Origin of the sequence: Rhodophyticola porphyridii (assembly GCF_003688285.1) — a bacterium.
GTDB classification, from domain to species: domain Bacteria; phylum Pseudomonadota; class Alphaproteobacteria; order Rhodobacterales; family Rhodobacteraceae; genus Rhodophyticola; species Rhodophyticola porphyridii.
Map to the genome: position 1 here is coordinate 1 of NZ_RCNT01000008.1, position 57,671 is coordinate 57,671.

The 57,671-nt window shown below is 63.1% G+C and carries 52 protein-coding genes; 30 read left to right on the plus strand and 22 right to left on the minus strand.

What is annotated here, in order from left to right:
- Positions 1-312 precede the first annotated feature (312 nt).
- Entirely contained in the window at positions 313-498 is a 186-nt protein-coding gene (locus D9R08_RS19160; RefSeq protein ID WP_158599016.1) for a hypothetical protein, read from the plus strand.
- Between the two features lie 106 nt (positions 499-604).
- Here D9R08_RS19160 and D9R08_RS19455 read toward each other — a convergent pair whose 3' ends face one another.
- Both D9R08_RS19455 and D9R08_RS14920 read right to left on the minus strand, forming a co-directional pair.
- A complete protein-coding gene (locus D9R08_RS19455; protein ID WP_233557500.1) occupies positions 605-2,722 on the minus strand; it encodes a Hint domain-containing protein in 2,118 nt (705 codons plus the stop codon).
- 558 nt (positions 2,723-3,280) lie between these two features.
- Positions 3,281-4,261, minus strand: coding sequence for an NAD(P)-dependent alcohol dehydrogenase (locus D9R08_RS14920; RefSeq protein ID WP_121899054.1), 981 nt, complete (start codon positions 4,259-4,261; stop codon positions 3,281-3,283).
- Positions 4,262-4,358: 97 nt separating this feature from the next.
- Between D9R08_RS14920 and D9R08_RS14925 the strand changes: the two genes are divergently transcribed.
- Complete coding sequence (locus D9R08_RS14925; RefSeq protein ID WP_121898874.1) at positions 4,359-5,240, plus strand: LysR family transcriptional regulator; 882 nt, start codon at positions 4,359-4,361, stop codon at positions 5,238-5,240.
- A 518-nt stretch (positions 5,241-5,758) separates the two neighbouring features.
- Here the strand turns inward: D9R08_RS14925 and D9R08_RS14930 are convergent.
- The 6 genes from D9R08_RS14930 to D9R08_RS19535 form a co-directional block, all read right to left on the minus strand.
- A complete protein-coding gene (locus D9R08_RS14930; protein ID WP_147450701.1) occupies positions 5,759-7,171 on the minus strand; it encodes a hypothetical protein in 1,413 nt (470 codons plus the stop codon).
- Between the two features lie 339 nt (positions 7,172-7,510).
- A complete protein-coding gene (locus D9R08_RS14935; protein WP_233557502.1) occupies positions 7,511-8,074 on the minus strand; it encodes a PqiC family protein in 564 nt (187 codons plus the stop codon).
- A 3-nt stretch (positions 8,075-8,077) separates the two neighbouring features.
- Positions 8,078-10,141, minus strand: coding sequence for a PqiB family protein (locus D9R08_RS14940; RefSeq protein WP_121898876.1), 2,064 nt, complete (start codon positions 10,139-10,141; stop codon positions 8,078-8,080).
- A complete protein-coding gene (locus tag D9R08_RS14945) occupies positions 10,138-10,779 on the minus strand; it encodes a paraquat-inducible protein A (RefSeq protein ID WP_121898877.1) in 642 nt (213 codons plus the stop codon). Before D9R08_RS14945 ends, D9R08_RS14940 begins: the two co-directional genes overlap by 4 nt.
- Entirely contained in the window at positions 10,746-11,426 is a 681-nt protein-coding gene (locus tag D9R08_RS14950; RefSeq protein WP_121899056.1) for a paraquat-inducible protein A, read from the minus strand. The genes D9R08_RS14945 and D9R08_RS14950 overlap by 34 nt, the downstream gene beginning before the upstream one ends.
- Positions 11,427-11,699: 273 nt before the next feature.
- Positions 11,700-11,822 carry a hypothetical protein gene (locus D9R08_RS19535; RefSeq protein WP_267898156.1) on the minus strand — a complete coding sequence of 41 codons (123 nt, stop codon included), beginning with the start codon at positions 11,820-11,822 and terminating at the stop codon, positions 11,700-11,702.
- Positions 11,823-11,983: 161 nt separating this feature from the next.
- On the opposite strand from D9R08_RS19535, the gene D9R08_RS14955 reads away from it, so the two are divergent.
- A complete protein-coding gene (locus tag D9R08_RS14955) occupies positions 11,984-12,649 on the plus strand; it encodes a TIGR02453 family protein (RefSeq protein ID WP_121898878.1) in 666 nt (221 codons plus the stop codon).
- Between the two features lie 9 nt (positions 12,650-12,658).
- Here D9R08_RS14955 and D9R08_RS14960 read toward each other — a convergent pair whose 3' ends face one another.
- Complete coding sequence (locus D9R08_RS14960) at positions 12,659-13,096, minus strand: MarR family winged helix-turn-helix transcriptional regulator (RefSeq protein ID WP_121898879.1); 438 nt, start codon at positions 13,094-13,096, stop codon at positions 12,659-12,661.
- Positions 13,097-13,277: 181 nt separating this feature from the next.
- Between D9R08_RS14960 and fahA the strand changes: the two genes are divergently transcribed.
- The 12 genes from fahA (at position 13,278) to D9R08_RS15020 (ending at position 26,376) form a co-directional block, all read left to right on the plus strand.
- Complete coding sequence (gene fahA / locus D9R08_RS14965) at positions 13,278-14,531, plus strand: fumarylacetoacetase (protein ID WP_121898880.1); 1,254 nt, start codon at positions 13,278-13,280, stop codon at positions 14,529-14,531.
- A gap of 7 nt (positions 14,532-14,538) precedes the next feature.
- Positions 14,539-14,898 (plus strand): VOC family protein, encoded by a 360-nt coding sequence (locus D9R08_RS14970; protein WP_121898881.1) that lies wholly within the window; start codon positions 14,539-14,541, stop codon positions 14,896-14,898.
- Between the two features lie 3 nt (positions 14,899-14,901).
- The gene (locus D9R08_RS14975; protein ID WP_121898882.1) at positions 14,902-15,852 is read left to right on the plus strand and encodes an MBL fold metallo-hydrolase; all 951 of its coding nucleotides are present in this window, start codon (positions 14,902-14,904) and stop codon (positions 15,850-15,852) included.
- Entirely contained in the window at positions 15,849-16,379 is a 531-nt protein-coding gene (locus tag D9R08_RS14980) for a DinB family protein (RefSeq protein ID WP_121898883.1), read from the plus strand. The genes D9R08_RS14975 and D9R08_RS14980 overlap by 4 nt, the downstream gene beginning before the upstream one ends.
- Entirely contained in the window at positions 16,376-18,001 is a 1,626-nt protein-coding gene (locus D9R08_RS14985) for an FAD-dependent oxidoreductase (RefSeq protein ID WP_121898884.1), read from the plus strand. The genes D9R08_RS14980 and D9R08_RS14985 overlap by 4 nt, the downstream gene beginning before the upstream one ends.
- Positions 18,002-18,005: 4 nt before the next feature.
- Entirely contained in the window at positions 18,006-18,188 is a 183-nt protein-coding gene (locus D9R08_RS14990; RefSeq protein ID WP_121898885.1) for a DUF2783 domain-containing protein, read from the plus strand.
- Complete coding sequence (maiA, locus tag D9R08_RS14995; RefSeq protein WP_121898886.1) at positions 18,185-18,811, plus strand: maleylacetoacetate isomerase; 627 nt, start codon at positions 18,185-18,187, stop codon at positions 18,809-18,811. The genes D9R08_RS14990 and maiA overlap by 4 nt, the downstream gene beginning before the upstream one ends.
- A gap of 154 nt (positions 18,812-18,965) precedes the next feature.
- Positions 18,966-19,904, plus strand: coding sequence for a helix-turn-helix domain-containing protein (locus D9R08_RS15000; RefSeq protein WP_121898887.1), 939 nt, complete (start codon positions 18,966-18,968; stop codon positions 19,902-19,904).
- Positions 19,905-19,996: 92 nt separating this feature from the next.
- A complete protein-coding gene (locus D9R08_RS15005) occupies positions 19,997-21,733 on the plus strand; it encodes an AMP-binding protein (protein WP_121898888.1) in 1,737 nt (578 codons plus the stop codon).
- 66 nt (positions 21,734-21,799) lie between these two features.
- The gene (locus tag D9R08_RS15010) at positions 21,800-23,890 is read left to right on the plus strand and encodes a PQQ-dependent dehydrogenase, methanol/ethanol family (RefSeq protein ID WP_121898889.1); all 2,091 of its coding nucleotides are present in this window, start codon (positions 21,800-21,802) and stop codon (positions 23,888-23,890) included.
- Positions 23,891-24,007: 117 nt separating this feature from the next.
- Positions 24,008-24,388, plus strand: a complete 381-nt coding sequence (gene pcaC, locus D9R08_RS15015; RefSeq protein ID WP_121898890.1) for a 4-carboxymuconolactone decarboxylase — start codon at positions 24,008-24,010, stop codon at positions 24,386-24,388.
- A 68-nt stretch (positions 24,389-24,456) separates the two neighbouring features.
- The gene (locus tag D9R08_RS15020; RefSeq protein ID WP_121898891.1) at positions 24,457-26,376 is read left to right on the plus strand and encodes an acyl CoA:acetate/3-ketoacid CoA transferase; all 1,920 of its coding nucleotides are present in this window, start codon (positions 24,457-24,459) and stop codon (positions 26,374-26,376) included.
- 131 nt (positions 26,377-26,507) lie between these two features.
- Here D9R08_RS15020 and glpK read toward each other — a convergent pair whose 3' ends face one another.
- Entirely contained in the window at positions 26,508-27,995 is a 1,488-nt protein-coding gene (glpK, locus tag D9R08_RS15025; RefSeq protein ID WP_121898892.1) for a glycerol kinase GlpK, read from the minus strand.
- Positions 27,996-28,079: 84 nt separating this feature from the next.
- A complete protein-coding gene (locus tag D9R08_RS15030; protein ID WP_121898893.1) occupies positions 28,080-28,781 on the minus strand; it encodes an arylesterase in 702 nt (233 codons plus the stop codon).
- Between D9R08_RS15030 and D9R08_RS15035 the strand changes: the two genes are divergently transcribed.
- Genes D9R08_RS15035 through D9R08_RS15045 form a run of 3 tightly spaced genes read left to right on the plus strand, consistent with a single transcriptional unit; the run spans position 28,780 to position 32,845 of the window.
- On the plus strand, positions 28,780-29,475 hold the full coding sequence (locus D9R08_RS15035; protein WP_121898894.1) for an ABC transporter ATP-binding protein: 696 nt from the start codon (positions 28,780-28,782) through the stop codon (positions 29,473-29,475). The genes D9R08_RS15030 and D9R08_RS15035 overlap by 2 nt on opposite strands.
- Positions 29,472-32,000 carry an ABC transporter permease gene (locus D9R08_RS15040; RefSeq protein WP_121898895.1) on the plus strand — a complete coding sequence of 843 codons (2,529 nt, stop codon included), beginning with the start codon at positions 29,472-29,474 and terminating at the stop codon, positions 31,998-32,000. The genes D9R08_RS15035 and D9R08_RS15040 overlap by 4 nt, the downstream gene beginning before the upstream one ends.
- A gap of 50 nt (positions 32,001-32,050) precedes the next feature.
- Positions 32,051-32,845, plus strand: coding sequence for a serine/threonine protein phosphatase (locus D9R08_RS15045; protein ID WP_121898896.1), 795 nt, complete (start codon positions 32,051-32,053; stop codon positions 32,843-32,845).
- 91 nt (positions 32,846-32,936) lie between these two features.
- Here D9R08_RS15045 and mnhG read toward each other — a convergent pair whose 3' ends face one another.
- The 8 genes from mnhG to D9R08_RS15085 all read right to left on the minus strand — a co-directional run bounded on the left by mnhG (position 32,937) and on the right by D9R08_RS15085 (position 39,768).
- Positions 32,937-33,272 (minus strand): monovalent cation/H(+) antiporter subunit G, encoded by a 336-nt coding sequence (gene mnhG / locus D9R08_RS15050; protein WP_121898897.1) that lies wholly within the window; start codon positions 33,270-33,272, stop codon positions 32,937-32,939.
- A complete protein-coding gene (locus D9R08_RS15055) occupies positions 33,269-33,595 on the minus strand; it encodes a monovalent cation/H+ antiporter complex subunit F (RefSeq protein WP_121898898.1) in 327 nt (108 codons plus the stop codon). Before D9R08_RS15055 ends, mnhG begins: the two co-directional genes overlap by 4 nt.
- Before the next feature lie 4 nt (positions 33,596-33,599).
- Complete coding sequence (locus D9R08_RS15060) at positions 33,600-34,076, minus strand: Na+/H+ antiporter subunit E (protein WP_121898899.1); 477 nt, start codon at positions 34,074-34,076, stop codon at positions 33,600-33,602.
- A complete protein-coding gene (locus tag D9R08_RS15065; RefSeq protein WP_121898900.1) occupies positions 34,073-35,611 on the minus strand; it encodes a Na+/H+ antiporter subunit D in 1,539 nt (512 codons plus the stop codon). Before D9R08_RS15065 ends, D9R08_RS15060 begins: the two co-directional genes overlap by 4 nt.
- The gene (locus tag D9R08_RS15070; RefSeq protein ID WP_121898901.1) at positions 35,608-35,970 is read right to left on the minus strand and encodes a Na+/H+ antiporter subunit C; all 363 of its coding nucleotides are present in this window, start codon (positions 35,968-35,970) and stop codon (positions 35,608-35,610) included. The genes D9R08_RS15065 and D9R08_RS15070 overlap by 4 nt, the downstream gene beginning before the upstream one ends.
- 3 nt (positions 35,971-35,973) lie before the next feature.
- Entirely contained in the window at positions 35,974-36,396 is a 423-nt protein-coding gene (locus D9R08_RS15075) for a Na+/H+ antiporter subunit B (protein ID WP_233557504.1), read from the minus strand.
- Positions 36,393-38,699 carry a putative monovalent cation/H+ antiporter subunit A gene (locus D9R08_RS15080; RefSeq protein WP_121898902.1) on the minus strand — a complete coding sequence of 769 codons (2,307 nt, stop codon included), beginning with the start codon at positions 38,697-38,699 and terminating at the stop codon, positions 36,393-36,395. The genes D9R08_RS15075 and D9R08_RS15080 overlap by 4 nt, the downstream gene beginning before the upstream one ends.
- Before the next feature lie 103 nt (positions 38,700-38,802).
- The gene (locus D9R08_RS15085) at positions 38,803-39,768 is read right to left on the minus strand and encodes a universal stress protein (RefSeq protein ID WP_121898903.1); all 966 of its coding nucleotides are present in this window, start codon (positions 39,766-39,768) and stop codon (positions 38,803-38,805) included.
- A 118-nt stretch (positions 39,769-39,886) separates the two neighbouring features.
- Between D9R08_RS15085 and D9R08_RS15090 the strand changes: the two genes are divergently transcribed.
- The 7 genes from D9R08_RS15090 (at position 39,887) to D9R08_RS15120 (ending at position 47,509) form a co-directional block, all read left to right on the plus strand.
- Complete coding sequence (locus tag D9R08_RS15090) at positions 39,887-40,807, plus strand: hydrogen peroxide-inducible genes activator (protein ID WP_121898904.1); 921 nt, start codon at positions 39,887-39,889, stop codon at positions 40,805-40,807.
- A 299-nt stretch (positions 40,808-41,106) separates the two neighbouring features.
- Complete coding sequence (locus D9R08_RS15095) at positions 41,107-42,009, plus strand: hydrogen peroxide-inducible genes activator (protein WP_233557505.1); 903 nt, start codon at positions 41,107-41,109, stop codon at positions 42,007-42,009.
- A 212-nt stretch (positions 42,010-42,221) separates the two neighbouring features.
- On the plus strand, positions 42,222-43,202 hold the full coding sequence (locus D9R08_RS15100) for a membrane dipeptidase (RefSeq protein ID WP_121898906.1): 981 nt from the start codon (positions 42,222-42,224) through the stop codon (positions 43,200-43,202).
- Complete coding sequence (locus tag D9R08_RS15105) at positions 43,195-44,895, plus strand: hypothetical protein (RefSeq protein ID WP_121898907.1); 1,701 nt, start codon at positions 43,195-43,197, stop codon at positions 44,893-44,895. Before D9R08_RS15100 ends, D9R08_RS15105 begins: the two co-directional genes overlap by 8 nt.
- A complete protein-coding gene (locus tag D9R08_RS15110; protein WP_147450702.1) occupies positions 44,892-45,506 on the plus strand; it encodes a DUF3726 domain-containing protein in 615 nt (204 codons plus the stop codon). The genes D9R08_RS15105 and D9R08_RS15110 overlap by 4 nt, the downstream gene beginning before the upstream one ends.
- 7 nt (positions 45,507-45,513) lie before the next feature.
- Positions 45,514-46,527, plus strand: a complete 1,014-nt coding sequence (locus tag D9R08_RS15115) for an Ldh family oxidoreductase (protein ID WP_233557507.1) — start codon at positions 45,514-45,516, stop codon at positions 46,525-46,527.
- A 16-nt stretch (positions 46,528-46,543) separates the two neighbouring features.
- Positions 46,544-47,509, plus strand: a complete 966-nt coding sequence (locus D9R08_RS15120; protein WP_121898909.1) for a LysR family transcriptional regulator — start codon at positions 46,544-46,546, stop codon at positions 47,507-47,509.
- Positions 47,510-47,595: 86 nt separating this feature from the next.
- On the opposite strand, the gene D9R08_RS15125 is transcribed toward D9R08_RS15120, so the two are convergent.
- The 3 genes from D9R08_RS15125 to D9R08_RS15135 form a co-directional block, all read right to left on the minus strand.
- Entirely contained in the window at positions 47,596-48,756 is a 1,161-nt protein-coding gene (locus D9R08_RS15125) for a carbohydrate ABC transporter permease (RefSeq protein ID WP_121898910.1), read from the minus strand.
- Positions 48,756-49,781, minus strand: coding sequence for a carbohydrate ABC transporter permease (locus D9R08_RS15130; protein ID WP_121898911.1), 1,026 nt, complete (start codon positions 49,779-49,781; stop codon positions 48,756-48,758). Before D9R08_RS15130 ends, D9R08_RS15125 begins: the two co-directional genes overlap by 1 nt.
- A 72-nt stretch (positions 49,782-49,853) precedes the next feature.
- The gene (locus tag D9R08_RS15135) at positions 49,854-51,071 is read right to left on the minus strand and encodes an ABC transporter substrate-binding protein (RefSeq protein ID WP_233557508.1); all 1,218 of its coding nucleotides are present in this window, start codon (positions 51,069-51,071) and stop codon (positions 49,854-49,856) included.
- Positions 51,072-51,266: 195 nt separating this feature from the next.
- Here D9R08_RS15135 and D9R08_RS15140 point away from each other — a divergent pair, with 195 nt between their 5' ends.
- From D9R08_RS15140 to D9R08_RS15160, 5 genes are all read left to right on the plus strand, one after another.
- Entirely contained in the window at positions 51,267-52,271 is a 1,005-nt protein-coding gene (locus D9R08_RS15140) for an ester cyclase (protein ID WP_121899059.1), read from the plus strand.
- Positions 52,272-52,854: 583 nt separating this feature from the next.
- Positions 52,855-54,789, plus strand: coding sequence for an acetate--CoA ligase (gene acs, locus D9R08_RS15145; RefSeq protein ID WP_121898913.1), 1,935 nt, complete (start codon positions 52,855-52,857; stop codon positions 54,787-54,789).
- Between the two features lie 10 nt (positions 54,790-54,799).
- Positions 54,800-55,489, plus strand: a complete 690-nt coding sequence (locus D9R08_RS15150) for an adenylate kinase (RefSeq protein WP_199709393.1) — start codon at positions 54,800-54,802, stop codon at positions 55,487-55,489.
- A 102-nt stretch (positions 55,490-55,591) separates the two neighbouring features.
- A complete protein-coding gene (locus D9R08_RS15155) occupies positions 55,592-55,852 on the plus strand; it encodes a DUF4212 domain-containing protein (RefSeq protein WP_121898914.1) in 261 nt (86 codons plus the stop codon).
- A gap of 15 nt (positions 55,853-55,867) precedes the next feature.
- On the plus strand, positions 55,868-57,649 hold the full coding sequence (locus D9R08_RS15160) for a sodium:solute symporter family protein (RefSeq protein WP_121898915.1): 1,782 nt from the start codon (positions 55,868-55,870) through the stop codon (positions 57,647-57,649).
- The last annotated feature ends 22 nt before the right edge of the window (positions 57,650-57,671 follow it).

Here is a 57,671-nt window from a genome sequence, read left to right on the forward strand (position 1 = left end):
AAATCGCCTGCCGGGCAATGAATGATCTGCGCTTCGCTGAAACGGCTTCTCTTCATCGTCTGTCTCCTCAGTTGGAGAACAGGCTAACCTCAAAGCGAGGACTTTTCAGGGGAGCAGGTCAGATATTTTGAGGTTGGAGAATGGCTATTGACCCTAGAGGAGCTAGAACACACAGCTGAGAAAAATCCGGAATTCAAGAGGATATGCTCGGAGACTTTTCGATCGATCCGAGCATACTTCGATGAGGAGTAAGAAGGCAAAGAGCTCTTCTCCTGCGTATGCACGATAACGGTTTCACCTCATTGGCGGGCTGTGACGTGCCCGTTTCGCCGCCTCGCCAGCCATCTGAGCGAGCTCTGCGACACCAATCCCCACAACCAGCCTCTCTCGGACGACACTTACACCTACGTCTATGACACCCGCGGCAGCCGGATCGAGCGGCCGGACGGAGAGGGCGGGACCTATTCTTACGATAGCCGGAATCGCCCGCGCTGCTGACAATCGAGAGTGATTTCGGGTCAGCTCAATCAGTCGAGATCACGTAACGCGCTGAAATCCTTGACGTCGCGTGGCGCTACGTGATCCGGGCCGACCGATTTTTGCCCTAGGACCTCAGCTCTAACTGGTGCGAAGGCTGGAGCGGCAAGTGGTGCTCGAAGATCGGCTTTGCGTTTTTCAGGTGCCGCTGCGTCAACAGCTTCGCTGCCATTCCGCGATCCGGCAGACGCCGTGCAGCGCTGGCGACGAAGTCCGCAGCGAAGATCTCCGGGAGCACCAGACGCAGCTCTTCCAAGGAAGCCGCGGGCAGAGCCTTGAGCGCCTCGGATCCTGCAAGAAGGCTCTCCGATGAGGCGCCGTTGGCGATAACGATCTCATGCGCATCGAGCATGAAATGCCAGTACTCGATCTCTTCCACACCTTCCTCAACCTCGATACCGGGCATGGACAGCAGTTTGACGGCCGGGATCAAGACCTCATAGCTGCCAAAAATGCGCTCTGCGATCTTGGATCGGACAAGAATCCGGTGCTGCGGCGAGGTAATCAGATCCTGCTCCGGCAGCCCTTCGGCAAGGGAACCGGCCCGGATCCGAATGGGACGCAGCTTGGGATTTGCCGCCAAGGCGCTCTTGGATAGCCGGTTCTTGCCGATCCAACGAATGGGCTGGAAGCCATGATCGGCCGTAAAGACAAGGTCGCCGGGGACAAGGGTTTCGATGGGGCGGTTGCCCCGGTCGGTCTTGATCATCGTGCCGCGGGTGAAACAGACCGCGGTGGCATTGGTTGCCACGTCGCCGTCCTGTCCGTTGGAATCGAACAGCGCCTCGACATCGAGCGCGCCGTTCTCGGTCCCGTCGGCCAAATCGAGGGCCCGGATGGAGTCCTTGTCGGTGATGACGGTTCGGCCATCATCAAGCATGATCAGATATTCGCCGGGGGCGGAGCCGCTTGGGATAATCGTGAAGCCCTGACCAGACCCGGTCGTGAGGATCAGATCGTCATCGGTGGAAGAGGTGTCATTGATCAGCGCCTCAAGGTCGACGCGCCCGTCCTCGGCGCCATCGCCAATGTCCCAGCCGCGCAAGCTGTCGCGCGACAGAAGGGCCGTGGTTCCGTCGTCAAGCGTGAGAATGTAATCCAGCGCCTCGTTTCCGGTTGGCGTGATGGTAAAGCCCTGGCCCGACCCGGTATAAAGAACCAGATCGTCGTCGGTGGAGCTGGTATCGTTGACCAGCGCCTCGAGGTCGACACGCCCGTCCTCGGTGCCATCGCCGATATCCCAGCCGCGCAGCGTGTCCTTGGCGACGATGGCGGTGGTGCCGTCGTCGAAGGTGACGATGTATTCCAGCGCATTGTTGCCCGACGGCGTGACGGTGTAGCCTTGGCCCGACCCGGTATAAAGCACCACATCTTCGTCGGTGGATCCGCTGTCGTTGACCAGCGCCTCAAGGTCGACGCGCCCGTCTTCGGTGCCGTCGCCGATATCCCAGCCGCGCAGCGTATCCTTGGCGACGATGGCGGTGGTGCCGTCGTCGAAACTGATGATATATTCCAGCGCATTGTTGCCCGACGGCGTGACGGTGAAGCCCTGGCCCGATCCGGTATAAAGCACCACATCTTCGTCGGTGGAGCTGCTGTCGTTGATCAGCGCCTCAAGGTCGACGACCCCGTCTTCGGTGCCGTCGCTGATATCCCAGCCGCGCAACGTGTCCTTGGCGACGATGGCGGTGGTGCCGTCGTCAAGCGTCACGATGTATTCCAGCTCGTTGTTGCCCGACGGCGTGATGGTAAAGCCCTGGCCCGAGCCGGTGACCAGACGCACATCGTCATCGGTGGAAAAGCTGTCGCCCAGCAGGATCTCGAGATCGATCTTGCCGTCATCCACACCGTCGGCGAAATCCCAGCCTCGCACATCGTCGCCCGATACATCGGTCCGGTCGATGATGGCGGTGGTGCCGTCGGCGAGGGTGATGATGTATTCAAGACCACTGTTGCCGGTGGGCGTGATGGTGAAATCCTGCCCCGAGCCGGTGAAGAACTCGACCATATCTCCGGAGGACGAGGAAATGTTGTCCAGCGCGTTGACGTCGAAGAACCCGTCGTTGTTGCCGTCCGTCAGGTCATAGCCCCAAAGATTATCGCGGGCGATGATGAAGGTCCGGCCGCTATCGGTCGTAACGATGAATTCGTTGGTGTTGTTTCCGGTGGGTCTAATCGTTGCCATAGTTACCATACCTAATTTTTTGGCCGAGAAGCCGTTGTTACCAGCCATTCTGGCTCTAAGAGGGAGGGTTCGTCTGGACCCTCATTGCCTGCTGCACGCTTGGTTCGCCGTTCGGTCGGAGGCCATTCTTCGGACGGTAAGGACCCGTCCGCCGCTCAGGTTTGCGCGAGCGGAGTCAAGTGAACGTCTCACCGATAAAGTCACGATCTAACCCTAACTGAGGGTGTCTTGGAAAAAGTCATTCCAAGAAAAAACGAGTAGGTCATATGTTGCCATTGCAGGCTGCCTCCTCAAACCATTACGAGTACGAGCCGAAGCTGCAAACCAACGCCTGCAGTACTGCCCGCACAACACTAAAACAACGCTAAGAATCGCTTAGCGCTGATAACTCTTTTCCTTAAACTACACGTTCAGCGCGTATTACTCAAGCGATATTCGCCCAAGTGCATTCAAAACAAACCGAAACTATAGCGGCTAGTGCATTGTTCCAGAACGCGTTCTTGATCTAGAGACAAATTGTTTCTAGAGCCTGCCGAGCTTAATCGGTTTGGCGCGCGCTCAAACGACGACGACGTTGCCGCGCTTGTGACCCGTCTCCATGTGGCGGTGCGCCTCGATCAGGTCGGCCAAAGGGTAAACCCGGTCGATGACAGGCACCAGCTTGCCCTCCTCGACCATCTCGACGAGGGTGCCGAGCATCGGGCGCAGGACGTCCGGTCTGAGCATCCCGGTAGCCGAGAAGCGCGCCTTGCGCGTGCCCGCAATCGCAGTGCGCATCATCGCGCCCAGCAGACCAAGGCCCAGCACCGGACAGACATAGCGTCCCAAGCGGGTCAGGCTTCCCTTGGCGTCAGCGAAGGACGAGACGCCGAGCGTGTCGTAGATCACGTCATACCGCTCGGCCTGTCGGGTGAAATCCTGCTGCCTATAGTCGATGACCCTGCTGGCCCCAAGCGACGCCACCATGCCAGCGTTGCGGGCGCTGCAGGTGCCGGTGACCTCAGCTCCCATTGCGGCCGCGATTTGCACCGCGGCGCTGCCGAGGCTGCCCGAGGCGCCGAGGATCAGGACCTTTTGCCCCGCGCGCAGTTCAGCCACCTCGCGCAGGAAGTTCAGCGAGGTCAGCGGCCCATCGCACATTACGGCGGCCTCCTCATGCGAAAGTGCCGCGGGCTTCTTCATCAACACGCCGGATGCGTCGAGGCAGATGTGGCTGGCATTTGCCCCGAAATTCAGCCCCGCCTCGCCGAAGACGGCGTCGCCCACGGCAAACCTGTCAACATCGCTGCCCACGGCGATCACCTCGCCCGAGAGCCCGGTGCCCGAAAGGGTGTGACGCGGGCGGCGCAGGCCAAGGAAAAGACGTGCAAAGCGGGGCTGCCCGGCCCGCATCATGCCATCGGCGCGCGTTACGGCCGAGGCGCGGATACGGATCAGGATCTCGGTGGGGCCCGGTGCCGGAACGGGCCGGGTCACCGGGCTCAGCACCTCGGGGGTGCCATAATGATTGATGCTCCATGCAGAGAGTGTTGCGGTCATGGTGGACTCCTTTCGGTTCGGTTGCCCTGTCTCTATCGGACCGAATTCCATCCGAATATTGCAGTTCATGAACCACTGTGGTTCATAATCGATCCGCATGGTGGATTGGAAATCTCTTCCGGCCTTTCTGGCCGTTGCGCGGGCGGGATCGTTGCGCGGGGCCGCCGAGCAGCTTGACGGCACCCACGCGACCGTGCGCCGGCAAGTCGAGAGCCTAGAGGCGCAACTGGGCGTACAGCTGTTCCGGCGCAGTGCGGGCGGGCTCGAACTGTCGGCGGCGGGCCGCAAGTTGCTGCCGCAAGCGCTGGAAGCCGAAGCATCCTTGCGCCAGGGCTTCAACGCCGTTCGCGGGCTGGACAGCGAGGCGGCGGGGCGTATTCGCCTGTCGGCCGACCCGATGACCGCGCATTTCCTGCTGGCGCCGGTTCTGGGCGAGTTTTTGGCGCTCTATCCCGACATCCACATCGACATGAACCTGTCCTACGCCATCGACTCGATCGAAAAACTTGAGACGGACGTCTCGATCCGCCATGTGCGCGATCTCACCGGCGATGCCGTGGGGCGCAAGCTGTTTCCCTTGTCGATCGGTGTCTTCGCCTCGCGCGGCTACATCGACAGGCATCTGCACGATGCCGGTCCACGCGGCGAAGGGTTGACCTGGCTTGGCTACGGCGAGGTCCCGGAATTGCAGGCGATGATCTCTGCCTCACCTTTTCCACGCGCGACGGTACGCCATGCCATCGCCGATCCGGCAATGCACATGCACCTTGCCCGCGCCGGGGCGGGGATGAGCTTTCTGGCCGCCTGGGTGCAAAGCGTCTTTCCCGAGTTGCAGCGGGTGCCGGGAACCGACCTCGACCAGAGCCGCTCGACCTGGGTGCTGATGCACGGCGACCTGCGCCGGGTGCATCGGGTCCGGCTCTTTGTCGATTTCCTCTACGAGAGCCTGCTCGAGCGACGCGCGGACTTCATCGGCTGAGTGCCGCTACAGCGTCGACACCCATTGGGTATCGGCATGCTACGCCCCCTGCAGGTGGATATGTTCCATGGCTGAAACTTTGCGGCACTCGTCGGTCCATAATGTTTTCAAATACTTAGGGTGGAGAGGTTCGACATTAATCCCGTTTACTCCGCCACCTACACTTCGCGAACCCGAGACAAGGTCTTTGACAGGGCCTTTTTCCCTTTTTGGCTCGAAGGAGTTGAGCGACGCCGCCCGACTTTGAGAGACTGGCCGTTGGCTCGAAATCGGTCTCTGAGCGCCCCGCGTCTCTTTCAACCTGCCTTCACCCAAATCGAGACGGATTCAAAAGATTTGCTTTTTCAGATGCTTGTCGAAAACTGGTTGCGCCGCAGCTGAGGCAGGTTCAGCTGCTGTCAATGGGAACGGAGACACCCGAAGCCTAACCCCCGGGCGGGGACACTTCCGGTAGCGCAGCACCGGGGCACGTCACGACTAAAAACGAAACTGAAGTTAACAAAGTCTCAAATTCGCCATCAGCCGAATGGCTTTCCGTTTATGGGATAATGCGCAAGCTCTGGCGCTATCTCACGCACAATCCGCTTGAGTAGCTGATCGTTTTTCTGGGCCTCAATGGGCACAGCCCAGAACAGAGAAAGCAAGTCACGTGAATTGTACAGTGAAAGACTTTCACATGCGATATCGGCCTCAAGAGCAACCTGTGAATGCCAACACCCCATCCTATGCTCCCAATAGAATAGTGACGTAAGCTCTACCGGGCAGCGAAAGAATGCTGTATCCTCGCAAAAAGTACGGAAGGCGTTTTCATTTTCCTTAGTGTGCAGGCTTGGATCGTTTGACCAAAGCCTGACCAAGTCATGAGGCGACTTGGGATCGATCTTTCGTCCTTTGTAGAACATACGCCCGATTTCACTCAAGTTGGATCGAATATGGACAGGCTCTTTTGTCGCGGAAAGCGCAAGCCTTCTATATGCCCATGGAGCGGGTGGTATATGTCGATAGTAAGTGTTAAATTCATTCACCTTCAAAAACTCTTCCGGAGCCGCTTCAAGATCCGAACGAGTGATAGAAACATGGTTGAGATTAAGGTCTCTCGCCATTGTCTCTGCTGCCAGACGATCTTGCTCTTCGGCCGGTTTGTCTTGGCCCCGACTGTAGGTCATGTAGCGAGCCAGACCGCCAGAAACCGCCAAGGTTACACGGGAATCAAGGCCGGCAGTAATTGAGACAAAGCAATCAAAATGTCGATTTATCCAACGATAGGAACGGAAAAGAAGGTCGTGAATGCGCTCGGCGCATTCGCTCTCTTCGATCTCCTCTATGCCGTATCTCGGCCAAAACCTCTCAACGCGCCGGCATTTGAGGTTCAGCTTAGTGTTGGGTGTCAATATTTTGGTGCCTTGGAAAGGGGTAAGATTTCCAGGAAAGCCGAACTTATACTGCCGCGTGTCTTTGGGAGTTCGCACACTTTTATTCTGCTGAACTAGGTGGGCGTGGGAGGAAATCAGGAGTTCCGATTCCGTCGAGTAGAATGCCGACCTCATCCCAGTGGCATCGGTCAACAAGCAGCATTCCCCGTCGTCGCTTGCATAGGCCAGAACGTATCTTCCATTTGTCGCGGAAATGCGCTCAAAGAAAATATGTTCTGACTCTGCAAGGCCCTCCGCCAGATAGGTCAGTACGTCATTTCCAGAAAGACTCTCCATTTCCGGAAAAAAGATGGTTCCAAGACACAATAGGCTCACACCTGAATGAGAGACCTGTGAGACTTGCAATAGCGGATGTGTACTTACATAATAGCCCCCGAAGCGCACCGTATGCCATTCCCTCGGAAGAACAGATTTCGATTCGGATACCAGGTAACCCCGGGCATAGAGCAAATGCGAAGAGTTTGGATATTTCTCTTCGATTTCTCGGATACTAAGCAAAGGTCACTCTCCTGTCGAACGGCCCGCGCAATCCATGTGTTTCACCTAAATCCGGTTTTAGCATGATGCCACGTAATACGGATAATTCTGATTCCACCATCAGCGAGCAGTCAAACCTTGTCCACCCAGCGACGACTGTCAGCCCCGGGCTAGCTACTAATTTGCGACCGACAGATCAGAAATAGTTCTTCCCTCGTACCAATCCAATCTCTCACGCGCCCGCACTCGGACCGTCGTCTGACCGCCCCGGCGCAGCCCCCTCGCCTGCATCTCGTACCGCCTGTGACCCTGCTGTCGGTCGGTCCGCCGCAGGCCGGGCACATGTGTCCCGCTCTTGGACTATCGTGCGATGCTTTCGGCGATCCTGCTCGACAGGGCGGTCAAAGCACGTCCCAAGGCGTCGGCGACCGATTGCGGGTCGGGCCCGGCATAGGGCTCGACAATCTCGAAACGGCGGAGAAATTCGCGTGCAGCACCGCTGCGCGAGATCACCGCGAACTGCCCACCCAGTTCGAATTGCCCGTCAGCGCGGGCGACCATGCGATCGATGGTGACCTGTACGCTTCTGTCGGGCCCGTCGAACAGAGGCCAGGGCTCGGCCGCGACCGTGGCCGTGGTGCCAAGATCGAGCCGCCGCGCAAGTGCCTGGGTGATGCCGGTTCGCGGATCATCGGCCCAAAGCGCCCCTCCGACCGGGCGCAGTGCGCCATCGGCCTCCTGCACCAGAATGTCAGCCTCCGCCACATAGGCCGGCAGGATCACATCGCGCACCTCCAGGCTTTGCGCACCAACTGCAATCGGCGCCGCGGGGGTGGTGACCGGCGGCACTAGGAACAGGTCCTCATTGCCGCCGCAGGCCGCAAGCGACAGCACCAGAAGGAATATCGAAATCCGGGTCAACATGGGTCAGCGTCCAGTGATCAGGGAACTTGGGTTGCGTTCGATGGCCCGTGCCAGTTGCGCGATGGACCGGGCCGCAGTGGTAATCTCGCGCAGGACGTCCATCGTTTCTCCCATGAATGCGGAGCGCGCGCCATAAGCTCCGACAAGGGTGTTGATCCGCGTCAGAACGGCATCGGTCCGCTCGACAAGGGCCGGCAACTCCTCGGCGGCTGCGCTTGTGGAGGCCAAAGTCGTGTTCAGGCTGCCCACCACATCTGCCTCGCGCAACTCGGCGACAAGCGCTTCGAGTTCGACGAGCGAAGCCGAGAGATTTGCCGGAACCTCCGCCATGCCCTCGCTGCTGATGAAGGCATCGGCACTGGCCAACACGGAATTTGCCGTGGTGATCAACGCCTCGATTTCAAGCTCCGCGGCGGTTTCCGAGAGGGCGCGGAGGTTGGCCATCACCTCCGGCAACACCGCAGAGGCCTCGGTGATCGGGCCCATCGCCTCGTCCGCCTGTGCGATGACCGAGGTCAGCGCGGCGATGGTGCCGCCTTCGCGCAGTTCGGCAAGGATCCCGCGCAACTCGGCAACGGCGGCGCGCGCCTCCCCCGGGATCGCCTGCGTTTCGTCGCCGCCGACCAGTTCGCGCGCCTCGGTCAGCAGCGCCACGACCTCCTCCGGCACATCCCTCAGCGCCGGATCGCCCGCCAGCCCCTCGATGCTGGCCAGCGTGTCAATGGCTTGGCTCAGAAGTTCCTCGAACGGCAGCGCCGCCACGCGTTCCAGCACACCCTCGGCGGTGGTGTTCACATTGGTCTGCTCGACAATGATGGAGGGCATGACCGGGTAGGGATCGGCCGCCACCTCGAACCGAGCAGGCCGGGCATCGTAATCAATGGCAAACTCGATCCGGGTTTCCGACGAGATCAGACCCGCAGTGGAGAGTCGGGCCCGCAAACCATCGGCCACCTGTTCGGCCAGGTATTCGTAGACCTCTTCGGCCCCCGTCCCGATGGGGAAGCCCATGCGGCCCGGGTCCAGCACCAGATCGACGACCAGCCGCTGCTTTGACCCGTCCGCAATCTCGACCGACTGCACGGTCACGGCGGTCACTTCGCCGATCTGGTCGTTGGCCATCACCACCTGCGTGCCGGGGACGAGGCCGCGTATGTAATTGCTGAACTCCACCGCGACAGGCACTTCCCCGATCGGGGCCACGTCGAATGCGCTCGCCCGCGCGGCCTCCTCGGATTCGTATACCTCGAACACCGCGTCGCCCTCGACCGGCTGACCGTTGGAATACACCTCATCAAACTCGATCCCGCCGGTCACGAGCGAAGCAAGGCTTTCCACGTCCAGCGTCAGGCCATCCGCCCCGAAACTGACGGAAAACCCCGAACTGTCCCAGAACCGCGATGCCTGTGTGATCCGCTGGTCGTGAGGGGCGTCGATGAATGCATCGACGGTAATCGAAAGCCCGTCCTCGGTGAGATCCGGCTGTTCCAGGCGCCCGACCTGAATGCCCCGGAAGGTCACGGGCGCCCCGCCCTGAAGCTGAATGCCGGGGCTGACATTCAGCGTGATCCGGCGCCCCTCGTCACCGGGCAGGACGAAGAGCGGGCTCTCGCGGCCGTCGAAACTGCGCATCGCACTCTCGGGCCGGCTATCCCAGGCACCCTCGATAAAGACGCCGGACACGACCGTGGACAGGCCGCTGACCCCTTGGGTGGATATCTCCGGGCGCACCACCCAGAAAGTCGCATCCTCGTCGAGAAAGGGCAGCACTTCGTTTTCAACCCGGGCCTCCACGATGACCGTTTGCAGATCGGGGCTGAACCTCACGTCTTCCACCGTTCCGATAACCACATCACGGTAGCGGACCGTGGTTTCGCCGGCCGTGACCCCGGCGCCGTTCTCGAAGCGGATCTCGATCAGCGTGCCGCGGTCCGAATAAGCCTGCCATGCGATGCCAAGCGCCACGGCAAGCGCCAGAACCGGCACCAGCCAGACGACCGACAGGTTCCGAAGGGCCGAGCGGTTCGGCTGATCGATCTCCGGCAAGGGCGGTGTCTGATCCGTCATCTGGGCCGCATGTCCCCGTCAAGCCATATGGTCTTGGGGTCGAAGCTCTGCGCCGAAAGCATGGTGAATGCAACCGAAAGCGCGAAGCTTATGGCCGCGATGCCGGGGTTGATCGTGGCCGCAAAGTCAAGCTGGACAAGCGCGGCCAGGATCGCGACCACGAAAACGTCGATCATCGACCAGCGCCCGATGAATTCCACAACCTCGAACAGCCGATGACGCGCATGAACCTGCATCATCTCGCGCCGTTCGACACTGATGGCGAGATAGGCGATGGCGAAGAACTTGCCGATGGGGATCACGATGCTGGCCACGAAAACCACCAGCGCCACCCCGTAGGAGCCGTGATGGATCAGGTCCACCACTCCTTCGAGGATCGTGCTTTCGGTCGTCCGGCCGAAGGTGTTGGTGCGCAGCATCGGGTAGATATTCGCCGGAATATACACGACCAGCCCGGCAAGCAGCCATGCCCAGACCCGCTGCAGGCTTCGATCCGGCGCATGGCCCGGCAGACGCCACCCGCAGCGCTGGCAGCGCCCGGGCGCGGGGACATCGTGGACCCGGCCGCAATTCGGGCAGCCGACCAGACCAGCCGAGCGCGCGGTCACCATTGGCTGCGCTGTTCGAGCGTTTTCCATATCGTCAACCGGCACATGAATGTGTCCTTCACCGCAGTAATCAGCACCAGCGCCACGAAGGCCCAGAAGGCAGGGCCGAGGGACAGATGCGCAAGCCCCGCCACCTTGATCAGCGCCACGGCCACCCCGACGATGAATATCTCCGCCATCGACCAGGGTTTCATACGCTCCGCCAGCCGGAAAACCGGCACCGCCACGCGGGCGGGCCGCCAGCCGAAGGCCATGGGCGCAAGCACATAGATCAGCGCCAGAAAGCGCGCGAGCGGCAGGATCACGATGAGCGCGCCCACGGCGATCGCCAGGCCCACGAAGGGCCCGTCTGCAAAGACCAGAACCACGTCCATGATCGAGCTGCGCTGCGTGATGCCCGCCGCCGTCAGCTCCAGAAAGGGAAAGAAGATCGCCGCCAGCATCAGAATGACGGATGTACCCGCCAGCATCACGATCCGTGTCATCGCCCCGTCGCGTGGCGCGGTCAGAACCGTATGGCAGCGCAGGCATCGCGCGCGCGCGCCTTTCGGCACATCCGGAAGCTGATAAAGCGCGTCGCAGGTCGGGCAGGCAACCAGATCCTCGACCGGCGGAAAGTGGCCGGGGGGCGTCGCGGCGGACCGGCTGGTTTCGGAGGTGTGAACCTGATCAGACATGGGACATGTGACCTGCATTTCTTGCACTATGTGGCAGAACCCGGGGCCGCTCTGCGCGGAACGCATGGCAAGATGCGAACCTGCCATTTCGAAAATCTCAAGATGCAGCTCAGCATTGCGCGCCCCACCAAGGAGTGCAAGGGCGCTTGGCTCTACCAGTTTTTTGGGCTGGGACACAATGCGACCGTGCAGCGGTCCGCGCATTCGGGCACGGGCGCAACTGCCCGGGACGCGGGTGAGGTCACTGAGGTTTGCAAGTATGTCCGGCGTGACCTAGGCCACGATCTTCACATCGCCAAGATCCGCCTGTTGCAGATGGCGCGACGCCACCCGCAACAGCGACATCGCGTCCGGGCCCGGCCCGTCCACCACGAATGTCAGGGAGGTTTTCTTCACGCGCACATGCCGGCTGCTGCCTCGTCAAACCCGACCATGGAGGGGATCTTTCCGAGCCAAACGCCCATTGACCGCAATGCCGCAAGCAGCCCGCCCCCAGGGCTTGAGGTATCCCGGCGGTACAGGTTCACTGCAAGGGACAGCGCAGAGGGAGCGGGAAGATGAGCGAGGGGTTCGAAGACATGGTCAATGCGGCGCAGGCATTCTTTGCCGAACTCTCCTGCAATAATCGCAAGGACTGGTTCGAGCCGCGCAAGACGCATTACGTCACCCAAATCAGGAAACCTGCGGAATTGTTCGCCGAGTTGCTGGCCGAAGATCTGAGCCGGCTGACCGGGGTTGCCCATGCCCCGAAACTGTTCCGCATTTATCGGGACGTGCGCTTCGCCAGGGATAAATCGCCCTACAACCCGTGGCTTCACATCCTCTGGCGGCCCGCAAGTGCCGACGGTCTTGCACCGGGCTGGTTCTTTTCCTGCGCATCGGGCGAGCTGGTTCTGGGCCTGGGCGTGGTGTCCCTGAAAGGGCCGGCGCTGACCCGGTACAGGGAATGGATCGATACGCGCGGCGATCTGGTAGCAGACGCGATGACGGAGGTTGCCCGCACATCCGGCGCGCAGATCTCCAATTTCGGGGACGCGTCGCTTAAACGGGTGCCGAAGCCTTATGCTGCCGATCATCCCCATGCCGATCTGTTGAAACGCAGGGGCATCGCAATGATGGCGCCGCTCCCCGCCACATGGCGCAAACGCGGTCTCCTCGTCTCCGCCCGCGATCAGGCGAGCGACATGCTGCCGCTCTGGCGGGCCTTTCACGACCATCTCTAAGGCCGCCCCTCACGGCAGGCGGGCGATCCGGGTGAGACAACGGCGCAACACCGCCTCCTCCTGATCCGTGAAATGCGCCGTCATGGCGCTGTCGAAACGTTGGGCCGCGCCAAGCAGATCGGCAAAGACACGCTCCCCCATCGGGGTCAGACCAAGGCTTTCCAGGCGCCGGTCGGTCTCCAGCACTTCCCGCGACAGATAGCGCTTGCGCTCCAGTGCGGCCACCGCGCGGCTCACCTTGGTCTTGTGAATGCCGGAGCGTGCGCAGATCTCTTTCGCGGTCATCGCGCCGAAACGTCCCAGATGAAACAGAACCCGCCATTCCGTCCGCAGCATCCCGTAGCGGCCCTTGTAGTGCTGCTGAAACTCCAGGCTTGAGGCCTCGGCGGCCTGCGTCAGCAGATAGGGCAGAAAGTCTTCCAGATCGAAGGTGGCTTTTTGGGTCATTCCGACAGACTAGGCCTTGTTAGTTACAAAACCAACTAATATCCAACCCGCGTTGGGGAGGGAGGACCCCTACCCGCCCGGCGCGGACACCGGTCCGCTGGCCAACTGCCGGGCGGGCCGTATACGCTCCCTCCCATGTCAGATCGATCTTGTGCCAACCGCACCGAAGGAATGCCGCACCATGCCATTGATGAAAAGCTGGGTCGCCTCGGCCAATGACGCCGATACCCCGTTTCCGTTGAACAACCTTCCCTATGGTGTCTTTTCCACCGGTGACGAGCCACCGCGCTGCGGCGTGGCCATCGGCGACATGATCCTGGATATGGCCGCCGCCGAGGAGGCAGGGCTCATCGATCTGGAGGAGCCCGATCTCTTTTCGATGCCGTTCTGGAACGATGTCATGGAACTGGGCCCCGAGGCGTGGGAGGCGCTTCGCGCGCGGCTGATCCAAATGCTAGCCGAGGGGTCCGCCGATCAGGGCACGGTCGAACCGATGCTGATCCCGATGGATCAGGCCACGCTGCACATGCCCTTCGCGGTGTCGGAGTTCACCGACTTCTACGCCGGTCGTCAGCATGCCCAGAACATGGGCGCGATCCTGCGCGGCTCGCCCGATCTGCCGGGCAACTGGCTGCATATCCCGATCGGCTACAATGGCCGCGCCTCCTCGGTCGTGGTGTCGGGCACGCAGATCCACCGCCCCAATGGCCAGACCAAGGCCCCCGATGCCGAGATGCCGTCCTTTGGCCCCTCGAAACGGCTCGATATCGAACTGGAGATGGGCGCCATCGTCGGCACCGGGTCAGAGTTCGGCCAGCCGATCACGGTGGACGAGGCCGATGCGATGATCTTTGGCTATGTGCTGCTGAACGACTGGTCGGCGCGCGATATCCAGGGCTGGGAATATCAACCGCTGGGGCCGTTCCAGGGCAAGGCATTCGGCACCTCGATCAGCCCTTGGATCGTGACCGCCGCCGCGCTGGAGCCGTTCCGCGCCCCCACGCCCCCGCGTGAGAAAGAGCTTTTGCCCTATCTCAAGGGCAGCAGGGACGGGCTTTACAACATCGAGCTTGAGGTTCTGATGCAGCCCGAAGGCGCCGACCGCGCATCGGTCATCGCCAGGACCAACTATAGCCGCATGTATTATTCGGCGGCCGAGCAGCTGTGCCATCACGCCATTGGTGGCTGCGCGATGAATGCGGGCGATCTGTTGGGGTCGGGGACCATCTCGGGGCCGGAACGCGGTGAATTCGGCTCGCTGATGGAACTCAGCTGGGCCGGGCGCGAACCCTTCATGCTGGAGACCGGCGAGACCCGGGGCTTTATCGAGGATGGTGATACGCTGACCCTGCGCGGCAATGCGCGCGGCGATGGCTATACCATCGGGTTCGGCGATTGCGTGGGCCAGATCCTGCCCGCCAAGGCCTGGGGCTGAGCCGCCCATGACCCTGGCTCTCGACCATATCCAGATCGCAATCCCCGCCGGGGGCGAGGACGCGGCGCGCGCCTTTTGGTGCGCGGGTCTGGGTCTGGCCGAGATCGCCAAGCCCGACGCGCTGAAGGCGCGCGGCGGGCTGTGGCTGGCGCTCAACGGCGCCAAACTGCATCTGGGGGTGGAGCCCGATTTCACCCCCGCGCGCAAGGCCCATCCGGGCTTTGCCGTCATTGACATAGACACCGTCGCCGCGCGGATCGAGGCCCTGGGCCAGAGCCCGCGCTGGGACGACACAATCGAGAACCGCCGCCGGTTCTTTGCCGAAGACCCCTTTGGCAACCGGCTGGAATTCCTGGAAAGGGACTGACACATGGCCAAGGCATTCGCGTCGCAAGGCGACATGACGCAAAAGAAAATCAGCTTCACCGAGGTGGGCGAAGGGCTTTACGCCTTCACAGCCGAGGGCGATCCGAATTCCGGCGTCATTATCGGGGACGAGTCCGTGATGATCATCGAGGCGCAGGCGACGCCGCGACTGGCGAAGAAGGTCATCGAATGCGTCCGCACGGTCACCGACAAGCCGATCAGCCATGTCGTGCTAACCCATTACCATGCGGTGCGCGTGCTGGGCGCGTCGGCCTATGGCGCGGATCAGATCATCATGTCCGACACCGCCCGCTCGATGGTGGTGGAACGCGGGCAGGAGGACTGGGACAGCGAATTCCAGCGCTTCCCGCGTCTGTTCGAAGGGCATGAGAGCATCCCCGGACTGACCTGGCCCACCACCACCTTTTCCGAAAGCATGACTGTCTATCTGGGCAACCGCCGGGTCGATATCATGCATCTGGGCCGCGCCCATACGGCCGGCGATGCGGTGATCTGGGTGCCGGATCAGGAGGTGATGTTCACCGGCGATATCGTGGAGTACCACTCGGCCTGCTATTGCGGCGACGGCCATTTCAGCGACTGGGACGAGACGCTCGGCAACATCGCTTCGTTCCAGCCGCGCAGCATCGCGCCGGGGCGCGGTGACGCGCTGGTCGGCCCCGAGATGGTGGCGGCTGCCATTCGAAATACGTCCGATTTTGTCATGTCGACCTATGCGGCGGCCGCCAGGGTGGCGGCGCGCGGCGGCAGCCTGAAGGAAGCCTGGGACGCGGTCCGCGCCGCATGCGATCCGAAATTTGCCGATTACGCGATCTACGAGCATTGCCTGCCCTTCAATGTCGCCCGCGCCTATGACGAAGCGCGCGGGCTGGATACGCCACGCATCTGGACGGCGGAGCGGGACCTGAAGATGTGGGAGGACTTGCAGGGATGAGCGTTGCCTATTTCCGGTCGCTGGCCCGGAACAACGCCTGGGCCAATGCGACACTTTTCGAAACGGTCTGCGCCATGCCGAAGGGGGTCTACCACAGGGAATTCCCAAGCTTCTTCGGCACGCTCGCGCGGACGCTGAACCATATCTACGAGGTCGATCTCTACTATATCGACGCCCTTCTCGGCGGGGGGAAGGGGCGCGCGATCTTCCGGCGCGAGGATATCGACGAGCCCTTGGCCCTTGCCGGAGCGCAGAGAGAGACCGACGCCGCGCTGATCGCGGCCTGCGATGGCCTTGCCGATGCCGATCTGCCGCGCAGCGTGACCGTTGAACGCCCCGACGGGCCGTCGCAGGAGCGGACCGATCACCTTCTTCTACATCTGTTTCAGCACCAGATCCACCATCGCGGGCAAGTCCATGCGCTGCTGAGCCAGGCGGGGGTCACTCCGCCGCAGCTCGACGAGTTCTTCCTCGTCTGGGACCGCGCGGAAACCGCGAAACCCTATTGGAAGGACGGCACAGAATGACCCAGTCCCGATACCGCCTCGCCTTCGAGCTTTACCCGTACCGGAAGGTCGCGGCGCAGGATGCGCCGGTGCCTGAACGCCACCCGATCGTCGTTGTCGGCGCGGGCCCGATCGGTATTGCGACCGCGCTGGATCTTGCGCAGCGGGGTCAGCCGGTGCTGGTGCTCGACGATCACGAAGGAATCGGCGAAGGCTCCCGCGCAATCTGTTTCTCGCAGCGCTGCCTCGAAATCGCGGACAGGCTCGGCTGCGGTGCCGCAATGGTGGAAAAGGGCGTCGTCTGGAACGTGGGAAAGGTATTCCACGGAGATGACCGCGTGTTCGAGTTCAATCTGCAACCCGAGACCGGCCACAAGAACCCGGCGTTCATCAACCTCCAGCAGCCCTATTTCGAGAAGTTCCTGATCGATCAGGTTCGCGCCGAGCAGAACAACGGTCTGGAGATCGAAATCCGCGGCCGGAACCGGGTTACGGCGCTGGAGGACAGGGGCGATTGCATTGCACTGTCGGTCGACACTCCGGACGGTCCCTACAGTCTTCATGCCGACTGGCTGATTGCCTGCGACGGCGCGCGGTCTCCGCTGCGCGAGATGATGGGGCTCGGCTTCGAAGGCCGCGTCTTCGAGGACAACTTCCTCATCGCCGATGTGAAGATGACCGCCGATTTCCCGACCGAACGCTGGTTCTGGTTCGAACCGCCTTTCAAGGATGCCGGACAGTCCGCGCTCCTGCACAGGCAGCCCGACGATATCTGGCGGATCGACTTTCAGCTTGGTTGGGATATCGACCGCGAAAAGGAACTGGACGAGGCGAATATCCGCGCCCGCGTCGATTCAATGCTGGGGCCGGAGGCGCAATACGAGCTGGAATGGACCTCCATCTACACGTTCCAGTGCCGCCGGATGGAACGGTTCCGCCATGGTCGCGTGATGTTTGCCGGCGATGCGGCGCATCAGGTCTCGCCATTTGGCGCACGTGGCGCGAATTCGGGGATGCAGGATGCCGAAAACCTTGCCTGGAAGCTGGATCTCGTGATCCGCGGGCTGGCCCCCGAGGATCTTCTCGACAGCTATTCCGAAGAGCGGGTTTTCGGGGCTGACGAGAACATCCTGAACTCGACCCGGGCGACCGATTTCATAACCCCCAAAACCGAGATCAGCACACTGTTCCGCAATGCGGTCCTGACACTGGCGCACAAGCATGCTTTTGCGAGGCCTCTGGTCAATTCCGGCCGCCTGTCCGTACCTTGTACCTATGACGGTCTGTCCCTGACGGGGGAGGATCGGCTGGCCGGTGGCCCCGCCCGCACCCGGCCGGGCGCGCCATGTGTGGACGCGCCCTTGCGCGACGGGTTTCTGCTCGACGCACTCGGGTCGGGCTTCACCCTTCTGACGCTCAACACCGACGCGCCTGAAACCTTCGCCGAAGCCGGTATCGATGTTGCCCGGCTGGCGCTTGGCGCCGACGACGACCCGACGGGCGCGCTCTCCGCGCGCTATCTGGGCCAGGCCGGCACGGCCGTCTACCTCATCCGGCCCGATCAGCATGTGGTCGCCCGCTGGCCTGCCTTCGACGAGACCGCCACCCGCGCGGCCCTGCGCCGCGCCACAGGACAGGAGTGACCGGATGGCCCTGATTCTTCAGCCCAACATCCCCGATCAGGACGGGTTCTACCAGGAATTGCTGGCCGCCCATGACGGCCTCGGCAAGGCCGAAAGCGACGCGCTGAATGCGCGGCTGATCCTGATCCTGTGCAACCATATCGGTGACCGTGAGGTGATCGCCGCGGCGCTCAAGGCCGCGAAATGAACGAGACGTTGCTGTATGATTACCCGCGCTCCTCGGCCAGCTACCGGGTCCGGATCGCGCTAAACCTCGCGCGCATCGGGTATCGCGCCATCCGCGTCGATCTGCTGGCAAAACAGCACAAATCCGACGAGCATCTGGCGCGCAACCCGCAGGGTCTGGTTCCGGTTCTTCAGATTGACGGCCACCGGCTGACCCAGTCGCTCGCGATCCTCGACTACCTCGATCAGACCCGCGATCTGGGCCTCTTGCCGAAAGAGCCCGCGGCGCGCGCCAAGGCGCAGGCGCTGGCCTATGTGCTGGCCGTGGATGTGCACCCGGTTTGTAACCTGTCGGTCGTGACACATGCCACCGGCGGTCAGGACCCCGCACGCACCGATTGGATGCGCCATTTCATTCGCCCCGGCCTGCTGGCGTTCGAAGCCTTGCTTGGCGACTTCACCCAGGCGCCCTTCACCATCGGCCCTCGGCCTTCCCTGCCCGATCTTTGCCTGATCCCGCAGCTTTACAACGCGGATCGATGGGGTGTGGATTATGCCGATTGCGTCCGTATCTGCGCGGTCAAAGCGGCCTGTGCGGCACATCCCGCCTTTGCCGCCGCTGCGCCGGACGCGGTCGGACCCTGAGGAAACGGCACCGGCGCCCCTCGTCGCATGCGAGCAGGGGGCTGGCCGCGACCATCCCCTCCACGGGGCTTTACGCTAAGGCAAGCGGGCGGCATACTTTCAACGCCTGCGACCGGCATCAAGACCGGCGCAGGCGTCAGGGAGGAGGCGCCCGATGATCCGGGAAACACCATTCGACAAATGGTATGACGACCTTCATGCGATCTGTGGGGCCTACGATGGCGTGCCGCAGCGCGGCCAGCGGGCGGTCAAGGGCAGGATCGGGGTGCATATGTTCGACCATCTGGACGTGGCGGATGTCTGGGGCGACGTCGCCAAGATCGAGCGGGACCGGGCCGGCATCAGGCGCGATGACAATGAGTACATCTTCTTCGTGATCGAAATGTCGGGCACGCTGTCGGTCGACCACAATGAAACCCGATCACGCCTTGCACCGGGAGATGCCGTGCTGCTCGACAGCACCAAGGAGGGTGTGCTCCATCTGGCCGAGGACAGCAGCCGCCTGATGTCGGTCCACCTGCCCCGGCAGAGCTTTCTGAGCGAGCGCCGGCCGGGCGTGGGCATCGGCAGGAAACTCGCCGCCGCGACCCCCGTCGCCAGAACACTGACCCGCCATTTCTTCCGCTTCTTCAACGAAAACGGCGCGGGCGAGCGTCAGGGCAACGCGTCGCTGCTCTATGACATGATCCATCTGGCCTTTTCGTGCCCGGAGGACGGGTTGGCGGGCATCGCACTGAGCGATGCGGCAAGCCGCTATGATCTGGCACTTGATCTGATCGACACCCACCTGACCGCCGATTACCTGTCGCTTCCCTGGCTTGCCGGCCAGCTTGGCGTCTCGGAACGCCAGCTTCAGCGCCTGTTTCACGCCCATGAGACCAGCTTCATCGATCTGGTCCGGTCCAAACGCTATCGGTTCGTGACCGAACATCTGAACCACCTGCCTCATGTTCATGGGCGGATTTCCGACATTGCCTATCGGGCCGGGTTTCAGGACCTGTCGAATTTCAACCGGGGCTTCCGGGCCCGCTTCGGGATGAGCCCGCGCGACTATCACCGGGGCCGCCGGACGGCCCCGCCCCACATGGCGTAAAATGCCGAGACTCCGGATTTGCTTCGCGGCACGATGGATATCCAACGGAGATCTGGCCCGGCGCGCCGCCCCGACAGATCAAGGAGAGTGACATGCATGAAGGCATTGCGCCTGCCCGGCAGGCCGAATTGGGTGTCGTGCCCGAGGGGAAGGCCCATGTGGCGGGCCGGACGGACGAACCGCTGATTGAATGGACGATCCCGGCACTTCTGGCCGACACGGTGGCGCGGGTCCGCGACCGCGAGGCGGTGGTGTTCCGCGCCCAGGGCATTCGCTGGACCTGGGGGGAGTTCGCGGCCCGCGTCGATGCGCTGGCCGGCGGTATGACGCGTCTGGGGCTTGCAAAGGGGGACCGCTGCGGGGTCTGGGCGCCCAACCGCTATGAATGGCTGCTGGCGCAGTTCGCCACGGCCCGGATCGGCGTTATCCTGGTCAATATCAACCCCGCCTACCGCCTGCATGAGCTGGAGTTCGCGCTGGCAAAGACAGGGTGCCGCGCATTGATCCTGCCGGAACGGTTCAAATCGTCGGAGTATCTCGCCATGCTGCGCGTCGTGGCCCCCGAACTGACCGAGGACGCACCGGGCGAGCTGGACTCCGCCAGCCTGCCCAATCTCCGCCACGTGATCGTGATGAGCGACGCGCACCATCCGGGGTGTTTCCGCTTCGCCGAGGTCGAGGCGATGGGCGCGGAGGTATCCGTTTCCGATCTGGACGCGCTCACCGCGACGCTCGACCGCCACGATCCGGTGAACATCCAGTTCACTTCGGGGACCACGGGCATGCCAAAGGGCGCCACGCTGACGCATCGCAATATTGTCAACAATGCCCATTTCGTCACCGCCGCCATGAAGCTTGCCGAAGCGGACAGGCTGTGCATCCCGGTTCCGTTCTACCATTGTTTCGGCATGGTCATGGGCACACTTGGCTGTGTGACGAAAGGTGCGGCGATGGTCGTGCCGGGTGAAGGGTTCGATCCGGTCGATACGCTTACTGCTGTGGCTGAAGAACGCTGCACCGCGCTTTATGGCGTGCCCACGATGTTTGTCGGAATGCTGGAGCATCCGCGCTTTGCGGAGTTCGACCTGTCCAGCCTGCGTACCGGAATCATGGCCGGTGCCCCCTGCCCGATCGAGGTGATGAAACAGGTCCAGCGCCACATGCACATGCATGAGGTCACTATCGCCTATGGCATGACCGAAACCAGCCCCGTGTCGTTCCAGTCCGACACCGATACCCCGCTCGACAAGCGGGTCGGCTCGGTCGGGCGCATCCAGCCGCATCTGGAAGTGAAAATCGCCCGCGAGGACGGTTCCGTCGCGGATATCGGCGAACAGGGCGAGTTGATGACCCGCGGCTACTCGGTGATGCAGGGCTATTGGGACGAACCTGACCGCACCGCCGAGGCCATCGACGAAGAGGGCTGGATGCATACCGGCGATCTGGCGACGATCGACGGGGAAGGGTATTGCAACATCACCGGCCGGGTGAAGGACATGATCCTGCGCGGCGGCGAAAACGTCTACCCGCGCGAGATCGAGGAGTTTCTCTACACGCACCCGGATGTCAGCCAGGTGCAGGTCTTCGGGGTGCCCGATCACAAATACGGTGAAATCGTCGCCGCATGGATTGTGCCAAAACCCGGAGCGACGCCGACCGAAGACGGCATCCGCCAGTTCTGCCGCGATCAGATCGCCCATTTCAAGGTGCCTGCCCTGGTCCGCTTCAAACCCGAACTGCCGATGACCGTGACCGGCAAACCGCAGAAATTCGTCATGCGCGACGCCATGGTCGAGGAGCTGGGGATCGACATCGAAAAGACCGCGTGAAGGGGGAGGCAAGACAAGGGGACTGACGGCACAGACGATCGAAACAGATCCGTAGGGAGGACCAAGATGAGACATCTGTTAGGGGCGGCCTGCGCCCTGATGACGGCTGCGACCGTCCAGGCACAAACCATCGACAGGGAAAGCATCCGCGCCGCGGTTGGCGCGATAGACACCCAAGCCATCATCGACAATGACGCGCATGACCGGAACTGGCTGAATTACGGGCTGAACTATGCGGAAACGCGGTTTTCCCAGCTCGACAGCATCAACACGGAGAACGTGGGCCAACTCGGTCTTGAATGGTCCTACAACCTGAATTCCACGCGCGGCGTGCAGTCGACGCCGATCGTGGTGGATGGCGTGATGTATGTCACCGGGTCATGGTCCATCGTTCATGCGCTCGACGCGCTGACCGGAGAGCCGATTTGGGTCTACGACCCGGAGGTGCCGGGCGATTTCGGCGAACGGGGCTGTTGCGACGTGGTGAACCGGGGCGTCGCGGTCTATGACGGCATGGTGTTCGTCGGCGCGTTCGACGGCTATCTGCACGCCATCGATGCCGCCACCGGCGATCGTGTCTGGGTCACCGACACGATCGAAAACCGCGAGATGTCCTACACCATCACCGGTGCGCCACGGGTGATCAACGGCAATGTGCTGATCGGAAATGGCGGCGCCGAATTCGGCGTGCGCGGCTATATCTCCGCCTATGACGCCGCAAGCGGGGAGATGTCCTGGCGCTGGTATTCGGTGCCCGGAGATCCGAGCGAGCCGTTCGAGAACGCCTCGATGGAGATGGCCGCGGACACATGGGATCCGTCCGCCGAATACTGGCTGGCCGGCGGTGGCGGAACGATCTGGGATGCCATGGCCTATGATCCGGATCTGAACCTCCTCTACGTGGGCACCGGCAACGGCTCGCCCTGGAACCAGCACCTGCGCAGCCCCGCAGGCGGCGACAACCTGTTCCTCGCCTCGATCGTCGCGTTGAACCCCGATACGGGCGACTATGTCTGGCACTACCAGAACACACCGGGCGACACCTGGGACTATACCTCGACCCAGCACATCATCCTCGCCGATCTTGAGATCGACGGAGAGATACGACAGATCCTGATGCAGGCCCCGAAAAACGGGTTCTTCTATGTGATCGACCGGGTCACGGGGGAGTTCATCTCCGCCGAGCCCTTCGTGGAGGTCACATGGGCCACCGGGTATGACGAAACCGGCCGTCCGATCGAGGCAGCGGGCGCACGCTCCCGCACCGAGCCGTGGGAAACGATCCCCTCCGCCTACGGCGCCCACAACTGGCATCCGATGAGCTTCAACCCCGAAACGGGTCTGGTCTACATCCCCGCCCAGGGCGTCCCCCTGGTCCAGTCGACCGACCCGGCATGGCAGCTCAACAGCCATCAACCGATGTCGACCATGTCCGGCGTCGGCTGGAACCTCGGCTATCTGTTCAACGTGGTTGCACCTGAAGCCACGCCCTTTGGCCATCTTCTGGCCTGGGACCCGGTGGAACAGCGGGAGGTCTGGCGGGCGGAATACGTCTCCCCCTGGAATGGCGGCACTCTGACCACGGCGGGAAATCTGGTTTTTCAGGGCACCGCGGATGGCCGCTTCATGGCCTATGACGCGACAACCGGTCAGGTGCTCTGGCAAACACCGGTCACGTCGGGCGTGGTTGCGGCCCCTGCCACATGGGAACATGAAGGCCAGCAATATGTCACCATCGCGGTGGGCTGGGGCGGGGTCTATGGACTGATGCAGAGAGCCACCGACCGCGTGGGCCCGGGCCGGGTCTTCACCTTTCGCGTCGGGGGCGAAACCCCGATGCCGGAGGCTGAAATCAGCGACCGGCTCGACCTCGTGGAAGGTGTGCCCTACGACCCCGACCATGTGGGGGAGGGCCTGGCGATCTATGTCTCCAACTGCCTGTTCTGCCACGGCGTTCCGGGCGTGAACAACGGCGGCGCGATCCCCAATCTGGGCTACTCCACCGCCCATACCCTGATCAACGCGCGCGCCTGGATCCTTGACGGCGCAGGCGTGGACAACGGCATGCCCAGCTTTGCGGACCGGCTGTCCGAAGAGGATGTTACGCGTCTTGTGGCGTTCATTCAGGGCACGGCCGACGCGGTTCGCCCGCAATAGGCCCGCGCAAACCGCTATCCGGCCCCGCCCGGCCCCTGCCCGGCGGGGCTTCCTCTCTGGCCAATCCGCGACACTTCGGCCACTCTGCGGTCAGGCGTTCAGAAGTGGAGTTGAAAGATGACAGACAGATGGGAACAGGGCATGGCAACCCGGCGCCGCGTTCTGGGCAATGCCCATGTGGACGCGGCCGAGGCCAGACGCACCGCTTTCGACACGCCCTTTCAGGAATTGATCACCGAAGCCGCCTGGGGTCACCTGTGGTCCCGGCCCGACTGGCCGTTTCGCGAACGCTCCATCGTGACCATCGCGATTCTCGCCGCGCTCGGTCAGGATGAAGAACTGGCGATGCATATTCGCGCCACCGCCAATACCGGCGCAACAGAGGCCGATATCCGCGAGGCATTGCTGCATGTCGCGATTTATGCCGGTGTGCCCGCCGCCAATCGCGCGATCCGCATCGCAAAGGAAACCCTCGACGGGATGCAAGAGGTATCCTGACACACGAGGACGCTTTGCGGAACCATGTCTGCGCTGTAGCCTTCCCCAAGGGAACGGGAGGCGCATAGATGAAAGACAAGATCATCCCTGCCAGCGACGCGGCAGCGCTGGTCTCCGCGGGAGACACCGTCACCACCTCCGGCTTTGTCGGGATCGGCGTGCCCGACGCGCTGCTCGCCGCGATCGAAACCCGGTTTCTGGAAACCGGCGCCCCGCGCGATCTGACCCTGTTCTTCGCGGCGGGTCAGGGTGACGGCAGGGATCGCGGCCTCAACCGGCTGGGCCATGAGGGTCTTCTGAAACGCGTGATCGGCGGTCATTGGGGCCTTATCCCCAAGGTCGCTCAACTGGCCACCAACGGGCTGATCGAAGCCTATAATCTGCCCCAGGGCGTGATCAGCCAGCTTTACCGGGATATCGCTGCCGGCAAGCCCGGCACGCTGACCCATGTGGGGCTCGGCACCTTCGTCGACCCGCGCCTTGAAGGGGGCCGCATCAATGCGCAGACGACCGAAGAGTTGATCGAGGTGATGCAGATCGGCGACCGCGATCTTCTGTTCTACAAGGCCCAACCGATCCAGGTCGCGCTTCTGCGCGGCACCACCGCGGATCCGGCAGGGAACATCACGATGGAGCGCGAAGCGCTGGTTATCGACAATCTTGCGCAGGCCATGGCAACGCGCAACTCGGGCGGGATGGTCGTTGTGCAGGTGGAACGCATCGCCGCCAGGGGCGCGCTCAACCCCCGCGATGTGATCCTGCCCGCCACCCTTGTCGATGCGGTCGTCATCGCCGAGCCAGAATTCCACATGCAGACCTACGCCACGCCCTACTCTCACCTGTTTGCGGGCCAGTTTCGGGCGCCGGCGGGCAGCACCGCACCGATGCCGCTGGACGCCCGCAAGATCATCGCCCGGCGCGCGGCCTTCGAACTGCCGGTCAACGGCGTCGTCAATCTGGGGATCGGCATGCCCGAAGGCGTCGCCGCCGTGGCGGAGGAGGAGGGTCTTCTGGAACATGTCACACTTACCGCCGAACCCGGTGTGATCGGCGGCCAGCCCGCCTCGGGCCTCGATTTCGGAGCCGCGGTGAATACCGACGCCATCATCCCGCAAAACGCGCAGTTCGACTTCTACGATGGCGGCGGGCTGGACCTTGCCGTTCTCGGCATGGCCGAGACCGATCGCGCCGGCAACGTCAATGTCTCCCGGTTCGGCACGCGGCTGGCCGGGGCGGGCGGGTTCATCAATATCAGCCAGAATGCTGCGCGCGTGGTCTTTGCCGGCACGTTCACCGCAGGCGGTCTCCACCTTTCGATATCGGACGGGGAAATCGCCGTTCGCGGGGAGGGACGCGCCCGGAAGTTCCTGGACGACGTGCAGCAGATCACCTTCTCGGGCCGACAGGCGCAGGGCAAATCAATCCTCTATGTCACCGAACGCTGCGTTTTCGATCTTTGCGCCGACGGCCTCCGCCTGATCGAAATCGCACCGGGGATCGACCTTGAGCGGGATATCCTTTCCCACATGGCCTTTCGCCCCGTGATCGGAGAGATCACGCAGATGGATCCGCGGATCTTCACCGCCACGCCGATGGAGCTGAAACGCGACCTCCTCCATCTCGATCTGGATGACCGTATCGCGCTGAACCCCGAGGCCACGCGCCTTTTCATCAATTTCGAAAAGCTGCGCATTCGCACCGAACAGGACATCGCCCGCATCGCGGCCCGGGTCGAAACGCTTTGCGCCCCGCTTGAAACCCCCGTCGACGTGATCGTCAATTATGACGGGGCGCGGATCGACGAGGATGTGGAAGACGCCTACGCCGCCATGGTTGCCGATCTGGAAGAGCGCCACTATCGCACCGTGTCACGCTATTCCTCTTCTGCGTTCATGCGGATGAAACTTGGTCAGGCGCTTGGCCGTGCCAACGCACCCCACATCTTCGAAACCGCTGAGGACGCGCGGCGCTATCTGGACCGGCGATAGCCCCGCCCCGGGCACCGCAGCCCGGCCCGTCCGGCATTTTGTGCGCAGGCTGCCTGTGTTCCTGCGGTCAGAAATCTGCGAATGAGACCGGGGCGACAGCGCCTGCGACCGGGGTTCAGGCCGGTCCGGGCTCAGCGGCTCAGAGTGCGTGCAACCGCATCCTTCCAGCCCGCGTACCGCGCCTCGCGCCGCCCGGCATCCATTGCGGGCGTGAACTGCCGGTCCAGCGCCCACATGGCCGCGAACCCATCCTGACCGGGATAGAGACCGGCCCGCATTCCCGCAACCCAGGCCACGCCCAATGCCGTCGTCTCCAGCACTTTCGGGCGATCCACCGGGGCGCCCAGAATATCGGCCAGAAACTGCATCGTCCAATCGGACGCGCTCATCCCGCCATCCACCCGAAGGATGTTCTCCCCGCCCGAGGCCTGCCAGTCGGCGCGCATCGCTTCCCACAGATCCCGGGTCTGGAATCCGACGCTTTCCAATGCGGCGCGGGCAAATTCCGCCGGGCCCGATCCGCGCGTCAGCCCATAGATCGCCCCCCGGCAATCCGGGTCCCAATAGGGCGCGCCAAGCCCGACAAAGGCGGGCACGAGATAAAGTTCCTGTGTCTCGTCGGCGGCTTCGGCCAGCGTCTGGCTCTCTCCTGCCTCGCGGATAATCCGCAACCCGTCCCGCAGCCACTGAACCACGGCGCCCGCGATGAAGATCGACCCTTCCAGCGCATAGCTGGGCGTCCCGTCAAACTGATAGGCAATCGTTCCCAGCATCCTGTTCTGGCTTTCCACCAGCGTATCACCGGTGTTGAGAAGCGCGAAACACCCCGTGCCATAGGTCGATTTCATCATGCCAGGCTGGAAACAGGCCTGCCCGAGGGTGGCGGCCTGCTGGTCCCCGGCGACGCCCAGAACGGGCAGCGGCTTGCCAAACAGATCGGCGCGGGTCATCCCGAAATCGGCGCCGCAGTCCTTCACTTCGGGCAGCATTTCCATCGGAATGTTCAACAGCGCGCAGATCTCAGCGTCCCATTCGCCCTTGCGGATGTTATACAACAATGTCCTGGCGGCATTGGTGGCATCTGTGACATGCGATGCCCCGCCCGTCAGCTTCCAGATCAGATAGCAATCGACCGTCCCGAAGATCAGCCGACCCGCCTCGGCCTTGGCACGCGCGCCATCAACGTTCTCCAGCAGCCACGCCAGTTTCGTACCCGAAAAATAAGGGTCTAGCAGTAGCCCGGTGCGGGACCGGATCATCGGCTCGTGCCCGTCGGCCTTCAGCCGGGCGCAGAGCTCCGCCGTGCGCCGATCCTGCCAGACAATCGCGTTGTGAACGGGCTGGCCGGTTTCCCGATCCCAGACCACGACGGTTTCACGCTGATTGGTAATCCCGATCGCGGCGATATCCTCCGGACCCAGCCCCGCGCGCTCGATCGCTTCTCGGCAGGTGCCGGCCGTGGTCACCCAGATATCCGCCGGATCATGTTCCACCCAGCCGGAGGCCGGAAAATGCTGGGTGAACTCCTCCTGCGCCGAGGCAATCGGCGTCAGCGCCCTGTCGAAGATGATGGCCCGGCTGGATGTGGTGCCCTGATCGATGGCCAGAATATGGGTCATCGCGCCCTCCCTTGCTTGTCCGGTGATCGTATCGCCCCAAACCGGAGCCGCAAGCCCATCCCGCCCGGATGTCTGCCGCCCGCCTCAGGAGCGGGGGACGCGGGCGATCAGCGCCTCGACCTCGGGGCCGAGCGCCTCGACGATGCGGGCCACGCCTTCGGCATTGGGATGGATGCCGTCGGCCTGCATGTACCTTGCAATCGCGTCCGTGCGATCCTCCTCGGCTGCCGTTTCAAGCCCGCCGAGAAAGCTTTCGGCGTGCAATGCACCGTAGGCCCGGGCAAGGTCCGGGTACATCGCGTCGAATGCGGCCTTGTAGTCAGGGCCGTAATTTCCCGGCGCCTGCAGGCCCACAAGCAGAACCTCGACCGATCCGGCATCTGCGGCTTGCAGGATGCCTTCCAGATTGGCGCGGCTGACCTCCGGCGCGATGCCGCGCAACAGGTCGTTGCCCCCCAAAGCCACGATCATCGCGTCCACCTCGGGCGTCAGCGTCCAGCCCACCCTCGCCAGCCCGCCCGCCGTCGTATCTCCCGAAACGCCGGCATTGATCACCGTGACTTCGTGGCCGCGCGCGCGCAGCCATGCCTCCAGTTGCGGAACGAACCCATCCTCCTGCACCAGCCCGTATCCTTGCGTCAGGCTGTCGCCCAAGGCCGCGATAGTGATCTCTTCCGCCGCCGCCGCACCCGCGAGGCTTGCAAAAAACCCAGCCAAAACAACCTTGCTCAACCGCCTGCGCGCCCCATATGCCAAGGAACGAAGTGAACCGAGGCGTTCAGACATGGCCGAGCCGATCCTCTCCCTGACCGACACCAGACTGGCGCTTGACGGCAATGCCGGCCGGGTGGAGATCCTGCATGGCATCACCTTGCGGATCGCGCGCGGGGAAACCGTGGGGCTGGTCGGGCCATCTGGGTCGGGCAAATCCTCACTCCTCATGCTGATGGGCGGTCTGGACCGCGCCACCGGGGGCCGGGTCATGGCGCTTGGCCATGATCTCACCGCGATGAACGAAGACCAACTGGCCCGCTTCCGTCGGGAACATATGGGCGTCGTGTTCCAATCCTTCCACCTCATTCCGACGATGACGGCCCTTGAAAACGTCGCGACGCCGCTGGAACTCGCCGGTCACGCCGACGCGTTCGAGCGGGCCGAAGCCGAACTGGCCGCCGTGGGTCTTGCCGACCGGCTTCACCATTATCCCTCCCAGATGTCAGGCGGCGAACAACAGCGCGTGGCGCTGGCGCGCGCCGCGGCGCCACGCCCCGATATCCTGCTGGCAGACGAACCAACAGGCAATCTGGACGAAACCAACGGCGCCGCGATCATGGATCTTCTCTTTGGCCTGCGCGACCGTCACGGCGCTACCCTGGTTCTGGTCACTCATGCGTCCGATCTGGCGGCCCGCTGCGACCGTGTGATCCGCCTGCGCGATGGCCGGATAGACGATAGCGCCTCCCGCGCCGCCGCGGAATGAGCGTCGCCTTTCTTATTGCCAGGCGCGAGTTGCGCGGCGGTCTCCGTGGCTTTCGCATCTTTCTCGCCTGCCTGGCTCTGGGTGTGGCGGCCATCGCGGCGGTCGGCTCGGTGCGTGTCTCAATCCAAGAAGGGCTGGCCCGTGAGGGGGCTACGATCCTCGGCGGGGATGCAGAAATGTCCTTCACATACCGTTTCGCTACCGAGGCGGAGCGCGCCTGGATGGAAGCCAACGCCATCACCATCTCCGAAACCGTCGATTTTCGGTCCATGGCGGTGGTCGACGGGCAAAACGGCCCCGAACGCGGGCTGACGCAAGTGCGCGGCGTCGACGAACTTTACCCGCTTTACGGCGAGGTCGTTCTGTCGCCCGATATTCCCATCACCGACGCGCTCGCCATCCATCAGGGTGTTCCCGGCGGCGTGATGCAACAGGTGCTGGCAGACCGTCTCGGGCTCAGCCCCGGCGATATGTTTCGACTGGGTACGCAGGAATTTCGCCTGACCGCCCTTCTGGAGGTCGAACCGGACGGGGCGGCTGGCGGTTTCGCCCTCGGGCCACGCACATTGGTCAGTCTCGATGGCCTGGCGACCTCCGGTCTTCTGGAGCCGGGTACGCTCTACGACAGCCAATACCGTCTGCGCCTGCCGGACATGGTCAATCTCCAAAGCCTGGAAGAAAATGCATTGTCCCGGTTCCGCGATACCGGCCTTCGCTGGCGCGACAGCCGCAATGGCGCACCGGGCATTCAGGAGTTTGTGGACAGGATCGGGGCGTTTCTGGTGCTTGTGGGGCTTGCGGGGCTTGCCGTTGGCGGCATCGGCGTGTCCTCGGCCATCCGTGCCTATCTCGACGGAAAGATCGCCACCATCGCGACCCTGAAAACCCTCGGCGCGGAAAGCCGGACCATATTCGCCGCCTATTTCCTGCAAATCGGTCTTCTGACGGCGCTTGGCATCATGATCGGGCTGACCCTCGGCGCGGTGGCGCCCCTGGCACTCTCGCCGCTGATCGAAGCCCAACTGCCCATTCCCGCCGCGTTCGGCCTGTACCCTGCCCCTCTGGCCGAGGCCGCGCTTTATGGCCTGCTCACCGCGCTGATCTTCACACTCTGGCCACTCGCCCGCACAGAACAGGTGCGCGCCGCGGCGCTCTATCGCGATGCGACAGGGCCGGCGCGGTCGTGGCCGCGTCCGGTCTTTCTGGCCCTGACGGTGGCGCTGGTCACCTTGCTGGTGGGGCTGGCCGCCTGGCTCTCCGGCATCCCGGCTCTGGCACTCTACACAGCCGCCGCAATCCTGGCCTCCCTCCTCCTGCTCAGCCTGTCGGCCCTTGGCGTCCGGGCGCTGTCGCGCCGACTGTCGCGCGCCCACATCGTCCGGGGGCGCACGGCCCTGCGCCTCGCGCTCGGCTCGGTCGGCGGACCTGGGTCGGAGGCGACATCGGTGGTGCTGTCCCTGGGCCTCGGCCTGACGGTACTGGCCGCGGTCGGGCAGATCGACAGCAACCTGCGCAGCGCCATCGAACAGGATCTGCCCGAAGTTGCACCCTCCTATTTCTTCGTCGATATCCAGAACGATCAGCTTCCGGATTTCCTGGACCGGGTGAACAACGATCCTCAGGTCAGCCGCGTCGATACCGCGCCGATGCTGCGCGGGATCATCACCCGCATCAACGGCGTGCCCGCACAGCAGGTCGCCGCCGACCACTGGGTGCTGCAGGGCGACCGGGGGGTCACCTATCTGACCACGGCGCCGCCTGCCGATCAGGTGGTGGCGGGTGAATGGTGGCCCGATGACTATGCCGGGCCGCCCCTTGTGGCCTTCGCCGCCGAAGAAGCCGCCGAGATTGGCCTGACCCTTGGCGACGAGATCACCGTGAACATCCTCGGCCGCGACATCACGGCCCGGATCGCGGCACTGCGGGAGGTCGATTTCTCCAATGCCGGCATCGGATTCATCCTCACCATGTCGCAAAACGCGCTGGCGGGCGCGCCCCATACCCACATCGCCACGGTCTACGCGGAAGAGGCGGCCGAGGCGCAGATCCTTCGCGATGTCGCCGCGGCGGCCCCGAACATCACCGCCATCCGGATGCGCGATGCGCTGCAACGGGTGGCCGATGCTCTGTCAGGCATTGCCGCCGCCACGTCCTATGGTGCGGCCGCCACGCTTCTGACCGGGTTCGTCGTGCTGATCGGGGCCGCGGCGGCGGGCGAACGGGGTCGGGTCTTCGAAGCGGCGGTGCTGAAGACCGTGGGCGCTTCACGGGGCAGAATCCTCACAAGCTTTGCCCTGCGCTCGGCCTTTCTGGGGGCCGCCGCAGGGATCGTGGCCATCCTTGCCGGCGCAATCGGCGCATGGGCCGTTATGATATTCGTGATGGATGCCTCGTTCCGCTTCGAACCGGTCTCGGCCACCGCCATTGTTGTGGGCGGTGCGCTGGCGACGCTTCTGGCCGGGCTGGCTTTTGCGCTGCGCCCGCTGGCAGCCCGGCCCGCCCGCGTGCTTCGCGCACGCGAATAACACGCGCAGAGGCCTTGCCAAGTCCCGGCCAAAGGCGCACCTCCTAGCCTATGAAGCGCAGTCTCAAATCCCTTCTCAAGCGTTCCGCGCCATCCGTTGCGCCCAAAGCCGCGCCCGACCGTCCCGCGCCCGACCGCACGGTCTATGTCGTGGGCGACCTGCATGGTCGGGCCGATCTGCTGGAGCAGATGCTGGAGCTGATCGACGCCGATGTCGGCAGGACGCGCGCCCGCAACCCGCATCTGGTCTTTGTCGGCGATTATGTCGATCGCGGCCCCGACAGCGCCGGCGTGCTGGACCGGCTTCACGAACTGGCAAGCGAACTGCCGGAGAATGTGACCTGTCTGATGGGCAATCACGACCGGATGATGCTGGATTTTCTGGCCGATCCGCTGATACGCGGGGCGCGGTGGCTGCGGTCCGGGGCCTTGCCCACTCTGCAAAGCTTCGACTTGCCGTCCGAGACCCTGCCGAAGACGCCGACGCCAGACACTCTGATCGAACTGGCCACGCTTCTGAAATCGAACCTGACGGCCGAGAAGCATGGCTGGCTCTCCGATCTGCCGCTGAGCTGGTCCTCGGGAAATCTCTGGGTCGTGCATGCCGCGGCCGACCCGCAACACCGCATGGAACAGCAGAACCCGCGTACCCTGCTTTGGGGACATCCGGAGTTCGAAACCCGGCCCCGCGCCGACGGGGTCTGGGTGGCCCATGGCCATTACCAGGTCGACACCCCGGTCTTCGATCAGGGCCGCATCGCGACCGATACCGGAGCATGGCACAGCGGGCGTCTGACCGCCTGCGCGATCCGGCCCGATGGCAGCCACAGGTTCCTGCAAACGTGAACGCATCGCACCTTTCGTGGTATGCGCCCACAACGGCAGGCACCGCCCCTGCCCCACTCACTCGTCGCCGATCCGCCTCCGTCTGCTCGGCTCAGCGTCGTTTGAGTGCCTCCTGCGCCCCATCCTCGATCTTCGTCCTCCACATCGGCACACCGGACCGGAAGGCGGCGCGCCCGATCATATGAGCCGCCACCGGCGCGGTGATCAAAAGGAAGACGATCGTCGCAACCGCGCGGGTTACCGTCGCGAGATCGGCAAACAACACCGCAACTGCCGCCAGTATCAGACCGCTGCCCAGGGTGCCCGCCTTGGTGGAAGCATGCATGCGGATCAGCACATCCGGCAGGCGCAGCACACCCAGTCCCGCCACGAAGCAGAAGAACCCGCCCAGAAGGACCAGCGCCACCAGAATGAACTCGACGATCATGGGCCTGTCTCCTCGTCTTGCGGCAGATCCGGCGTCAGGGCCCGGTCATCGTGCCGCGCCTCGCGCCGTTCCACGAAACGGGCCAAAGCGACCGTGGCAAGAAACCCGACCAGAGCCAGCACAATCGCCACGTCCAGAAAGGCCGTTTCGCCGGAGCTGATGGCGAACAGCGCGCAGATCGCAACGATCTGCACCGTCATCATGTCGAGCGCCACGATCCGATCCGGCAGGCTTGGCCCCTTGATCAGCCGAATGAAGGCGAGCAGAACGCCCAGCATGACGATCACGAAGGCGATATCGACGGCTGTCTGCAAAATCTCCATGGCCTTACTCCATCGCCTCGATCACCCATCGTTCCATACCCTGCTTCAACTGCTTGCGGATCGCATCGGGATCGTCCGCGAACATCGCATGGATATAGAGCGTCTTGCCGTCATCGGTCACGTCGAGGCTCAACGTGCCCGGGGTGAGAGAGATAAGGTTGGTGACCAGCAGCACCTCCATCTCACCCTTGGCATCGAGTGGCATCGAGATGATGCCGGGATTGGATTTCTGGGTCGGTGTCAGCACGTCCCAGACAACCTCGATCGAGCTGACCACCAGTTCGTAGAGAAAGAGCGTAATCAGCTTGATCCAGCGCCACGCGCGCAGGAAGTATCGCTCGGAGCCCGGAAAAAGCGGGCGCGTGATGTAGAGCGCGGCCGAGCCGAACGCAAACCCCACAACCAGCCCGGTCAGGGTGAAATTCCCGGTCAGCGCGGCCCAGGAGATCGCCAGAACGATGTTGAGGGTGAAGATGTTCATTCGATCCCCTCCAGTTGGGCAAGTCCGGTTGCGCCTTCTGCCTCCGCCCCCAGCACGGTTGCCACATAATCCACCGGATCCAGCAGTTGCGCGGCGGCGCGCTCGGCGAATTGCACGAACGGTTCAGGGAACAATCCGATCACGCAGGTCAGGATCGCAAGCGACGCGATCGGCAGGATCAGCGATGCGCGATCCCGTCCCGACAGGCTGCCGAGTTTCGGCTGCATCCCCGCCGGGTGCGGCTTCCAGAACGCGTTGCCCCAGATTTTCGTCATCGAATAGATGGTCAGCAGCCCGACCACCAGCGCCACGCCCGCGACGAGCCAGAGTTCCAGATCAAGGCTGGCCTTAACCAGAATATACTTCGCCCAGAAGCCGCTCAGCGGCGGGAACCCCGCCAGCGAAAAGGCCGGGATCAGGAACAGAAGACCAAGGACCGGTGCCGTCTTGTAGAGCCCGCCGATGGCACTGAGTTCCGTCGATCCCGCAATCCGGCGAGCCACGCCCGCGACGAGGAAAAGGTTCGCCTTCACGATGATATGATGCACCAGATAGAAAACCGCGCCAACCAGCGCCAGCGGCGTGTAAAGCGCGAGTCCGAGGATCATGTAGCCGATCTGGCTGACGATATGGAATGACAGGATGCGCCGGAAATCGTTCATCGCCGCTGCGCCCAAGACGCCTGTGACCATGGTGAATCCGGCCACCCACAGCAGGATCGTGTGGGTGTAGTCGACGTCTTCGGTGAAGACCAGTGTGAACATCCGGATCAGGGCATAGACACCCACCTTGGTCAGCAGGCCCGCAAAGATCGCGGAGACCGCGACCGATGGCGTGTGGTAGGAGGCGGGCAGCCAGAAGAACAGCGGGAAGACCGCGGCCTTGACCCCGAACGCCACCATGAACATCACCGCGACTACGGTCAGCAGGCCCTTGTTCTCCACCTCCTGCACCGCGAGATGAAGATCGGCCAGGTTGAGCGTGCCGGTCATCCCGTAGAGCAAACCGATCCCCGCAAGAAACAGGATCGTCGAGACCAGATTGATGGTCACATATTTGATGCCCGCATCCAGTTGCTGGCGCCGTCCGCCAAGGATCAGCAATCCGAAAGACGCGATCAGCATCACCTCGAACCAGACATAGAGGTTGAAGAGATCTCCGGTCAGGAACGCGCCGCAGACACCGGCCAGCAGCACCTGAAAGAGCGCGTGATATCCAAGCTTTTCAAGCCGTTCCTCGATATCGGCCAGCGCATAGACCGCCACGGCCAGCCCGGTGATCCCGGTGATGACGACCATAACGGCGCTCAACAGGTCGGCAACCAGTGTGATGCCGAAGGGCGCGGGCCAGTTTCCCATCTGCCCCGCCACGACGCCCTCGGCCAGCACGGCCTGCATCAACAGGCCCGACGCAATCAGAAGCGCGGCCGAACCCAGCACCGAAATCCACCGCCCCTCGGGGCCGTTGCGGAACAGGAACGCCAGAACCGCCGTGGCAAAGGGGATGATCAGCGGCGCCGCCAGAAGCCAGCTCATTGCCTGTCCTCCTCTGGCTCGGCCAGCCGCATCTCGTCACTCATCAGCGTTCCCATGGACTGATAGCCCCGGTAGACCAGCGTCAATGCGAAGGCGAACAGACCGAAACCGATCACGATGGCCGTCAGTACCAGGGCCTGCGGCAGCGCATTGGCAACGATATCGGGCGGAACATCTGCGCCGTCGGGGATCAGCGGCGGGCTTTCCGGGGTCAGGCGACCCGCCACGAAAATCATCAGATTTGCCGCGTTGGAGATCAGGATCAGCCCGAAAATGAACCGCAGCACATTGCGCGCCAGCATCAGATACGTGCCCGTGGCGATCATCACGCCGACCATGACCGAAATGAGAAGTTCCATATCTCAGACCTCCTCTTCCAGCGCCAGAACAATGGTCAGGATCGAGCCGAAGACCACAAGATAGACCCCGATATCGAACACAAGGACCGAGCTGAGAGGCAGACCGTAATCGTCTTCCGTCGCGCCAAGGAACAGCCATTGCCCGGTGAAGAGCGCGTCGCCGAAAAATACGGCGAAGACGCCCGCCGCCAATGCGACGCCAAGGCCCACCATCGCGATGCTCTGCGGTTCCACCCGGAGTGCCGCACGTGTCGCCGAACAGCCGTGGGCAATCGCGTAAAGCACAAAGCCCGTGGCCCCGATCAGCCCGCCGATGAAGCCGCCGCCCGGCAGGTTATGGCCCCTGAGCAGCATATAGATCGAAAACAGTAGCAAGAGCGCCACCAGCAATCGCGTGGCCGCGTTCAGGATCAGCGAGTTCATCATGCCTCATCCTCCTTCGCGGCGACGGGTTTCTTGTAATGCGTGCCGCGCAGAAGCGCGTAGGCGGCAAGGGCCGCGACCACGACCACGGCGATCTCGCCGAATGTATCCAGTGCGCGGAAATCCACGAGGATCACGTTGACTATGTTCCGCCCATAGGCCTCGGGCCAGCTGGTGATCTCGAAGTAGTCGGTCAGACGGCGGTCGATATCGCCCTGCATGACGGCAATCAGCACGGCGCTTGAAACCACGCCCACGCCGATCGACAACACCCCGTGCCAGGGGCGTTTGTCGCGCCTGCCCGGCAGATCGAGATGGGGCAACTTCAGCATCGCCACCGCCACCAGAACCACGACGAGCGTTTCCACCAGAAGCTGTGTGATGGCGACATCCGGGGCGCTGAACATGATGAAGATCAGCGCCACACCGATGCCGACCACGCCCAGACATACGATCGCGGTCATCCGGCTGGAGGTCAGCGCTGTCAGGATTGACCCGGCCGCGACGAAGATCAGCACCGCCCAATGTTTGAAAAGCAGCCCGTCAAGTTCGGAAGACAGATCCAGATCGAAGGCAAGCGCATCCCGTGCCCAGATCGTCAGTCCGACCGCCACGCCAAGCGTTGCGAAGACGGTGAACAGATAGCGCTGCAACACACCGGATTGCAGATGCCGCGTCTGCCATGCGGCCAGCGCCTTCAGCCCGTCGAGAACCTGGTCCCAACCCGGATCGAACTTGATCGGATTGGCCTCAAAGACGCGCCCGAGCCAGTTCCTCAGCGGCCGGTGGATGGCATAGATCACGGCGCCCGTGGCGAAGGTTACGAGCGACAGGATAAAGGCAGCATTCACCTCCCGGAACAGATAGAGATCCACGCTGACCGTCGGGTCGCCATAGACGGCCCATGTACCGGGCGCCACCAGCCAGGCCTCGATCGTGTCGGGGAACAGCCCGAAATAGAGGCTGAGACCGGCCAGAACCAGCGGCCCCGTCAGCATCATCACCGGACCCTCATGAGCCGGTTTGGGCGTTTCCGCCAGCTTGCCGAAGAAGGGGCGCAAGGCGACGATCCCGGCCACCGCGAACATCAGCGCGCTGGCGGCAAAGGCCGCGCCGGTGACCCAGAACATGCCCTGATCCAGCTCCAGCCCGGCCTTGTAGAGGAATTCCTTGCCGATGAAGCCGACAAGCGGCGGGATACCCGCCATCGACACCGCGGCGACCACCGCCGCCACGGCGGTGACGGGCATCTTGCGGCCAAGCCCCCTCAGCACCTCGGCCTCGCGCGTGCCGGTGGCATGATCGACGATCCCGATCATCAGGAAGAGCGCGGCCTTGTAGAGCGAGTGGACCACGAGGAAGAGCATCATCGCCTTGATTGCATCGCTGGTGCCCGCGCCGATGAACAGCGTCAACGTGCCAAGCGCCATCAGGGTCGTGTAGGCCAGCACCTGCTTGATGTCGGTCTGGCGCATGGCGAGGATGCTTGCGAAAACAGCCGTGAACCCGCCCGCGATGGTCAGCGTCCAGAACCAAAGATCGGTGCCGCCGATGGCCGGGTTCATCCGCGCCATCAGGAAGACGCCGGCCTTCACCATCGTGGCGGAGTGCAGATAGGCCGAAACGGGTGTGGGGGCCGCCATCGCATTCGGCAGCCAGAAATGGAACGGGAACTGCGCCGATTTGGTGAATGCCCCGGCGAGGAACAGGATCACGATTGGCGCATAGAGCGGATGCGCGCGGATCATGTCGCCCTGGCTGAGGATCACGCTCAGCTCGAACGATCCCGCCACATTGCCCAGCATGATGATACCGGCCAGCAGGGCCAGGCCGCCGGTCCCGGTGACCAGAAGCGCCTGAAGGGCGGAGCGGCGCGATTTCGCCTCGTCGGAATTGAAGCCGATCAGCAGGTAGGAGGAAATTGTCGTGACCTCCCAGAAAACGAACAACGCAATCAGATTGTCCGCCAGAACCAGCCCCAGCATGCCGAACATGAACGCCATCAGGTAGAGCACGAAACGCGGATATTCGGGATGATTGCCCAGGTATCTCGCGGAATAGAGCGTCACCAGTGCCCCGATCCCGCTGATCAGGAGCGCAAAGGTCAGGCTGAGCCCATCGAGAATGACCGACAGGCGGATGTCCAGCGACGGCACCCAGTCATAGGCCCACAGGATCACCTCGCCCGAAGCGATCGCGGGAACGAACTGCACCAGCCAGACAAAAATCGCCGCCGGGATCAGGATCGAAATCCATCCCGCCGGCCCGCCCGCCGCACGCGGCACCTCGCCTGCTGCCTCTGCCACCTTAATCTACCCTTCTCGTTCCGGGTTTGCCCGCACTGACGCATGCACGTCGCGGCCCCGATCAAATACCTGCGCCCCGCGGTCGGGGCGTTTCCGTCACGATCTAGCTTGTCGCTTCCAATGTCACGGGCGACACGAACCCTTCGGGCTTCACTGCAATCACCGCGCAATCGACGCGGTGCAGGATCGTCTCGGCCGTGTTGCCCATGATGAAACCGCTGATACCGGTCCGGCCCACCGTTCCCATCACGATCAGATCCGGTTTGTGCGTTTCGGCAAATTCCGCAATCGCATCTCCGGGCAAACCCTTCAGCATATGGACATGGACCCGTTTCACTTGCGGATAATTCGCCAGCAGCGCGTTCAGCCGGGTCTTGGCGGCCTCTTTCTCCCGCTCGACCATCCGGTCCACCTCGCCCTGATACTTCGAGGTATAGCGCCCGTGGCGCAAGGCATATTCCTCCTGCAGGCGCCAAGCATGGGCCACGTGGCAGGTGGCATTGTCCCGCTCCGCCAGCGAGGTCGCGAGATCCAGGACAAGACGGTCAAGCTTGTCGCGCGCCTCATCGCCATGCGGCTCCGGATCAACGGTGGCAAGGATGGTGTCGAAAACGCCGTCGCCGGGACCTTTCAGCATCCAGACGGGGCAAGGGCATTTCCGCAGCAGATGCATGTCTGGGCCTTTCAGCACGCCCTTGCCATGGGCTGCGGCGGTCGCGCCCTTGATCACGATGTCATGGCCTTCGCGCAGGACCATCCGGATCACTTCCACGAACGCGCTGCCCTGCAGCACCGCCTCCGTCACCTCGACCCCCTCGGCGCGGGCGGTATCGGCCAGCCGCGTCAGCCGGTCCCGGTGATAGGCGATCACATCCTCTTCGATCTCGGTGCCGCGCCGCCCCTGCAACGCAGACAAAAGCCGCCCCAATTCGCCTGGCGCCGCGTCGATCACGTCAACCAGTGTCAGCGCCGCACCGTTCAGCTTGGCCAGATGCACGGCACGCGCCAGCGCAACCTCGTGCAGGCTGTCTTCGGTCAAAACCGCAAGAATACTCCTGAATCTCTGCATACCAGCTCTCCCAGACCCGTTGCCGACCAGATAATGCCCGCTTGCTGATTGATCCAATCGAAACTAAAGTCGGTTTTGATAGATATTCCCGATCAAACAACCGTCCCCGGAACGTCCGATGCCCACCCTGCAACAGCTTCGCTATCTTGTGGCCATCGCCGATACGCTGCATTTCCACCGCGCGGCGGAGCGTGCCCATGTGACCCAGCCAACCCTGTCGGGCCAGTTGAAGGAGCTTGAGGCGAAGCTTGGGGTGCAGTTGGTCGAACGGTCCCGCGCGCGTGTGGTGCTGACACCCACGGGTGCCCAGATCGCGGCCCGCGCACGCTCCGTCCTGCGTGACGTGGCGGACATATCTGAGATCGCGAAACAGGGGCAGCGCCGTTTCAGCGGTACAATCCGCGTCGGCGTGGTGCAATCGCTCGGCTCCTATCTTCTACCGCTGGTAATCCCCGAACTGCACGCCAGCCATCCGAACCTGAAACTCTATGTGCGCGAAGGGCTGGCCGCCGATCTTCTGGGCCGGATCGACGATGGCGCGCTGGATCTGCTGTTTTTCCCGCTGCCGGCTGCCGGGCCCGATCTCAGAACCGTCCGCCTGTTCCGGGAACCGCTGCTGGTGGTGACCGCGACTGATCATCCGCTCGCCGCAAGGACACAGGTCGCGCGAGACGATCTGCGCGGTGAGTCCATTCTGACACTGGAGCCCGGCCACCGGCTGCATGCTCAGGTCAAGCAGATCTGTGCCGATACCGGCGCCCGGCTCAGCCTCGATTACGAGGCGACCTCGCTTGATACGATCCGGCAGATGGTGGCCATGGGGTTGGGCATTTCGCTACTGCCGGCGCTCTATGTCCGTTCCGAGGTGACCCAGAACACGCTTGTCACCTCGCGGCCGCTGGCCGGGCCTGTGCCGTTCCGCTCCATCGGCATGGTCTGGCGCAAGACCGCACCACGCAATGACGAGCTTGTCGAACTGGCGCAGATCCTGCGGCGCATTCTGCGCGCAAACGCACCCGAGGTGACGGTGATCGACTGACGGGGATTTAGTAGTCCGGGCGGTCCCGACCCAGCTGACGGCAGGGGCCAAATCGGAACCACCCGGATGATGACGCTGCGTGTCCGTGAATGCTGGAAGGGACTAAACGACCAGCAAGAGCAGTGTCATCGACAACAGACATGCGCGTGCCCACATGCCTGTCATGTCCAACTTCTTAGACACTCTCTTTTTGACACAACCCTTGCAAATGGAAAAGTCAATCGTATATGAATATTCAATAGAAAAAAGCTAACGAATACCGCATGCCCGTCTCTGTTCCTCCGCTCACGCTTCGGCAAATGCGCTACCTCGTGGCGCTGGAAGAAACCGCGCATTTTCGCGAGGCCGCGGAATCCTGCGGCATCTCCCAACCCTCCCTTTCCGTCCAGATCAAAACCCTGGAAGAGGCCCTTGGCCTGACCCTGGTGGAGCGCGGGCGCGGCCCTGTCCGGCTGACACTGGCCGGGCGCGAGGTTTCCGCGCGCTCGCGCGACATTCTGGATGCAACCCAGGGCATCCTCGATCTGTCGGTTACCCTGAAATCGGGGCTGGGCGGCACCATCAGGCTTGGCACCTCGGCCACGTTGGGTCCCTATCTGATGCCCCATGTGGTGGGCGATCTGCACAAGTCCCACCCGGATCTGCGCCTGTATATCCGCGAAGCCGCCCCAAGGGAGTTGCTGCGCGAGCTGAATGATGGCGTCCATGACCTGATCCTGACGCAATTGCCCGTCTCGGGCGCGGCGCTGACAACCTCACGTCTTTTCCGCGAGCCCTTGTCTGTCGCGCTGCCTGCGGATCATCCGCTGACCGAAAAGGCCATGCTGGACGGGCCCGATCTGACCGATCAGACGATCCTGTCCCTGTCGCCATCCTACACGCTGCACGACCAGATCTCGGCGCTTTGCGTCGAAACCGGCGCGACGCTGTCACGGGATTATGAAGGCACATCGCTGGATGCGCTCCGCCAGATGGTGGCGATGGGTATGGGCGCGACATTCCTGCCGGCGCTTTACGTGAAATCCGAAATTGAAGGCCGGGCGCAGGATGTGATCGTCCGCCCGTTCCGGGGCCGCCGCTTCTCGCGCTCCATAGGGCTGGTCTGGCGCTCGACAACCGGCGCCTCCGCGGCTTATGGCCGGCTGGCCCAGTTGATCCGTGAAACGGCCGGGCGGTTCCCCGATCTCGTCATTGAAGGGTGAGCTCCCCCTCTGACGCGCGCGGGCCCTCAGCCCCGATCCGTCATCGGACCACGGGAGATCATCGCGGGCGATAGGTTACAAAAAGCTCAAAATCGATCTTTTTTCGCAACCTGTTTTGCGACCGCAACAGCGTACACAGGGGCATTTGGGCTTGCGCGACCCCGTGACTATTTGCTCAAGTCCGTCAACTTGACACAAGCCAGGCGGCACACATGATCTGCATCGACGCGCTGCAATATGCCAACTGGTCCGAAAAGGTGTTTCGCCAGATGCGCGACGGCGGGTTGGACTGCGTGCATGTGACCATCGCCTATCACGAGACATTTCGCGAGACCGTTCTCAGGATAGAGGAGTGGAACCGCCGGTTCGAAGCATTCCCCGACCTGATCCGGCTGGCCTATACCACCGCCGATATCCGCGCCGCCAAGGCAGAGGGCCGGACGGCGATCCTTTACGGTGCGCAAAACCCTTCCCCCATCGAAGACGATATCGGGCTGGTCGAGATCCTGCACCGCCTTGGTCTGCGGATCATGCAGCTTTCCTACAACAACCAAAGTCTCCTTGCGACCGGCGCCTATGAGGCCCAGGATCCGGGCCTGACCCGCATGGGCCGGGAGGTGGTGGCCGAGATGAACCGGGTAGGCATGGCTGTCGACATGTCCCATTCGGCAGAACGCTCCACCCTTGAGGCGATCGAGCGGTCGACCCGCCCCATCGCGATCACCCACGCCAACCCCCATGCATGGCATCCCGCGCTGCGCAACAAGTCCGACACGGTCCTGCGAGCGCTGACGAGCAGTGGCGGAATGCTGGGATTTTCCCTTTACCCCCACCATCTGAAAGACGGCAGCGGCTGCAGTCTGGAGAGCTTCTGCAGGATGATCGCCGACACCGCCGACCGATACGGCGCGGCCCATCTGGGGATCGGCTCCGATCTTTGCCAGGATCAGCCGGACAGCGTGGTGGAGTGGATGCGCACAGGCCGATGGAGCAAACGGATCGACTTCGGCGAAGGCTCCGCGGAGGCGCCCGGCTTTCCGCCGCAGCCTGCGTTTTTCCGCGACAACCGCGACTTTCCGCGACTGGCCGAGGGACTTGCGGCTGTCGGATTCGACAAATCCGAAATCGCTGGCATCATGGGCGGCAATTGGCTGGCTTATTTTGACCGGGTATTTGACGGTACCGATGGATGATCTGATCCAAAATTCTGCCCAGACGGAAGGCTTGCGTCCGCCCGCTCTGGTCATGCGGCTTGCCCGGATGGGCGCCAGCTTTCCCACCCGGCTGAGCTTTCTCAGGGTCCTGATGCGCCGGCTGAATGAAGAGCAGGTCAGGGTCACCCGGCGGTTGTGGGAGATGACACCCGATGGCTATGGGCGCGCGGTCTATACGCTCACACTGGGCGGCCACAGCTATGCCCTTGTGGCGTTTTCCCATCATCTGCCGCCTGAGGACCGGACCGACCGGGTGATCGCCGAGCGGTGGGACACGACCTATGCCCTGTTTGACGGGCTGCCCACGCCCGACGATCTAGACAGGCTGGCCGAAAACGTGCCCCTGCAGGAGGCGGGCCGCATGTCGCAGCGCGAACTCGTGCTCAGCCGGGCCAACAGGAGCGTGCGTCTCTTCGAACATGTGGTCTCGGCCCTGGCTCGGGGGAACCAGCCGGAGCCCAAGATACTGGACCAGACCGGCTATCTGATGCGCACCACGGCCGTTTACGGCAACGGAAAGTTCGGGCTGGCGGACCGCGCGGTGATTGCCGGGCGCCCCGGTCTGCAAGGGGCGTTTCAGGTCGAGATGCTGACCATCTGGCTGATCCGGCATTTCACCCATGATCTGGCCGATCATATCGCCCATGCCCGCGCCCCCGGAACCGCCGTTTCGCTTTCTGCGGATACCCGCCGCCGACTGGGGATCGGCAACGCGACCGGCCTTGGCATGGCGCCGTTTCTGGTGACCCACCCCGAACTGATCCATTCCTGGGTCCATGCCCGCGAAACCGCTCTGGCGCGGGTCCGCGCCCTGCCGCGCGCCAGCGCCCAGGACCGCGCCGTATTTGCCGACGTCCTGAACCGCGCGATTGCCCATGCCGCAAGCTGGTCGGTACCCGACCCGGTGCAGATGGATCACATCAGGGAGCTGCGCACCGATCTGGCCGGTATCCGGGCACTGACCGATAGCGGCAGCCTGCACGCACCCTACCCGTGGGAGGGGTTGCTGATCGCCGCGTCGGCCTGCGGGCTTGAAGCGCAGGAATGCCTGAACGCCCTTGTCATGGAACCTTACGGCGCGCTGGTCGACGATCTGGCCGATGAGATGCAGTGCGGCCTGCCGATGCGGCTGGACCCGTCGATGCGGCTCTCCGATCTGGCCGGGATCATCCGGCATGAATATGCATGGGCGCTGAAGATCGATTTCGGACAGCCCGACGAAACCTATCAGTTCTGGTATGTGTCCGAGGACAAATCCGAACCTCGCCTTGGAGTGCGCTCCCGGGAACCGGGCGCGGAACTGGAAACCCGCCTGGACATCGCCCGACAGGTTCAGGAGTTGTCCCACGCCGTTCACCGGGCGCAACCCGCCGACAGTGTCGCGGCCTTTCTCATGCGCCACCCGGATCAGCGCCATATCGTCGAACGGGTGCAGACCATCGCCGCGCACCCCTATGGTGAAATCCGCGACAACCTGATCGGGCGGGCGTGCCTGCCGATCGATCTGCTCCGCTTCAAACTGGCCTTTTTCGGGGCGACCCGGTTCGATCCGAAATCGGACCGCTGGACCCGGATCACCCTCTGCCAGGGCGCGCCGCTGGCCGGGGAAATTGCACAGGCGGACCCCGATGAGTGGGCGTTCTGGGCGCCGCCCGACGCTGGTGCGGCATGATCACACCATCGCTGAATGAAACCGCCAGACGGATGCGGGATGCCGCGCGCGGAGCGGGTTGGCCCGATGGAATCGCAACCGAGATCGGTCACGCCGCCGCATGGCTTGCAGCGCTGGGTGCCGACGGGGTTGGCGCCGCGCTGGCGGCCATCAAGGAGCCGTCGGGCCCCGTCGACGCGCGCCAGAACGGCGATGCGCTATGGCATATCGGCCCGGCGCCGGTGGCCCTGGCAGGGCCCGCCGCGCTGGATCTGCTCTTCGCAGGCGAAGGCCCCGTCCATGTCACCTTCACCGATCACCGGACGCTTTTCCTGGGCCTGGCCGGATGGGCCTCGGCCCAGACAGGATACCGGATCAGGCTTGAAGGTGCGATCACGGTGCAGATCGAGGCCGGCCACCTGCTGAATGCGCCCCATACCGACCCGACCCGCCGCGATCTGGTGTTGACGGCAAGACCCGGTCTTCCCGGCGCACCTCTGCCCTGCGGCCGACACGCGCCGTCTCCCGAAGCGTGGGAGGATGCGCTGCAACTTTCCAGCCGGACGCTGGTGCCGGCCACCGCCGCATCGCGGGCCTTTGGTGCCGGGGCCGGCCTCGGCGATGGCGATTGACCCCAAGATGAAAGAATGGCCCATGAATGAAATCCTCGGCCTTGACGACCTGGAGGCGCTGGCCTGCGATGTGCTCAGGCGCGCCGGTGCCAGCGAGATGGCCGCCGCATCCGTGGCGCGCTCGACACGCGCGGCGGAGTGCGACGGCATTCGCAGCCACGGACTGATGTATATCCCGATCTACGCCGAACATCTGCGCTGCGGCAAGGTGGACGGGCAGGCCATGCCGCAGGTTACAGCGCCCAGACCGGGGGCCGTGCGTGTGGATGCCGGCGCGGGATTTGCCCACCCGGCGATAGACGCAGGCTTCGACCGGCTGATCGGCGCGGCGCGCAGCCAGGGTATCGCGGCGATGACGGTCTTCAACAGCTACAATTGCGGCGTACTCGGCCATCATGCGGAAAGGATTGCCGAGGCTGGCCTTCTGGGATTGTGTTTCACGAATGCGCCGGCCTCCATCGCGCCCTGGGGGGGCAGGACCCCGGTGATCGGCACCAACCCTTTCGCGCTTGGCGTTCCCGATGGCGCGGGCGGCGCAAAACTGGTCATTGACCAGTCCGCCAGCGCTATTGCCAAATCCGAGATCATGCTGCGGGCCCGCGAAGGACGCAGCATCGACGCGGGATGGGCCTTCGACGAAAGCGGCGCGCCCACCACCGATGCGGGCGCCGCGCTGAAGGGGTCGATGGCGCCCGCCGGAGGGTACAAGGGCTTCGGCGCGGGGCTGATGGTGGAAATCTTCGCCGCGTGTCTCGCGGGGGCGACCCTTGGCAAGGATGCCGCCCCGTTCTCGGGGCCCCTTGGCGGACCGCCCCGGACCGGGCAGTGCTTCATCGCGGTGGAGACCGATGCCCTGTCTGGCGGGGAGTTCGGCACGCGGCTGACCGATCTGGCCGCGGCGATTGCCGCGCAGGAGGGCGCGCGCCTGCCCGGGACCAGGCGCGCCGACGCACGGGTACGTATCGAGGCCGACGGGGTGGCCGTGCCGCAGGATCTGCTGGAACGGATCATCAATTCATGACCGGGGCTTTCTAGAGATGCCCGGCAGCGCCCTCAAAGGTGTCTCCATCCGCGGGCTTGAGGTGTTCGAAGCCCTGGCCCGCACCGGATCCGTTGCGGGCGCCGCAGAACGGCTGGCGATGAGTGCGCCTGCGGTATCGCAGCAACTCAAGAACCTCGATGCGGCTCTTGGTGTGGAGCTGATCGACCATTCCCGCCGGCCGATGACGCTGACCCCGGCGGGGCGCTTGTTTCTCCGGCGGGCGGAGGCCGCCCTGTCCGCCCTGCGAATGGGGCAGCGGGACGTGGTGGCGCTGGATCTGTCCGATCTTTCCTCGCTGAGAATGGGCGTGATCGAGGATTTCGAGAATGAGGTGACACCGAACCTGGCGTCGCATCTTGCGGAGACGATGCAGAATTGCGCGTTCCGGCTGCAAACCGGGGCCAGCCACGCGATGCAGGCGCTGATCGCCGCGCGGGAGCTGGATATCGCGATCTGCGCCGCGGGGCCGAGCGTGCCGCCGAACACCGTCACCCATCCACTGCTGAGAGATCCCTACATTCTGGCGGCCCCCCGCGGAACAGATGTTTCCGGCGGGCTGACGGCCTTGTCGGACCTCCCGTTTCTGCGGCGCGACATGAACCAGATCATGGGCAAGCAGATCGAGGAATATCTGGCCACCCATGGCTGGACCCCGCCGCAGCGCTTCGAAATGGACAGCAATCAATCGATCAGTGCACTGGTGGCCGGCGGCAAGGGCTGGACAATCACGACTCCGCTGAGCCTGCTGCGGGCGGGCCGGTTCGCGGACGGGATCGACGCGTTTCCTCTGCCGCAGGACGGGATCGCACGGCAGATCGTGCTTTATGCAAGCGGCGACTGGAGCGGCGACATTCCCGGCCAGATCGCAAGCATCGCGCGGGAACTGATTGCCACCCATTTCACCACCCCCGGACTGGACGCGATGCCCTGGCTGGCAAGCGAGTTCGTGCTTCTGGACTGAGCACGGCCGGGCGGGCGTTATGGAGGACGGCCCACCACCCCGGCAAACCAGAGCATAGGCTCACAATCGGCCTGCAAGGTCACACGCTATCCCTTGACCGCGCCGGCCGTCAGGCCCGATACGATCTGACGCTGAAAGATCATCACCAGAAGAAAGAGTGGGGCCGTGATCGACACAGCGGCGGCCACGGCCTCCACCTGATCGGTGGTCGTCGTTTCACGGTTGAAATACCCCGCGATGGCGGGAACCATCGTCTGGTTGGTCGCATCGAGCAACAGCGAGGTGACGAGAAAATCATTGTAGGCCAGAAGAAAACTAAACAGGCCCGTGGTGATCACACCCGGCCACATCACCGGCATGATCACCCAGCGGAACGCCTGAAAATGGGTGCAGCCATCGACGCGCGCCGCCTCGTCCAACTCGGCGGGGATGTTCTGGAAGAAGCTGCGCAGCATCCAGATGGTGAAGGGCTGATTGATCGAAACAAGAACCGCGATGACCGCCATCGGCTGACCGTAGAGGGTGGGCGCATTGTCGCCAAGGATCGGGCGCAGCCATTCCGCGGAGTTGATGAAGACCGGCAGATAACCGGCCACCAGAACCGAATGCGGCAGCGCGCGGAACACCAGCGCGACGATCAGAAGCCAGAAGGCAAGGTTGGATCCGGATCGCGCGAGACCGTAGCCCGCAAGGGTGCCCACGGTCAGCGACACGATGACGACCCCCGTCGTGACCAAGAGTGAATTCAGGAAATTCCGATAGAACTCGTTTTCGACCCAGACAGAGTGATAGTGGACCGTTGTCAGGCCGAGAACCGGCTTTCCAAGTGGCCCGAGAACCGGGTTCAGCGCGCCGAGCACCACCGGCAGCACTCCGAGGAAGACCACGACGAAGGCCACGCCATAGGCCAGCCCGCCGATGATCCATCCGGCCCAGACCTGGCCGCCCGGTGACCACGCCGCGACCCGACCGGGCAGCCAGCGCATGGCGAACCGCACCGTCAGATACAGCACCGCCAGACCGGCCGCGATATCGAGGATCGACAGGCCCTGCCCCGCCGCGCGGGTGGCCGGGCCAAGGATCACGTCAAGCGGGTTGGCGGCGAAGGCATCGACCGGCGCCTTGAAGCTCATTACCGCGATCCAGAAGATCGGGAAGGAGGCGATCAGGCACCAGAATGCAAGAAAGGCGGCCGAGCCCAGACGGAGCGAAACGGGTTGGCGCATCGCGCGGGGCCTGTCGGACATCAATGCGGCGCCCCCTTGTGATCGCGCCATGTCCGCCGTAGCAGCGGGATCAGCAGAATGACGATCCCGACCATCGTCAACATGGCCGAGGCCGAGGCCCGACTATAGGCCCGGTTGCCCGCATCGTCGGGTTGCAGGAAATCATAGGTCAGCCATTGCAGGCTTATGACATGTGCCTGACTGGAAAAGCCGACGATCTCTTCGAACACGCGGTAGCTGTCCATCAGGTGGATGAGTGCGACGAATACGATCAGCGGCATGAGATGGGGGATAATCACATAACGCAGACGATCCCATCTTGAGGCCCCGTCGATAATGGCGCTTTCCAGCGTGTCCCGGTTCACCGTCTGCAGGCCCGCATAGAAGATAACGAAGGCGAAGGGCGCCACGTGCCAGACCCTGTAGAAGAGCATCATCAGCTCGATCGTCCAGGCCTGGGCGAACAGGGCGAGATCGCGGTCCAGCCACATCTCAAGCGCCGATGTCAGGATACCATCGCCTATGAACAGCCAGCGGATCGAAAGTGCGCCGACCACCGGCGTGATGATGAAGGGCAGAAGCGAGACGAAGATAACGGGCCCCTTGATCGACCGGGCGACGTTGTTCACCGCAAGCGCGATGGCCAGGCCAAAGCCGATGACAAGCGGCAACGTGACCAGCGTGAACATCAGCGTGAAACGCAAAGCCGCCCAGAAATCGATCTGCATCAGGGCGTTGTAGTCGAGATCCCTGACTGCGTCCCAGGCGCGTCCGGGCTCCAGCACACGGATATAGGACGTCAGACCGACCCATTCCGTGGTGGTGGTGATATTGCCGTTTTCATCGAGGATCGGGCGGGTCACAAGTTCGGTCGTGCAGGTCTGCGTCAGAAAGCCGGGGGTGCAGGTTTCGACCTCCACCTGTTCCACCACAGGCTGCGTGATCTGAAAGCTGCCCAGAAACACGCCGACCAGCGGGGCGGCGATAAACAGCAGCATCAGGAAGACCGACGGCCCGACGAAGCCTGCAAATGTCCTGAAGTGCAAAGATCCGCCCCCCCTTTTGAGAGACATTGGCGGCGGGCCGGGCGGTATTGCCGGCCCCGCCTTCGGCGTGTCCTAGTCCAGCAGCCCGGCTTCTTGAGCGGCGGTGATATAGGCCGCCTCCGCCGCGGCGAGCGCGTCCTCGGCTGTGACGTCGCCGGTGAAATAGGCGGGCAGTTCGTTGCCGAGCGCCGTATGCATCAGGCCCATCTGGGAGGTCGACGGATAGGAGAGCGGCGCGGGTTCTGCGGTGGCTGTCGCAATCGCCCCCTCCGCAAGCGGCGACGGCTGATAGCCCGGAACCAGCCAGATGGCGTCGTCGTTGTTGGCCCTCACCATCTCCTCGTCGAGCCCCTCCATAGCGACGCGAAAGGCGTTTTCGGCCTCTTCGTTGCTGATATTGGCGGCGATCACGATCCCGTCCCACCACAACGTGGTGGCGGGTGAGCCACCGGGCATCGCCGTTGGCGCGGCTGCGGTGGCGACCAGACCGACGACCTGGCTTTCCTCTTCGATATTCATGGCGGCGGCGCGGCTGGCCCAGAGATTTGCCATGGCGATCCGGCCCTGCTGGAACTGCTGCTGCACATAGGTGCTGTCGGAGACGAGATATTCCGGATCCATGTACTCGGTCATCCGCATCATCATCTCCAGCGCCCGCACCCCGGCCTCGGTGTTGACATTGGGGGTACTGTCCTCGTTCACGAATGTGCCCCCGAACCCGAGGAACATGTTGTTGAAGTCCTGCGCGATGTTCCAACCGGCCCGCATCGTCGCGCCAAGCGGGTAGTCGACGACGCCGGCCTCCCGGATCACCTCGGCGGCGGCCAGAACCTCTTCCCAAGTGGTGGGAACGGGGATTCCGAGATCTTCGAGAATGTCGGCGCGATACATCAGATGCTGGGTATTCACCATCATCGCGACGGCAAGGATTTCGCCGTTGATGCGGATCAGCTGATTGGAACTCAGATGCTGGCCGTATTCCGCGACCAGATCGTCAAGCGGGCGGATCGTGCCTTCGTTCATCAAAGGCGTGATCGTACCGTTCGACACACCGCCGACATGGTAGAGCGACGGGTTCGCGGCAAAGGCGGACGGTTGTTTGGTTCGGAATTCCTGATCGAGCTCGGCGCTGACATTGCCACATTCCGCCATCGCTTCGGTGACAGCATTCCAGGCTTCGAAGGCCGCGCTGAGAATCCGGACTTCGGTTTCGTTTTCAAAGGCGCAATCGGCCGTTGCGGTGCCGGCTATCAGGCTGAGTGCCCCGGCCAGCGCAAGTTTCTTGATCATCATCTTCAGGTCTCTCCCGGTTGGTATTCTCAAGTCCCCGCGCATGGCACAGATATCCTCCCATCTGCTTCGGCATCGGCGTTTCGCCCTTGCAGGCCGGCATCTTTCCGTTTGCATAGGTTTGCAAGAAAACGCTAGTTTCCCCTGCGGCAATTTGGCAAGGGTTTTCTCAAGGAATTGCCGGAGGCGCCCAAAGTGACCGATCCCAGAGCAGATATCCAAGGTTTTCTTGGCGGCCTGTTGCGATGCCGCGAGGCGGATCTCGAAGGCTACGCCGCCGCCTTTCTGGCAGAGGACGCGGTTTTCGACATAAGCGCGCCGGTCGAGCGGTTGCAGGGCCGCCGCGCCATTCTGTCGGGTTTTATCCGGCCGCTGCGCACGGCACTGACCCGTTTGAACAGACGAGATGAGCTGTTTATCGGCGGGCGCAACACGCGTGCAAATGGGGGAGACTGGATGGCCAGCCTGACCCATTACGTGGGCCGTTTTTCCGCGCCGCTTTTCGGCATTCTGCCAAGCGACCGGATGGTATTCCTGCGCGCCGGTGAGTTCTACCGGATCGAGGAAGGGCGGATCGTCGAGGCGCGGATCATCCTCGACCTGCTGGACCTGATGCGGCAGACCGGGCGTTTCCCGCTACCGTTTTCCTACGGGACGGAGATGACATTTCCGGGTCCCGTAACCCACGATGGTGTGATCCCGCCGGACCGGGAGACCGGCGCCCGCAGTCTGGCCATTGTTGAGGCGATGCTTGGGGCCCTGCATGACTATGACCCGACCACGTTCGGGTCGCAGTCGCAGACCGGCAGCGACGGGTTATGGGACGACGACCTGATGTGGTACGGGCCGGGCGGCATCGGCTCCACGACCGGGTGGGACGGGTTCGTGGACCATCACCGCGCGTCCTTTCTGGGGGCTTTTCCCGACCGTAAGGGCGGCAATCACTACTGCAGGATCGGTGACGGGAGCTATGCGGCGGTCTCGGGCTGGCCGTCTATGACGATGACCCATCTGGGGCCCTATCTGGGCGTGGCGCCGACCGGCCGCGCAATGACTTTGCGAGTGATGGATTTCTATCGCTGCACCGACCGGAAGATCGCCGAAAACTGGGTCCTTCTGGACTATATCGACCTTCTCAACCAGATGGGACGCGATCCGATCTCGGACTCAAACAGACTTGGCGGGCTTCCCGGCCAGTAAGCCTGCCCCGGGGACCATCGGGCTCTTGCCGCAGACCGCAGAGGCGGCCAGAGCTTCATGACACTTCGCCGCACCGCCTGCCGGCATTGCGGAGCGACCGCCCCGACGGCTGGATGCCGTCGTAAACCCTGAAACGGGAAGCCCTTGATCCAACATCACAATTCCGGCATCTGTCAATAAATTTACACCAACTGAGCCGAAGTATGAAAATCTGTTACAGAAAAATCTTTTCCAGTCAGGAACATGTTCTGAATTTGCCGGATTCCTGTAATGTCCGAGCACCGGTTCCGCAGCGTAATGATCAATTCCTTAGGTGGTTCGGAGCCGGGCGGAGATACCCGATCTGAGATGACTGAGCCGGGGACGAACAGCCCCGACAACTTTGCCAGAACGGACACCGCGATACGGTTGGGGAGGCTAACCATTTCATTCGGCCCGGCATGCCCGGGCTCCGGCCAACGGGAGCGCCTCGCCGCGCTGATCCGGCCGGGATTGCGCAACGCGTGGGGCCCGCCCGGACCCCGAAGGCTCAGCGCGTTGTGCCGATGGGAACCGAGCCGAGACTCGTTAAGGGAGAGAGACCTTGCCCAAAGATACGCCCGATTTGCTGCCCGACGCCCATATCGATGCGGCCCGCTATGAGGAGATGTACGCCGCCTCCGTCAATGACCCCGAAGGGTTCTGGGGTGAGCATGGCAAGCGGATCGACTGGATCAAGCCCTATACCAAGGTCAAGGATACCTCCTTCGCCCATGACAATGTGCATGTGAAATGGTTCGAGGATGGCACTCTGAACGTTTCGGCCAACTGCATCGACCGGCATCTGGAAAGCAGGGGCGACCAAACCGCGATCATCTTCGAGCCCGACGATCCGAATGACGAAGCCAAACACATCACCTACGAGCAACTCGCCAAGGAGGTCGGCACATTCGCCAATGTGCTGAAGGAATGCGGCGTGCGGAAGGGTGACCGCGTGGTGCTCTATCTGCCGATGATCCCCGAGGCGGCCTATGCGATGCTGGCCTGCGCCCGGATCGGGGCGATCCATTCGATCGTGTTCGCGGGGTTCTCGCCGGATGCGCTTGCCGCCCGGGTCAACGGATCCGGCGCCAAGCTGGTGATTACCGCGGACGGCGCGCCGCGCGGCGGACGCGTGACCGAGCTGAAGGACAACGTCAACAAGGCGCTGCTGCACAATGTGCTGGGCACCAGGTGTCTCGTGGTCAAACGCACCGGCGATCAGGTTGCCTGGGTCGGCGGGCGCGACATCTGGTATGACGATCTTGCCGAGCGGGTCAGCAGCGACTGCCCGCCGGAAGAGATGAACGCCGAGGATCCGCTTTTCATCCTCTACACTTCCGGCTCCACCGGACAGCCGAAGGGTGTGGTGCACACCACCGGCGGCTATCTCGTCTATGCCTCCATGACCCACGAGTACACGTTCGACTACAAGGATGGCGATGTATTCTGGTGCACGGCGGACGTGGGCTGGGTGACCGGGCACAGCTATATCGTCTATGGCCCGCTGGCCAACGGCGCCACGACCCTGATGTTCGAGGGCGTGCCGACCTACCCCGACGCGGGCCGGTTCTGGCAGGTCTGCGAAAAGCACAAGGTCAATCAGTTCTACACCGCCCCCACCGCGATTCGCGCATTGATGGGCAAGGGCACCGGCTTTGTCGAAAAATACGACCTGAGCAGCCTGAAACTGCTTGGCACCGTGGGCGAGCCGATCAACCCCGAGGCCTGGAACTGGTACAACGAGAATGTCGGCAAGGGCACCTGCCCCATCGTCGACACATGGTGGCAGACTGAAACGGGCGGTCACATGATGACCCCCCTGCCCGGCGCTCACACCTTGAAACCGGGGGCCGCGCAGAAGCCGTTTTTCGGGGTGCAGCCCTTGGTGCTGGACCCGACCTCGGGTGAGGTCGTCGAAGGAAACGGGGTCGAAGGCGTACTGGTGATCGCCGATAGCTGGCCGGGTCAGATGCGCACAGTCTATGGTGACCACGACCGTTTCGTGCAGACCTACTTCAGCGATTACAAGGGCTATTACTTCTCGGGCGATGGCTGTCGCCGGGATGCGGATGGCGATTACTGGATCACGGGCCGTGTCGACGACGTGATCAACGTGTCCGGCCACCGTATGGGCACCGCCGAGGTCGAAAGCGCGCTTGTCGCACATGAGACCGTATCTGAAGCCGCCGTCGTCGGTTATCCGCACCCGGTGAAGGGGCAGGGCATCTATTGCTACGTCACCCTGATGAATGATGAAACGCCGTCGGACGAGCTGAAGAAAACATTGTCGGACTGGGTTCGCCGCGAGATCGGCCCGATAGCGAAACCGGATGTCATTCAATGGGCGCCGGGGCTGCCCAAGACCCGCTCGGGCAAGATCATGCGCCGCATCCTGCGCAAGATCGCGGAAAACGATTTCGACAGTCTTGGCGATACATCGACACTGGCCGACCCGTCCGTGGTCGACGAGCTGATCGAAAATCGCGAGAAGGGCTGAGGGGGTGGAGATGATGGCAGAGACCACAACCCGACCGGTAAACCTGATTTTGCTGGGCCCCCCGGGGGCCGGCAAGGGCACGCAGGCCCGAATGCTGGAGGAGGCGTTCGGATTGGTGCAACTGTCCACCGGTGATCTGCTGCGCGGGGCCGTGGCGTCCGGGACGCCTGCCGGGCTTGCCGCGAAAACCGTGATGGATGCGGGCGAGCTTGTCTCCGACGAGATCGTGCTGGCGGTGCTGAAGGAGCGGCTTGACGGGCCGGATCTGGCCAAGGGAACGATACTGGACGGCTTTCCCCGGACCGAGGCACAGGCCCGGGCACTCGATACGCTTCTTGCCGCGAAAGGGCAGAAGATCGACGCGGCGATAAGCCTGAAGGTCGAGGACGAGGCGATGATCGCGCGTGTTGCGGGTCGCTATACCTGCGCCGCCTGCGGCGAAGGATATCACGACGACTTCAAACAGCCCCGGGAAGAGGGCATGTGCGACAAATGCGGCGGCATGGAGATGAAACGCCGCGCCGATGATAACGCCGAAACGGTCCGCACCCGGCTGCAGGCCTATCACGCGCAGACCGCACCACTGATCGAGTACTACAACGCACGCGGCACGCTGACGGAGGTGTCCGCCATGGGCGACATCACCGTCATTGCTGCCGATCTTGACGCCATCGTCGGCAAGCTGACGCAGGTGTCGTAATCGCAATTCGCCGAGGCCCGGACCAGATATCGGGTGGCGGCGAGTACAATGCCCGTCGGATCAAGGAGGGTCTGGCAGGCGATCACTCGAAGGGAGTAAGCAATGGCAGAAAAGCCAAATAACAACGCGTACTGGGCCGCGAATATCCGTCTGGTCACCATCTGCTTGGTGATCTGGGCGCTCGTGTCCTACGGATTCGCGATTCTGCTTCGCCCGATGCTTTCCGGCATCGCGGTGGGCGGCACGGACCTGGGCTTCTGGTTTGCCCAGCAGGGATCTATCCTCGTCTTCCTCGTCCTGATCTTCTTCTATGCATGGCGCATGAACAAGATCGACAAGGAACATGGCGTGGAAGAAGAGTAAGGGACGGACCAGACCATGGATCAGACAACACTCAATATCATCGTAGTGGGGCTGTCGTTCGCGCTCTACTTCGGGATCGCGATCTGGGCCCGAGCGGGCTCCACGTCGGAATTCTATGCCGCCGGACGGGGCGTGAACCCGGTCGTCAACGGCATGGCCACCGCGGCCGACTGGATGTCGGCGGCTTCCTTCATCTCGATGGCGGGCCTCATTGCCTTCGTCGGCTACCAGAACTCCACCTTCCTGATGGGCTGGACCGGCGGCTACGTGCTTATGGCGATGCTGCTTGCACCCTACCTCCGCAAGTTCGGCAAGTTCACCGTCCCGGAGTTCATCGGCGACCGCTACTATTCGAACACGGCGCGGGTCGTGGCCGTCATCTCGCTGATCATCATTTCGGTCACCTACGTGATCGGGCAGATGACCGGCGCGGGCGTGGCCTTCTCGCGATTCCTGGAGGTCAGCTCGACCAACGGTCTGTTGATCGCCTCGGCGGTTGTCTTCGTCTACGCCGTTCTCGGCGGAATGAAGGGCATCACCTACACCCAGGTGGCGCAGTATTGCGTGCTGATCGTCGCCTATACGATCCCGGCGATCTTCATCTCGCTGCAGCTGACGGGCAATCCGATCCCGGGCCTCGGCCTGTTCTCGGACATGTCTGCCGGCAATACGGGGCAAGGCACGCCGCTTCTGGTCACGCTGGACGGCCTGTTGACCGACCTCGGCTTCAGCGCCTACACCACGGGCTCCTCGCCCTGGCTGATGGCCCTCTTCACCCTGTCGCTGATGATCGGTACCGCGGGTCTGCCGCATGTGATCATCCGCTTCTTCACGGTGCCGAAGGTGGCCGACGCACGCTGGTCCGCCGGCTGGGCGCTGGTGTTCATCGCGCTGCTTTACCTGACGGCTCCGGCCGTGGGCGCAATGGCGCGTCTGAACATCACGACCACCATGTGGCCCGAAGGTGTGCAAGGTGAAGCCGTGGCGGTCGAGGACCTGCCGAACTGGTTCGAAACCTGGCAGGTCACGGGCCTGCTCGGCGTCGAGGACAAGAACGGCGACGGCCGCATCCAGTACTACAACGACAGTTCCGAAGAGATGCAGGCACTGGCGGCCGAGCGGGGCTGGGAAGGCAACGAACTCGTCACCTTCAACCGTGACATCCTCGTGCTCGCCAACCCGGAGATCGCGCAGCTTCCGGGCTGGGTTATCGCGCTGATCGCCGCAGGCGGCATCGCGGCGGCCCTCTCGACAGCGGCGGGTCTGCTACTGGCCATCTCCTCGGCCATCAGCCACGACCTCATCAAGTCGGTGATCAACCCCGGTATCTCTGAGAAAGGCGAACTTGTGGCCGCCCGGATCTCGATGGCCGGTGCGATCGTGTTGGCGACATGGCTCGGGCTCAATCCACCGGGCTTCGCGGCGCAAACCGTGGCACTTGCCTTCGGTCTGGCGGCGGCATCGCTCTTCCCGACGCTGATGATGGGGATTTTCTCCAAGCGGATGAACTCCGCCGGGGCAACAGCAGGGATGTTGGCCGGTCTGATCCTGACCTGCCTGTATCTGTTCACCTATCTGGGCTGGTTCTTCATCCCCGGTACGAACATGCTGGAAAACACCGCATCGAACTACCTGTTCGGCATCCCGCCGACCCATTTCGGGCCGATCGGTGCAGTGGCGAACTTCCTGGTTGCCTATCTGGTGAGCCGTGTCACGGCAGAGCCGCCGCAGCACATCCAGGAACTGGTGGAATCTGTCCGTATCCCCCGCGGAGCGGGCGCGGCGACTGACCACTAGGGGATTGCGCCTTTCCGGGGCC

Excerpts from the sequence above, each read along its gene's own strand:
- D9R08_RS19455 (WP_233557500.1), bottom strand. The coding sequence starts at position 2,722 with ATGGCAACGATTAGACCCACCGGAAACAACACCAACGAATTCATCGTT.
- D9R08_RS14920 (WP_121899054.1), bottom strand. The coding sequence starts at position 4,261 with ATGACCGCAACACTCTCTGCATGGAGCATCAATCATTATGGCACCCCC.
- D9R08_RS14925 (WP_121898874.1), top strand. The coding sequence starts at position 4,359 with ATGGTGGATTGGAAATCTCTTCCGGCCTTTCTGGCCGTTGCGCGGGCG.
- D9R08_RS14935 (WP_233557502.1), bottom strand. The coding sequence starts at position 8,074 with ATGTTGACCCGGATTTCGATATTCCTTCTGGTGCTGTCGCTTGCGGCC.
- D9R08_RS14940 (WP_121898876.1), bottom strand. The coding sequence starts at position 10,141 with ATGACGGATCAGACACCGCCCTTGCCGGAGATCGATCAGCCGAACCGC.
- D9R08_RS14945 (WP_121898877.1), bottom strand. The coding sequence starts at position 10,779 with ATGGAAAACGCTCGAACAGCGCAGCCAATGGTGACCGCGCGCTCGGCT.
- D9R08_RS14950 (WP_121899056.1), bottom strand. The coding sequence starts at position 11,426 with ATGTCTGATCAGGTTCACACCTCCGAAACCAGCCGGTCCGCCGCGACG.
- D9R08_RS14955 (WP_121898878.1), top strand. The coding sequence starts at position 11,984 with ATGAGCGAGGGGTTCGAAGACATGGTCAATGCGGCGCAGGCATTCTTT.
- D9R08_RS14960 (WP_121898879.1), bottom strand. The coding sequence starts at position 13,096 with ATGACCCAAAAAGCCACCTTCGATCTGGAAGACTTTCTGCCCTATCTG.
- fahA (WP_121898880.1), top strand. The coding sequence starts at position 13,278 with ATGCCATTGATGAAAAGCTGGGTCGCCTCGGCCAATGACGCCGATACC.
- D9R08_RS14970 (WP_121898881.1), top strand. The coding sequence starts at position 14,539 with ATGACCCTGGCTCTCGACCATATCCAGATCGCAATCCCCGCCGGGGGC.
- D9R08_RS14975 (WP_121898882.1), top strand. The coding sequence starts at position 14,902 with ATGGCCAAGGCATTCGCGTCGCAAGGCGACATGACGCAAAAGAAAATC.
- D9R08_RS14980 (WP_121898883.1), top strand. The coding sequence starts at position 15,849 with ATGAGCGTTGCCTATTTCCGGTCGCTGGCCCGGAACAACGCCTGGGCC.
- D9R08_RS14985 (WP_121898884.1), top strand. The coding sequence starts at position 16,376 with ATGACCCAGTCCCGATACCGCCTCGCCTTCGAGCTTTACCCGTACCGG.
- D9R08_RS14990 (WP_121898885.1), top strand. The coding sequence starts at position 18,006 with ATGGCCCTGATTCTTCAGCCCAACATCCCCGATCAGGACGGGTTCTAC.
- maiA (WP_121898886.1), top strand. The coding sequence starts at position 18,185 with ATGAACGAGACGTTGCTGTATGATTACCCGCGCTCCTCGGCCAGCTAC.
- D9R08_RS15000 (WP_121898887.1), top strand. The coding sequence starts at position 18,966 with ATGATCCGGGAAACACCATTCGACAAATGGTATGACGACCTTCATGCG.
- D9R08_RS15005 (WP_121898888.1), top strand. The coding sequence starts at position 19,997 with ATGCATGAAGGCATTGCGCCTGCCCGGCAGGCCGAATTGGGTGTCGTG.
- D9R08_RS15010 (WP_121898889.1), top strand. The coding sequence starts at position 21,800 with ATGAGACATCTGTTAGGGGCGGCCTGCGCCCTGATGACGGCTGCGACC.
- pcaC (WP_121898890.1), top strand. The coding sequence starts at position 24,008 with ATGACAGACAGATGGGAACAGGGCATGGCAACCCGGCGCCGCGTTCTG.
- D9R08_RS15020 (WP_121898891.1), top strand. The coding sequence starts at position 24,457 with ATGAAAGACAAGATCATCCCTGCCAGCGACGCGGCAGCGCTGGTCTCC.
- glpK (WP_121898892.1), bottom strand. The coding sequence starts at position 27,995 with ATGACCCATATTCTGGCCATCGATCAGGGCACCACATCCAGCCGGGCC.
- D9R08_RS15035 (WP_121898894.1), top strand. The coding sequence starts at position 28,780 with ATGGCCGAGCCGATCCTCTCCCTGACCGACACCAGACTGGCGCTTGAC.
- D9R08_RS15030 (WP_121898893.1), bottom strand. The coding sequence starts at position 28,781 with ATGTCTGAACGCCTCGGTTCACTTCGTTCCTTGGCATATGGGGCGCGC.
- D9R08_RS15040 (WP_121898895.1), top strand. The coding sequence starts at position 29,472 with ATGAGCGTCGCCTTTCTTATTGCCAGGCGCGAGTTGCGCGGCGGTCTC.
- D9R08_RS15045 (WP_121898896.1), top strand. The coding sequence starts at position 32,051 with ATGAAGCGCAGTCTCAAATCCCTTCTCAAGCGTTCCGCGCCATCCGTT.
- mnhG (WP_121898897.1), bottom strand. The coding sequence starts at position 33,272 with ATGATCGTCGAGTTCATTCTGGTGGCGCTGGTCCTTCTGGGCGGGTTC.
- D9R08_RS15055 (WP_121898898.1), bottom strand. The coding sequence starts at position 33,595 with ATGGAGATTTTGCAGACAGCCGTCGATATCGCCTTCGTGATCGTCATG.
- D9R08_RS15060 (WP_121898899.1), bottom strand. The coding sequence starts at position 34,076 with ATGAACATCTTCACCCTCAACATCGTTCTGGCGATCTCCTGGGCCGCG.
- D9R08_RS15065 (WP_121898900.1), bottom strand. The coding sequence starts at position 35,611 with ATGAGCTGGCTTCTGGCGGCGCCGCTGATCATCCCCTTTGCCACGGCG.
- D9R08_RS15070 (WP_121898901.1), bottom strand. The coding sequence starts at position 35,970 with ATGGAACTTCTCATTTCGGTCATGGTCGGCGTGATGATCGCCACGGGC.
- D9R08_RS15075 (WP_233557504.1), bottom strand. The coding sequence starts at position 36,396 with ATGATGAACTCGCTGATCCTGAACGCGGCCACGCGATTGCTGGTGGCG.
- D9R08_RS15085 (WP_121898903.1), bottom strand. The coding sequence starts at position 39,768 with ATGCAGAGATTCAGGAGTATTCTTGCGGTTTTGACCGAAGACAGCCTG.
- D9R08_RS15090 (WP_121898904.1), top strand. The coding sequence starts at position 39,887 with ATGCCCACCCTGCAACAGCTTCGCTATCTTGTGGCCATCGCCGATACG.
- D9R08_RS15095 (WP_233557505.1), top strand. The coding sequence starts at position 41,107 with ATGCGCTACCTCGTGGCGCTGGAAGAAACCGCGCATTTTCGCGAGGCC.
- D9R08_RS15100 (WP_121898906.1), top strand. The coding sequence starts at position 42,222 with ATGATCTGCATCGACGCGCTGCAATATGCCAACTGGTCCGAAAAGGTG.
- D9R08_RS15105 (WP_121898907.1), top strand. The coding sequence starts at position 43,195 with ATGGATGATCTGATCCAAAATTCTGCCCAGACGGAAGGCTTGCGTCCG.
- D9R08_RS15110 (WP_147450702.1), top strand. The coding sequence starts at position 44,892 with ATGATCACACCATCGCTGAATGAAACCGCCAGACGGATGCGGGATGCC.
- D9R08_RS15115 (WP_233557507.1), top strand. The coding sequence starts at position 45,514 with ATGAAAGAATGGCCCATGAATGAAATCCTCGGCCTTGACGACCTGGAG.
- D9R08_RS15120 (WP_121898909.1), top strand. The coding sequence starts at position 46,544 with ATGCCCGGCAGCGCCCTCAAAGGTGTCTCCATCCGCGGGCTTGAGGTG.
- D9R08_RS15125 (WP_121898910.1), bottom strand. The coding sequence starts at position 48,756 with ATGTCCGACAGGCCCCGCGCGATGCGCCAACCCGTTTCGCTCCGTCTG.
- D9R08_RS15135 (WP_233557508.1), bottom strand. The coding sequence starts at position 51,071 with ATGATCAAGAAACTTGCGCTGGCCGGGGCACTCAGCCTGATAGCCGGC.
- D9R08_RS15150 (WP_199709393.1), top strand. The coding sequence starts at position 54,800 with ATGATGGCAGAGACCACAACCCGACCGGTAAACCTGATTTTGCTGGGC.
- D9R08_RS15155 (WP_121898914.1), top strand. The coding sequence starts at position 55,592 with ATGGCAGAAAAGCCAAATAACAACGCGTACTGGGCCGCGAATATCCGT.
- D9R08_RS15160 (WP_121898915.1), top strand. The coding sequence starts at position 55,868 with ATGGATCAGACAACACTCAATATCATCGTAGTGGGGCTGTCGTTCGCG.